This window comes from Paenibacillus abyssi (assembly GCF_014640295.1).
Taxonomy (GTDB): Bacteria; Bacillota; Bacilli; order Paenibacillales; family Paenibacillaceae; genus Paenibacillus_D; species Paenibacillus_D abyssi.
In genome coordinates, this window is record NZ_BMGR01000018.1 from 57,672 (window position 1) to 115,342 (window position 57,671).

Sequence of the window (57,671 nt, forward strand, 5' to 3'; positions counted from 1 at the left end):
GGACAAGGTGAAAATCGGCTTTTCGATGGATACGCTGTTGGAGGAGCGCTGGCTGAAGGATCGCGAATTGTTTAAAGCGGCGGTAGAGGCGCTCGGGGCAGAAGTGGACATTATGGCGGCGAACGGAGACGACGCGCTGCAGATCGCGCAGGCCGAAACATTAATCAGCCGAGGCATCGATCTTCTCGTCATTGTTCCCCATAACGCCGAGGCGATGGCATCGATCGTACAGAAAGCCCACTTAGCCGGCATTAAGGTGCTCGCTTACGATCGATTGGTGCGCAACGCTAACGTTGATATGTATGTCTCGTTCGATAACGAACAGGTCGGGGAACTGCAGGCGAAGGCAATCACTAAGTTGGTCCCCCGGGGAAAATACGTATATATTGGAGGCGCGGATACGGACAATAATGCGCATCTTTTGAAAAAGGGCGTGTTCAACGTATTGCAGCCATTGATCGACAGCGGGGACATTACGATTGTTTACGACCAATGGACGAAAAACTGGGAGCCTGCGAACGCGCTGGAGAACATACAAGCGGCGCTGGAGGCAAATGATAACGATATCGACGCCGTCATCGCCGCCAACGACGCGACGGCGGACGCCGTCATTGAAGCGCTGGCGGCACAGGGACTCGCCGGCAAGGTACCGGTTGCCGGGCAGGACGCTGATTTGAAGGCGGCACAGCGGATCGTCGAGGGTACGCAGACACTGACTGTCTACAAGCCGATCCAGTCGTTGGCGCAGGCGGCGGCTGAGCTGGCGGTGAAGCTGGCGACGGACGGTGCCGTGACGGCGAACCGGACCATCAGCAACGGGAAGGCCCGGGTGCCGTCGTTGCTGCTTGCGCCGATCGCTGTCGACCGAACCTCGATCGACGAGACGGTCATCGCCGACGGCTTCCATTCCAGAGAAGATGTGTATCAGAACGTCAAATAATAGTTCAGTAACATCAATTGCCTTCTACTATGCCTACATGGCCAGGTGGAAGGCGATTTTTTCATGTTCGGAAGAGCAGCAGTCATAAGGGCTTACTCCTGAACCTTCTTGTCTTGAAACCGGCAATTGCGAAGTCGTTATCGAATCGTGAGGGATGAAGTAACCGGAATCAAGTTCAACGGTTTCAAAGGATTCGGTACTTGCGCTGCATGGCGGCGGTCGGCCACAATCCCTCCGCAGAAAGTTTAAAAAAGTGAAGGCGATATTAAAAAAGTGCTAGTGGACAGCGCTTTCACAAGTTATCTCCGGTGATATAGTTACTTTGTCAGCCAATAAAGATTCATTCGAGAGGGGTAAACAGAAGTGAAAAAAATCATGAAACCGATTGCTTTGATGTTAGTCGTATTGATGGTTGCAGTGTTCGTTGCGGCATGCGGGAACAGCAGCGGCGGCAGCGGAAGTGTCAGCGTAGGCATCGTACTGCCGACGAAAGACGAGCCGAGATGGGTGCAGGACGAGCAGCGGTTCAAGGATGCGCTATCCGGCACGGACTACACGACCGAAATTTTGTTCAGCCAAGGCTCATCCGCGAAAGAAAAGGAAAACGTGGAAACGTTGATCAACAAAGGCATTCAAGTGCTGATCATCTGTCCGCAGGACGGCGATGCGGCCGCGGCTGCGGTCGAAGCGGCCAAGAAGGAAGGCATCACGGTTATTGCGTACGACCGCTTGATCACGAATACGGATGCGGTTGATTACTACGTGACATTCGACAGCGTCGCGGTCGGCGCAGCGCAAGCGCAATATCTGGTCGACAATGCGCAGGGCACCGGTGTACCGCTTTACTTGTACGCAGGCGCGGCTTCCGACAATAACGCGTTCTTGTTCTTCCAAGGCGCATGGAGCGTGCTTCAGCCGAAAATCGCCGACGGTACGTTCAAAATCGCCAACTCGAACGAAGCTGAAGCTTTGAAAGGTACAGCCGAACTGGCCCGCGATCAACTAGGCAAAATCATCGGCCAGGTCACGACGAACTGGGATGCGAATGAAGCGAAAAACAAAGCGCAAACGCATCTGACGGCGGCAAGTGCAGACATGAAGGGCGACGTCGCTATCCTGGCGCCGAACGACGGGACGGCCCGCTCGATCGCCGACGTATTCGCTTCCGACAGCGACGTCGCGAACTTCGTAGTAACTGGTCAAGACGCTGAGAAGGCGTCTATCCAATACATCATTGACGGGAAGCAATCGATGACGGTGTTCAAGGACGTGCGGTCGCTCGTGACGGATGCAATGGGCATGGCAGTTTCGATTCTGGACGGCAATACGCCGGAAACGACAGGCTCCTACGATAACGGCAGTATTGAAGTGAAAGCGAAGCAAACCGATGTTATCGTCGTCGACAAAGCGAACGTCAAGAGTGCACTGATCGATTCCGAATATTATGAAGCTAGCGAATTTACCGGTTTGTAATTAACAGAATATGCAACACGGAATAGTGATAGAGACTCTATCACTATTCCGCACTTGTGAAGGCAGCAGGAGCAAAGGGGGCAAACAATGAGCGAAAATATTTTGGGAATGCGGCAGATTTCCAAAGAATTTACCGGGGTGAAGGCCCTCGCGAGCGTCAATTTTAAAGTGAAGAAAGGCGAGATTCATTGCTTAGTCGGCGAAAACGGAGCGGGCAAGTCGACGTTAATGAAGGTGCTCAGCGGCGTCTATCCGTACGGCACGTACGAAGGAGATATCGTATTCGAGGGCGCCGTACAGCAGTTTCACAAGATTACCGACAGCGTCAAGGCGGGCATCGTCATCATTTATCAGGAGCTGGCGCTGTTCCCCGATTTGACGGTGTATGAAAATATTTTCGCAGGCAATGAAGTGAAGCGCGGCAAGCTCGTCGACTGGAACCGGACGATCGTTAATGCCAAGGACATGCTCCGGAAGGTGAAGCTGAACATCAATCCGGAAACGCTCGTCAAAGATTTGGGCGTCGGGAAGCAGCAGCTCGTCGAAATCGCCAAAGCGTTAAGCAAGGATGTCAAACTGCTCATCCTTGATGAGCCGACGGCGGCACTGAACGAGGACGATAGCGAAAACCTGTTGCAGCTGCTGCGGGAGCTGAAAACCCAAGGCATTACGTGCATCATGATTTCCCACAAGCTGAAAGAGGTCATCTCGATCGCGGATTCCGCGACGGTGCTTCGCGACGGACAAACGATCTGTACGTTGGACGGTTCCAAGGGCGAAATTACCGAGAATGCGATTATCAAACATATGGTCGGCCGGGAGATCAACGACATTTATCCGAAACGGCCAAATCCGTCAATCGGCGAGGACGTCCTCGAATTGCGCAATTGGTCCGCATTCGATCCTCAGCTCGGCAGGCATGTCGCCAAGAACGTCAATTTTCACGTGCGGAAGGGCGAAATCGTCGGCATCGCCGGGCTAATGGGCTCGGGCCGAACGGAGCTGGCGCTAAGCATCTTCGGCAACCCGAAAGCGTACAAACTTCAGGGTGAGCTGGTGCTGGAGGGTGTACCGCGCAAGTTCGCGCACACGAGCGACGCGATTGGGGCGGGCATCGCGTACGTGACCGAGGACCGGAAGGGCAACGGGCTGTTCTTGGCCCAAGATATCAAGAGCAACATTACCGCCGCGCATTTGCGGGGGATTTCCACGAGCGGGGTCATCAACGACAACGAAGAAGTGAAGATTGCGAGCGAATATAAAAATTCCATGCACATCAAAGCGCCCTCCGTGATACAGCTGGTCGGCAAGTTAAGCGGGGGCAATCAGCAGAAAGTGTCTCTGGGCAAATGGCTGTTCGTCGGGCCGAAGCTGCTCATTTTGGACGAACCAACGCGAGGCATCGACGTCGGGGCGAAATTCGAAATTTACACGATTATGAACAAGCTGATTAGTGAAGGCATGAGCATCATTATGATTTCGTCGGAGCTCGGTGAAGTATTGGGGATGAGCGACCGCGTATATGTCATGGCCGAGGGCGAGATCAAAGGGGAATTGTCGATCGCCGAGGCCGATCAAGAAAAAATTATGCAGCTAGCTACGCAATAGGAGGTTCACCTATGGAGTTGAATCGTAAGCCGGAGGCCGTCACGGCCGGGACGCCGGCGGGCTTCTTTCAAGAGGCAAGGACGCTAATCAAAGAAAATATCCGTGAATACGGCATGTACATCGCTTTGTTCGTCATCATGATTACCTTCACGATAATGACGGACGGACTGTTCATGTCTTCCCGTAACATAAGCAATCTGCTGGATGCGACAGGATATATTGCCGTGCTCGCGGTCGGTATGACACTTGTCATCGTCATCCGGCAAATCGATTTGTCCGTCGGCTTCGCGGCCGGTTTCCTGGGCGCCATTGCGGCGATCTTGCTTACGCAGGCGGGCGTCTCCATGTATATCACCATTCCGATTATACTCGTGCTCGGCGCTGTACTTGGACTGATCAACGGGGTACTCATCGCCAAGATCGGCATTCCGTCCTTCGTGGCGACATTGGCGGGGATGCTCGTGTTCCGCGGCGCTTTACTGCAAATTACTGAAAAAACCGGCACGATTATTATTAAGGATGAACATTTTAACGCGATCGGTAACGGGTTTATTCCCTCTATTGTTGAAGTGAACGGGCTGCATTTGCTTTCATTGGTGTTGGGCTTGTTATGCATCGTGCTTTACGTTCTGAGTGAAATTTCAACCCGCCGCAATAAACTGAAATACGAATTCGAGGTCATTTCCAAACCGATTTTCGCGTTGAAGCTGGTGTTCGTATCTGCAATAATTGCCTATATTACTTGGATTCTCGCCCAATACAACGGTTTCTCTTGGACGGTCGTCATTATGCTTCTTGTGGTCGTCGTTTATCATTTCTTGACGACCAGGACGGTTCTCGGGCGGCATATTTACGCCGTGGGCAGCAACCCGGAAGCGGCTCACCTGAGCGGAATCAATGTCAAAAAGATCACGTACATCGTGTTCGGCTCGATGGGGATGCTCGCCGCGCTTTCAGGCATATTGTTCACGTCCCGCCTCCAATCTGCTACCACGACTGCGGGCACGCTGTTTGAGCTTGACGCGATTGCCGCAGCGTATATCGGCGGCGTTTCCTCCGCGGGCGGGGTCGGCAAAGTGACGGGCGCCATCATCGGTGCGATCGTCATGGCTTCTCTGTCGAGCGGCATGAATCTGCTGGGCGTCGGGATTTCGTACCAGTATATGATTCGCGGGGGCGTATTGGCGGCGGCGGTCATTTTCGACGTCATGACACGCAAGAAGAGAGGGTAATAGGAAAGGCGGTTAAATTTGATAATCGTCATTAAAAAGCAGCAGATTTCTAAAAAATTACGAGTTTTTACGTAAATATAATTCCTGTCCATATAGGGACATTAATAAAATACAGGATGATTTTCATGGTGACTTAAACACCTGCTGTATGAAATGCGGCAGTGATAAGCTTGAGCATATTGATGCGTATCAAATCTGAGTTTTCAGGTTCGACTGCGCCGCCTCCACGATTTATTGGGGGCGGTTTTTTCATGTCTTCTCACTTTCTCAATGTGATATGATATGGCTATCAATCTATTTCTATGATTTGTTTCTGCCACGCGGCCTTATACGATTGAAAGAGCACTAGGAGGATGCAATTTTACGGGTTAAAATAGTTATGAGTAATAATGATCGGTAGCGTCAATTTTTGTGTAAGGCGGCAGGAATATCCATCGTGACGATGGATATGAGCTTATGTTTTGAATGTTCTGACGAATATTTGCGTGGGAGGCGACGATTACGGCAGCGAAGAGGACTGATTGAACGTAGATGGATGCGCCTATCGATGAGCTAGGCTTGTGTTTGTGCCTTAGGCTTTCTTAGTTTCTTGCGGAAGATCAATTTACGACTACTTTATAATCAACATACGACGTTTTACTGCCTTTTTTCCCTATCTATACTTGAATGAGCATTTTGATTCCGGGGTGCTTTTCTTTGCATGTCCCCAATTGCCGGTAACATTGTTATTCATAATCATTTATATTCTGAAATGAGAGGAGGGGATGTGATCGAATGAAAAGTATACACAGCCGGCTTCTTTTATTGCTTCTTATATTTATCATTATCCCCTATTTTATTTCGGTTGTCCTTATTTACTGGCAAACCAAATCGAACGTTGAACGGATGGAATTGAAAAACAGCAGCGAGCAATTGCAAAAGACGAGCGAGGAATTGGAGCAATATTTTCAGGAAATGATCGATCTGCCGCTGATTCTATACCGGAATCCCGAATTGTTCCGGGTGTTTGAACGAGGCTTTGAAGACTCCATCTATGTTAATCAGATCGCCATCGACAAAGGAATGAAGACATTCTACCTGATGCGGGAAGAAATCCGCCAAGTTCGCGTGTTTATCGCAAAAGGGGGAGATTCCTTTACGGTATACGATGCAATGGTCAGCGCCCGCAAACAAATGCCGGAAGTTATTGACAAGCCTTCTATTCAAGCGCTGTTAACCTCGGGAAGCACTTACTCGATTGAACCGCCGCATCCAATTGTAAATTACAATCAAACGGCTGTTTTGCCCGTATCGGACAGGACGATGGTGCTCAGTTTCCATCATAAAATTATGGACGTATTTAATAATCGTTTTCTTGGTCTTGTCACGATGGATATCGATCTGGATCGGATTTCACAAATATGTAAACGCTTTATATCAGAAGATCATGAGGCGGTGCTGCTTGCGGATTCGAACGGTAATGTTATTTATTCTTCCGATGCGGATCGGATAGGCCAAACTGCCGCTTCTGTCCATAGTACGGTGAACGGGCAAAAGACTGGCGACATTCAATTGTCGGAAGAGCTGTCAGGGGTATTAAATCAATGGAGCCTGATTAAGACTTCAACCAGCGACGTTCTGTTCAGCGAGGTTCGTCAAGCCGCCTATACGAATATTATGGTTGGCATTATCGTCGTCATCCTCGGTTTGGTGATGACCAGCATTATTTCTTACAAAGTGACTCAACCGATCAAGCTGCTTAGCCGCAAGTTGCGGAAAATCGGAGGCGAGAATTTGCTTGTTCAATTTGAAAGCGCAAGAGAAGATGAGATTGGCCATTTGGAGACGCATATCAAGGAGATGATGAGCCGCATTAATCTCCATATCGAGCGTGAGTACCGACTGGAGCTTGAGAATAAAAAAAATCAATTCCGGGCGCTTAAATCCCAGATCAATCCTCATTTTTTGAATAATGCGCTGCAGTCGATTGGAGCCGTTGCGATTCGTTCCGGTTCCCCTGAAGTGTACAAGCTGGTGACGTCCTTGTCGAAAATGATGAGATATACGCTCCGGCCGGATCATTGGGTGACCATGCGCAGTGAAGTTGATTACGTGGAGGCGTATCTGAATCTGCAGAAGGAACGTTTTCGCACAACGTTTGACTGCAGAATCGATATAGCGGAGTCTATCATGGATGTTCCCGTTCCCGCTATGATACTACAGCCCTTGGTGGAGAACTATTTCAAGCACTGCTTTGAGGAGGACGGGCGCGATACCCAGCTCAGTATTCGTGGTACGATGAACAATGAACAGCTCGTTATTGAGGTTGAGAACAATGGGCCGGGCCTCGCCGGGGAAGTGCTGGAAGAGCTCAGGTGCAAAATCAGAATGAAGGATCATGAGAGTCGGCATTCGTATGATCGCATCGGATTGAAAAACATTCATGAGCGGCTTGTACTCAATTACGGAGCGGATGCAGCCCTGGAGGTATACTCGGACAATGCAAGCGGCTTTAAAGTCCGATTGATCTTTCCCCGTGAACAAGCAATGAGCAATCAGCACAGCTTGGCTGTACACAACAGTGAGGAGGAGGAGCATAATGAGAATCCTGCTCGTTGATGATGAAGCGAATGTCCGGGACGTGATTCGTTATTTCGGCCAATGGGAGCAGCTCGGCATAGAGGAAATAAGTGAGGCTGCCAACGGCGAAGAGGCTAAAGCGTTAATCGCCCTGGAGCAGCCCGAGATTCTGATCACGGATATTAAGATGCCCAAGATGAACGGAATTCAGTTGCTGGAGTGGCTGAGTGAGATCGAATACTCGTGCAAGGTGATCATCCTCACCGGTTATGATGACTACGTCTATATGCGGAAGGCGATTAATTTCGGCGCTTACGATTATCTGATGAAGCCGGTCAACCCTGAAGAGCTTAACGTGATATTGGAAGGTGCGGTGCAGACCTGGAACAACGAGAGAGAGGCAAGGCGGGACAAGCAATCGGGGATTCATGATGAGGTGAGAAGAGAGCGCTGGAGCCGCAACGTAAACGCAGCTTGTGATGGGCGGCCGTATGACCGGGACATCTTGACCGAAAGCATCCCCTATGCAGAGAACTATGAATTTACGCTCATTTATTTTTATCAATCCCATATGCCGGAGAGTTATATAAAACGTCTATCGGAGGAGTTGATTGAACTGGACTTTGGCAATGTATTTTCTTTGCAGACCGAACGCCATTTATACGTAATGATTAGCGCCGCGGGCAAGCTGCAAGCGATTGAGCGATGGATTGCGAAGCTGGTTGACATTCCAGTTCGCCTGACCGGTGCATTTCCGGTCCGATCTTTGGAGGAACTGGCCTTCGCGTATGAGGAAGCCAAGCAAGCAATGCAAGCCAATCAATTCAGAATGATCCATCAATTAAGCCCTCAGGATGACAGCAGGCGCATCCAGGATATTGTCACTTTTGTAAACAGCCATTTCACCGAAGAAATCAGTCTGGACCTGTTGGCGCGCCGCTTTTTCTTTAGCCGCGAGCATATTTCGCGACGGTTCAAGCAGGAGGCGGGGATGACGCTTTCCGACTATTTGAATCAGTTGAGAGTGGAGCAGGCCAAAAAATGGCTTCGTGAGACAGAGGATAAAATGTTCGCCATTTCCGTCAAGCTGGGGTATCAGGATGAGAAATATTTCTCCAAATTATTTAAGCGAATGGTCGGCATGACGCCAATGGAGTACCGCGACGGCAAGGCAGGGGGAACAAGTTGAGCAGAAAACGGATTATGGTTCTATTGTCATCAGCTATTGTGCTTGTTGCGCTGCTCGTGACAGTGGTATATTATGCTCATTCCAGCCTCGAACAGGAAGGACAGGCTACGTTGCCAAGCGGGGAAAACAATAAAATTACGCTGGAGATTCTTAACCCGAAGGTGGAAATTGCATCGCAATTCGAACAAATGGTGAATGATTACATGAAGGAACATCCGCATGTGCAGATTAACGTCCGTACGGTCGGCGGCGGGGCGGATGACCGCGCTGAGTTGCGGGCCATGTTTGCGTATGGTCAGGGACCGGATATATTTACGAACGGAGGCTACGAGGAAGCCAGATTGTACCGCGATTATTTGGAGGACTTATCCGATCAGCCATGGGTTCAAAATGCGATTGACATGGCGTTGGAGCCGATGACGCTGGATGGTAAAGTTTACGGCATGCCGGTCAACATTGAAGGTTACGGGTTTATTTATAACAAAGATTTATTCAAGCAGGCGGGGATTGTGGAACTGCCGACAACGTTATCCGAATTGACGGAATCGGCAAGCAGGCTCAAATCGGCCGGCATTACTCCATTTGCGAATGCTTATGCGGAGAAATGGGTACTCGGTGTTCACCTGATCAATATTGCATTCGCCCATCAGGACAATACCGATGAATTTATTAGAAATTTGAGTCGAGGTACAGAGAGTATCGAAGGGAATCCGCACTTTCTTGATCTATTAAAACTTCTGGATGTAACACTTGAATATGGAAATGATCAGCCGTTGACTTTCGACTACAATGCGCAGGTGAGCGAATTCGCGCAAGGTAAAGCGGCTATGATCCAGCAGGGAAACTGGATTCAACCGATGCTCGATCAAATCACCTCGAACATGAATATCGGTATGCTGCCGATCCCGATTAATGACAATCCCGGCAATGATGCATTAGCGGTTGGAGTTCCTAATAATTGGGTGATTAACAAAAAAAGCTCCGAACAAAAGAAAGCGGAGGCCAAACTGTTTTTAAATTGGATGGTTTCATCCGAGCAGGGCAAAATGCATCTCGTCGAGCGTCTGAAATTTATTCCGGCGTTCCATCATATTCAGACGGATTCCCTGGGGCCGTTGGCTGATGATATTTTGCGTTATTCTTATGAAAACAAAACGTTATCATGGAATTGGTATACTTATCCGGATGGTGTGTCCGATTATGAGTTTGGCCCTGTTATGCAGGCTTATATCGGCGATCAGATGACAGCGGAGCAGGTACTGCAGCAGCTGCAAACTTTATGGGAGACGACCAACGAACACCAAACTGTCGATGAATAAACCGGGATGAGTTTTAGGACCGAGGGTTCCTAAACTCATCTTATTTATTAATCGGCAGTTTTATCAATTTACGACGATTTTTCGATCAATTCCCGGCGTTTTCGGGAGCTGCCCCCCTTTTCTATAATGATCATAACGATAAGTAAACGCTATCATTTCAATTTGAAAGCATTTATAAATCGTTCGCCAAGACCTTCAACAGGTCAAGCGACATCATATTTGGAGGGGTTCAGATTGAGAAAAACATTCGTATCAGTTCTAGTCTTATTGCTTGCGGCTGTACTTGTATTGACAGCTTGCGGAGGAACGGGCAACACAACGGCCGAATCAAATACAAATAATTCGACCGCAACAAATAACAATCCGTCAGCAGTCGCCGAGGATGAGCCGGTTACGATCATTATTGCAAACGGCAAAGGCGAGCTCACTGCACTGTATGAACAAGCTGCAAAAGATTTCATGACGGAGAATCCGAACATTACTGTTGAGGTCCATACAGGGGCGGTTGGTGATTCTCTAAGTGTGCTGGATCGGCTGACCTCATCGGGCGTTGTTGTTACGCTTGCTATGGTAGAGCCTAATGGCGTACTTGAGAAGTATAAAGATTTCGGCATCGATCTTTCAGGAGAACGGTGGGTGGAAGAAACAAATGACGCCATCAAAAATGCGGAAGGCACCATTGTCGGGTTTCCATTTTCGATCGAGGGCTTTGGACTTGTATACAACAAGCAAGTTGTCGAGAATGCCGTTGGCGGTTCTTTCGATCCGTTCTCCATCAATACCCGAGATAAGTTGATAGCCTTGTTCGATCAGCTTCAGGCTTCCGGTGTGCAATACCCGGTAGCTTATCAAACAGAGGGCTGGTCGGTGAGCAATCATTACAGCTCGCAATTTTTGAACCAGGCGGAGGATCCGAATTCAATCGTCAATCAGTTGAAGGCAGGCACCTTCGATCTGGCAAGTAATGAAGTATGGAACGGCTATTATGACACGATGGATTTGCTGGCTTCCGAACAATATAACAAATACGGAGAGCGTCCGATTGGACAATACTACGATGACGCACATGTTTCGGTAGGAAAGGGCGAATCCGCGATTCTGTTCAATGGAAACTGGGCATTCGATTCGCTTCAAGCCGTTGCAGGCGATTCCTTTGGATTTATTCCAGTCCCGGTCGACAACAATCCCGACAATCCTCTTAACAACAAAATTGTTGCCGGTCCTACGAATATCTACATTATTAACAAAGACGCAACGCCGGCGCAGCAGGAAGCGGCCAAAAAATATTTGAATTGGCTTGTTTACGACGAAGTCGGCCAAGATTGGCTTGTGAATAAAGCTCAAGTGATCTCCGCTTTCAAGAACAATCCGCATAAAGTGACGAACCCGCTCGGCGCAGCGATTGCGGTGGCGATCGCGCAAGGAAAAACGATGCCGTTCAGCACCAACTATATTGTGCCTGGTGACTGGTTTTCCATTCTTGGTCCGGAAGTGCAGCAGTATATTGACAAAAGGAAATCACGCGAGGATCTTGCCCAAGCTATTCAGTCCTATTACACAAGCAATTAATCTCAATACTCGGTAGTTTCCTTTTGTCTGATCAATGGGGTGAGAAGCACGCTCGCCCCATTGTTCGTTAATTTCGTTCAAGGGTGTGAAGTGGCTCATGATATCGAGGCAAAGAGTAATGAAACGGCTGGGCAACCAGTTATTTTTCACGGGACCGACAATGATTTTCTTTTCAATTGCTCTGCTGATCCCATTTGTTTACGGTTTTTATCTCACCTTGATGAAGATGGCAACCCCGGTAAGCCCGATGGAATACGCGGGGGTTGAAAACTATCTTCGGGCAATCCGCGATAATAAATTTTGGGATTCCATGTGGCTGACGATCAAATATGTCGGAGCGACCATTGTGCTGGTCAATGTAACCGGCTTTGCTTTGGCATATTTAGTGACCTCTGGACTGCGAAAGCAAAATTTTTTCAGAACGGCCTTCTTTACCCCGAATCTCATCGGGGGGCTGGTGCTGGGATATATCTGGCAATTTATTTTCGTCCGTTCGCTGCCGACGCTTGGGGAAAAGTTGGGCGTCGAGTTATTTCGCCTGGGCTGGTTAGGTGATGCGAATCTGGCTTTTTGGGCGCTTGTTATTGTAACCGTTTGGCAATCCGCAGGTTATATGATGATTATCTTTATTGCCGGTTTAATCAGCATTCCCAGAGATGTAATCGAAGCATCGACGATCGACGGGGCGAACTCATGGCAGCGGCTAACCCGCATGACAATTCCTTTAATGGTTCCCGCCTTTGTCATTACCGTATTCCTCTCACTGAAAAATGCCTTTATGGTCTATGATTTGAATTTCGCTTTGACCGGAGGCGGACCTTACGACAGCACGAAGATGGTCTCCATGCACGTCGTGCAGAAAGCGTTCATCGAAAACAACTATGGCGTCGGTCAAGCGGAAGCGATCATTTTGTTTGTCATTGTGGCCGTTGTGACCGGAGTGCAAGTGTATTACAGCAAGAAAATGGAGGTTAGCGGATAATGGCTGATCGCAGAAACGCTTTCATAATCATAACCTATAGTTTGCTGATCGCTGCATTGTTTATTTTTCTGTTTCCGTTTCTCCTGCTGATTGTTAACTCATTCAAGGACAATGGACAAATTTTGGAGAATCCTTTTTCCTTGCCGACAAGCTTGAGCATCGGCCATTTTGTCGATGTCATCGAAAAGATGAATTTTCTGGTCACGTTTAAAAATTCGGTTCTTATCACCGTGGTCAGTGTAGTGCTCATTTCGCTGTTTTCAGCGATGGCCGCTTACTACATGGTTCGGGTGGCAACTCGATTTAATAAAACTTTTTTTGCAATATTGGTAGCTTCAATGATTATTCCGTTCCAATCAATTATGATCCCTCTGATTTATATCTACGGCGCCCAACTCAAAATGATTGAAATGGCACCGATCCCCTTATTGATTGCATTATATGTCGGATTCGGCAGCGCATTTTCTGTCTTTATTTATCACGGCTTCATTAAATCAATTCCTCTCGAACTGGAGGAAGCCTCATTGATCGACGGCTGCACCCGGAAACAGACTTTCTTCAAGGTGGTGATGCCTATGCTTATGCCGACGTCCGTAACGATCGCAATTTTAAATGTCCTGTGGATTTGGAATGACTATTTGCTGCCGTCGTTAGTCCTGACGAAAGAGCATTACTATACAATGCCGATTAAAATGAAAGTGTTCAACGGAACGTACATGAATAACTGGGAGCTGTTGATCCCGGCAATTCTGATGACTGTTCTGCCTGTTCTCATCGCCTACCTGTTCGGACAGCGTTATATTATCAGAGGCGTCATGCAAGGAGCGATCAAATAATGGCCGGAATACAGAACTGAAGTGGAGGAGTTTGAAATAACAAGCGCAAAAAGGGTGACAATGATGTCACCCTTTTAGGTATCTGATACACTTGCTGATTAAGAGAGTATGCGACTGAAATAGTGGATGTCAGGATAATTTGTCCAATGACCGGCGGGAGCCGCTTCAATCTGCCCCATCAGCTCCATGAGCTTTACATCATGCTGGGAAACATGAGCAAGCGATCTCGGGACTCGAAGCAGATGAGCCAGAATGTTCAGCATCAATGCCTTGCATAGCAACTCATTTCCCGACTGGCGCATCGTGAACTCCTGAATAAGCGCTCCATGAATGATTGCGATCTGAAGGACTTCTCACGGCCAGGGACAGCCAGTGTTATCCAGCATTCCGAACGGCAAGCATTAGCGCTTTAGCTATGGGTTTAAGCGGTGTACCTACACATTAATTATGATGTTTTTTTATTGAAGGGTTAAAGTAACCGTTTACCGGATGAGAAATAGCTGTTATTATTAACATTACTATTTTTATTTACAAGAAAACAAAATAAATAAATTAAGAAAAATAAGACAAAAGGTGTTTGCTATGTCAGAAAACAAACAAACTAGAATTTTTGAACAAGTGCTGGAACAAATTCACCATTACATAACGTCCCGAAATCTCGTACCGGGCGATAAGTTAATGACTGAACGCGAAATGGCTGCTTTTTTACAGGTGAGCAGATCATCGGTGAGGGAAGCGCTGCGCATATTGGAGATGTTTGATGTCATCGAATCCAAACCCGGAGAAGGCACGATTCTCAAAGCCCCTCATGTTCCGACTATATTCACGAACATAATGCCGTTTTTCTTGATACCTGAGGAAAGGTCAATTGAACTTCTTGAATCAAGGAAGGTCATTGAAACGGGTCTTGTTAAATTAGCAGCGGAACGGAGGAAGGATGAAGATATCCGACAGATGCAGGATGCAGTCGAACGCATGTTTACAACCGATGATCTGCAGGTGATGATCCAGGCTGACGTTGATTTCCACATCTCTCTTGCAAAAGCTGCATATAACCATACCTTATCCGAGCTGCTGGGGTTCATTTCGGATTTGATCAGTAATAATTTGTATTCGACACGAATTAGAACCCATGTCATTGAAGGGGTAAATACAGAATTTGCCAGGCAGCATCAAGCGATATTACAAGCTATAGTGAAGCAGGACAGCAGTCTTGCAGCGCAGGAAATGGAGGAGCATATCGAGCATCATATTAGGTTGGTGAAATCGTTGGAATCCAAACTATAAGCTGCACTAAAAGACCTGAAAAGGTCTTTTTTTGTTGTCTCATTATACTAGAATGGCAACAAAAATTACATAAACCAAGGGATATAGGAATAATATTCCTGAATCTCGATAGAAATTTAATTTAGGTGTTATATAAATTAACATTTATGCTATTCAAATTATTTTTTTGGTGTTATAATGACATGCATGGGGCTGGTCAGACCAGGTATGTTACGTAGATGAACGCAATATGTGATATAACCCTACAATGAAATTTGCTTTTTAATATTTTTAATTTTGAAAGGAAGTCGATTTTTTTGAAAGAAATCAGACAGCCGGGAGCGCATAGTTATGTTTTCAGTCGTTATTTGGAGCCCATTGCCAAGGTGAATCCAGGAGAGGAAGTCGCTATCTTTACAAAGGACGCCTTTGAGGATCGCATCACGAAGGCAACAGACATAGCTTCGGAAATTTTGGGCAGGTATTTGAATCCCCAAACGGGACCGATTTTCGTAGAAGGGGCTGAGCCGGGCGATACGCTGGCCGTACATATTATCGATATTGAACCGACCCGCGATTATGCGGTCAGCGTGCACCTGCCGAACTTTGGCGGATTAACGGGAACGGAAATCACCAGAATGTTGAATGAACCGCTCCCGGAGAAAGTGTTTATGTATCAGCTTGCCGACGGCATGTTAACCTGCAATGAACGACTCAGCTTTCCTTGGCGGCCATTTTTAGGGACGATCGGAACGGCCCCGGATCTGGAGGCGGTATCCGCTCTGACGCCGGCCGAGCACGGTGGAAATATGGATGTGCCCGAGACCAAGCCCGGAAACATCGTATATTTGCCGGTAAAGGTGCCTGGGGCTTACTTTTACACAGGAGACTGCCATGCCGGCCAAGGCGATGGGGAGCTGTGCGGAACGGCACTGGAGATATCGGCTAAAGTCACTTTGAAATTTGAATTGATCAAGGGCAAGGAAATCAAATGGCCGCGGATTGAAAGTCCGACCGAATATATGGTTGTAGGCAGCGCAAGGCCGATGGAGGATGCGGCGCGTATCGCATACGCGGAGCTGATCGGCTGGATGGTGGAACTCGGCTGGGATAAATGGGAAGCCTATCAGGCCTTGACTCAAATCGGCAAGCTCCATGTCGGAAATATGGTCGACACCTACTATTCGCTGGTAGCGAAAATAGACAAGAAATACGCACTGTCCGCGTCTAAATAAAACATCGTATGAACTGGAGGGGTTTATATGGCAATTGGCCGAAAGGGAAAAATTCCCGCGACGATAATTACCGGATTCTTGGGTGCAGGAAAGACAACACTATTAAACCGTATCTTATCGGATAGCCCCGGCAAAAAAATCGCCGTCATTATTAATGAATTCGGGGAAATCGGGATCGATAATCAGTTGGTCATTGAATCCAAGGAAGAAGTCATTGAGATGAATAACGGATGTATATGCTGCACTGTACGGGGCGATTTAATCCGTATCGTCGGGACGATGGTGGAGAATGGCGACGCATATGATCACATCATTGTTGAAACGACAGGTTTGGCAGATCCGGCCCCGGTTCTTCAATCCTTTATCGTAGACGATGTTATGCGGGCGAACACGCAGCTCAACGCGGTGATTACCGTAGTGGATTCCAAACACATTGTGCAGCACTGGGATTCCACGGAAGTCGAAGAGCAGCTGGCCTTCGCCGACGTGATCCTGTTGAACAAGACGGATCTGGTTGCTCCGCAGGATCTGGATGAACTTGCGCAGCGCATTACAAAGATGAACGCAATGGCCGATATCCTGCGTTCAGAGAATTGTGAACTGGATGCCGGGTCCCTGCTGCATCTCGGAAAATTCGATCTGCAGAACGCGCTTTCCGTTGATCCGAACTTTTTGTCCGAGGATGCGCATGAGCACGACACATCCGTCTACTCCATATCCATTGCCGAACAGGGCGCAATCGACAGCGATAAGCTGTCCAGATGGCTGCTGGAATTTCTGCAGGCCAATGGCAACGATATTTATCGCATGAAAGGTGTACTGAATATCGATGATGAAGATCGCCGCTATGTTTTTCAAGGTGTTCATATGACACTGGACGGCCGTCCGGGGCGTCCTTGGGGCCCGGGTGAACTGCGAAGGAATGAGCTGGTATTCATCGGCCGCAATCTTGATGAGAAGGCGATCCGAGAGGGGGTGATATCCTGCCTGGCAAATGTGGTTGTTTAAATGAGGGTTGAGTATTAGGAGAGGAGGAGAACCTTGCATGAAGCAGCTGCAGGCTTATAGTATCAGCATTGGTATATTAGGTGCCATTGATACCTATTTGACAGCAACCATCCTGCCGGTCCCCGTTTGGGTTACTTTTATCGCTTGGGCGTCATTCTTTATTGTCGGCGGCAAGCTGGCCGGATTGAAACGAAGCGTCGTCTCCAATCTGGCTGGTGTGCTTATCGCTTCCTGCACACTGCTTATCATTTCGGTGATGGGAGGCAGCCCCCTTATTGCGGCGATCTGTGTAGGGATCGGCAGTGCGGCCATGGTTCAGGCATCCAAGATCCCGCTGCTGTCTATTCTGCCGGCTATAGTCTGGGGCTTTGCTTCGACGGTATCTACTATGGTGGCAACAGACGTGCCGATGACATCTCTAGGATGGAACAATCCAGGATTAGTTGCGGCAGCAGGCGTTATTGTAGGCGGTCTGTTCGGCTATGTATCCGAAATATGGGGAGATTCGATGACCAAGAAGCAAACTGTGCCAACACCGGCAGCTTCGCATTCATCTGGTTCTGTATGACCGAGTTCATAACTATGAGGAGGTTATTCCATGAAATTACAACAATATCTTGGAGGCTTGGAAGGACTTAACGACCCGATTGATTTTGATACGAGAGTATTTGCAGAGCCATGGGAGAAGCGGATTTTTGCGATCCATGTATCGATGATGGGGCTAAGCAATCATTTGGAAGGGATACAGGATATACCTTCAAACTTCGACAGCAAATATACTTGGGCGGACCTGCGGGAACGCGCCGAGTCCATGCATCCGTTCGATTATTTCAAGTTCCGGTACTATGAGAAATGGGTTGGCGGCGTAGCAGACTTCCTGATTAAAGGAGGCTACATTAACGAAGAAGAATGGGACGCAAAAACGGCAGTGTATTTGAATAATGCCGATGAGCAGCTTCCTTCCGTATCCGAACCGGCCATCGATCACCAAGTGATTGAATACCTGCGCAAAGGAGATTCGCTGTACCGTGAGAGTGACCGCAAACCACAGTTCAGTGCAGGAGAAACCGTGCTGGTAAGAAATAATCATGTAATGCTTCACACGCGTCTCCCTGGTTTTGTGCGTTCGCAAAAAGGCGTGATTGAAATTGTGTATGAAGGAAACTATACGTATCCAAATTCAACGGGTACCGATGGGATTGGCGAGCCGATGCCGGTCTATTGCGTCCGGTTCGACCCGAAGGATATCTGGGGCGAGCATGTAGAGTCCAAATCAATGATCTATGTCGATATCTATGAAGCGTATATGGACAAACTGGCGCAATAAGCTTACCAAATCGAATGGAGGGCTAACAAATGAGTGAACGTTTTAAATATGTAGAAGATCGGGAAATGTTTAGTGCCGCAAGGGTGAAAGCGCTGGAAGCCTTGCTTATTGAGAAAGGAATCATTAGCAGCGAAGCTGTCGACAAAGTCATTGGTTACTTCGAAACAGATATGGGCCCTTTCAATGGCGCCAAGGTTGTCGCCAGAGCATGGGTTGATCCGGAATACAAAGCCCGCTTGCTGAAAGACACGCCTGCAGCAGTCGCTGAAATGAACTTTCCCCGGGGCATGACCGGTGTAGAGGGAGAAGAGATGAAGGCGGTTGAAAACACCTCTGATGTACATAATCTTATCGTCTGTACGCTTTGCTCCTGTTATCCTTGGCCGCTTTTGGGTCTGCCTCCTTATTGGTTCAAGGATCCAAGCTTCCGTGCGAGATCGGTTCGTGAGCCGCGGGCTGTGCTGAAAGAATTCGGACTTGAGCTTGATGATTCCGTTGAAGTGCGTGTATGGGACAGCAGCGCACAGATCCGCTATTTCGTTCTTCCGGAAAGACCGGCCGGAACGGAAGGTTTTACGGAAGAGCAGCTTGCGGCATTATTGACGCCGGAAGCGATGCAGGGCGCTGCCAAAGTTAAAGTCGGCTAAGTGCCGTTCACAGGAGGTAGGTATGATAACTAAATTTGAACATTTCGCCGCTTCGAGTCTTATGGGAGGCAGTGAGACGCTCCCGCGCAGCAATGGGGATCTGCTGTTCAAGAAGCTATGGGAAGACCGGGCCATGGGCTTGGCAATCACATTGTCCAAGAAAGGGCATTACGAATGGGAAAGCTTCCGTCAGGAACTGATTACCTCCATTGCCGAATGGGAAGCCAGTCACTGCAAGGATGACCCAAGCTGGGATTATTATGAGAGATGGCTTCTTGCACTCGAACGTATCGTAATCGATTCCTCCATTATCAGCAGTGAGGAATGGGATTCCAAAACGAAAGAACTGCTCAATGAGAAGTGTCTCTAGAAGATCTGTCCGTTCTAACGATTTATAAGTAAATGGGACAAGCATCCTGCTGCCGGCGCAGACAGGATGCTTGTCCCATGGCGCCTTACCGCTCAAGCGTAACGATGAATAACGGAGGATGACACATAACGCAACCGCTATTTTTAACTCGTTGCGGCTGCGGCAATACAAAAGGAGAGAGGTAAGCGTGAAACTAAACAACCTGAAGAAATTTTTGGCTTTGGTCGCGGGATTAACGATGTATCTGGCGATTAACGATCCGCAAACAGCGCATGCCATGCATATCATGGAAGGTTTTATTTCACCCGGATGGGCATTGTTCTGGTGGGCTGCATTTATTCCATTCTTTCTGCTTGGTGTCCGCCGTTTAATCCGGATTACCCGGGAGGCGCCCCAACTAAAGCTGCTGCTTGGCCTTGCGGGAGCATTCACTTTTGTATTGTCGGCTCTGAAAATACCGTCTATTACCGGAAGCAGTTCACATCCGACAGGCACAGGCCTTGGAACGGTGATGTTCGGTCCGCTGCCGATGAGTGTCCTGGGCTCGATCGTTCTCCTGTTTCAAGCCGTATTGCTTGCCCATGGCGGTCTCTCCACTCTCGGCGCCAATGCGTTCTCTATGGCGGTTGCAGGGCCATTCGCAGGATATGCTGTGTACCGGTGTATGACCAAAATAACAACGAACCAATCATGGTCTATCTTTGCTGCCGCCGCTTGTGCCAATTTGTTTACTTATGTGGTAACCTCGTTTCAATTGGCGCTTGCATTCCCTTCGGTGGAAGGCGGCATTGCCGCATCGCTGATCAAATTCGGCAGCATATTTGCGCTGACTCAAGTGCCGCTTGCCATCAGCGAGGGATTGTTGACCCTCCTGGTCTGGAATTGGTTGAAATCATTTGATTTGAAAGACATTTCCGTTCTGTCAAAGATTAATAAAGGAGCCAAAAACGTATGAGCAAGCCATGGTTAAACATTCTGCTTGTTATAGGAATTATTCTTCTGGCAGTATTGCCCCTTCTGAGCATCAATGGAGACTTCGGGGGGGCGGACGGGAAAGCTGAAGAAATGATTCTCGCAATTAATCCGGAATACGAGCCTTGGGCAAATCCGCTGGCCGAACTGCCATCCGAGACGGAAAGCATGCTTTTTGCGCTGCAGGCTGCGATCGGTGCGGGGATCATAGGTTATGTGTTTGGTACGTTAAAAGCTGGCCGGGCAGAGAAGAAACGGTTATGATGAAGCAAATTGATTCCGTTACGTACAGCAACAGGTTCAGGCTTCTCTCACCGATGTGGAAGTGCGGCTTCGCATCCGTATTGTTTCTGTTTGCCTATCTGACAGGGCCGGTTTTGCAGGCAATGATCGTAGTCTGGATGTTGATATGGACGGTTATCTATGCCAAAGTTCCAACCGGATTATATGCTAGACTAATGCTTGTTTCTTGTTCGCTGTATGTCCTGAGTTTGCCCGCCCTTATGCTGGAATTCCGCTCCGCCGCAGCCGGGGGCCAGATTGCGCAGGGACTCTTGCTGGTCAAAACGGAGAGCTTCCTGGTTTATGTGCCCGATACAGCGTGGGGTATCGTGCTGGAAACGCTGATGAGAGTGCTTGCCTGCTTGTCGTGTATGTTTTTTGTGACGCTAACCACACCGTTTCCGGCTGTGCTTCAAGTTTTGCGTCGGCTGCGTATTCCGCTGATCGTTATTGAATTGTGTGTTATCATGTACAGGTTCATTTTTCTGCTGCTGGATACCGCCCATAACATGCTGCTTGCCCAAAGGTGCCGGGGGGGTCAGTCCGGCTTCCGGGGGAAAATACGCGACACGGCAATTTTGATCGTCCGCCTGTTTACAAAAACTATGGACAGGTACCGTAAGCTGTCTTACGGCCTTATCTCCAGGGGGTTTACGGATTCAATAACTCCGCCTCCTTATGAAAAAAGTATTGTTCCGCTGCGGTACCGGTTTGAATCGATAGCCGGAACAGCAGTGCTTTTTGTTATTAAGCTGTGGTTATAATGGAGGGATAAGATGACTGAAATGATGGAAGTTTGTAACCTGAGATACAATTATCCCGGTCATGGGCGCGAGGTGCTTCGCGACTTGACGATCCGGATCCCGAAAAAAAAGAGAACCGCGCTATGCGGGCATAACGGTGCAGGAAAATCAACGCTGTTCATGCATATGACCGGTATCCTCCAGCCCGAGGGAGGCACTGTCAAATGGAATGGCGATCCCATATCTTACCGCAACAAAGATTTGCAATTGCTCAGAAGAAGAATCGGGCTGGTCTTTCAGGACCCTGAACAACAATTGATTATGAATACGCCTTATGAGGATATTACATACGGATTACGAAATGCCTTCCTCCCGGAAGATGAAATCCGCATGCGGTCCAACCAATTGCTGAAGCTGCTAAATTTGGAGGAATTGGCGGATGTGCCGATCCACCGTCTGAGTCTGGGGCAGAAGAAGCGGGTAGCGTTAGCCGGTGTAATGGCGCTTGAGCCGGAGCTTCTCCTTTTGGACGAGCCTGCCGCCTATCTTGATCCGGTTTCGGAGAAGCTTCTCATGAACGAATTGAACCGGATTCACGCTGAAGGCGTGACAATAGTTATGGCGACGCATGACATGAACATCGCTTATGCCTGGGCGGACTGGCTGTGCGTCCTGCATCAAGGAAAATGTGTAATGGAGGGGACGCCGTTTGAGATATTTGAGAATGCTGCTTACATTAAAGAGCTTGGGTTGGAAACCCCTATGCTGCTCGAGGCATGGAACGCATTGCCGGCTGTTATGCGAGAAGGGAAAATACCGCCGAGGTCGCTCGAGGAGTGGAAGTTGGCTGTTGGTTAATCGTGAGGAGGAGAGATAACGGATGACAACTTGGAATTTAAGTGAAACTAGGAATCACTTGCTCATCTGCAATGGAAGCAGTTGCCTGAAGCGCCACGGGGAGGAAGTAACCCTGGCTATACGGGAGGAGATTACAAAGCGCAGGGCCGACAAGCTGATACATACGACGCGGACACGATGCAATGGAAGGTGCGCCGACGCCTGTATAGTGATCGTATATCCTGAGGGCTTATGGTATCAGGGCGTTACACCTGAATTGGGCCGTACGCTGGTTCGAAAGCTCCTTTCCGGAGAGCAGCTGGAAGATAACCTGTTATATTCGTTTGACCGGCATTTTCAGGCTACGGGAATATCCAGCGCAGGTACGGAGAAGTGCTAGGTGCCGCCCATCCTAGGTGCCTGCAAGCTGCTGCCGCACCCGGGTCGACAAGGCTGCATGCATTTTCGCCCATGCGTTGAGGCGTGCTGCAGAGCCAGCTTCGTTTCCCAGCAGAATGATAAAAGTATGCCCGCGGGAGGCATGCTTTTTTTGTCTGTCTTGTATCCTGTCATTCATAGTGAGAATAATTTTCATTGACAAAGGGATGAGATAATTATAAAATCCTTTATGGTAATGATAATCATTATCAATTAATTCGAAAGCCGCCAAGCCACGGGAGGTGCTTCGCATATAGTTCGAACTAGAATGGAATTTCAACGAAGGCGTACATAAAGATGCCTTCATGGCATCTACATTCAGCTGCATTTCAAAGCAAAGGAATGTTCACGATGAGAACGGGCTTCATTCAACATTGGTTAGGAAAACAGGCAGCCTCCGGCGCAGGTATCGCTCAGTTCATTGCAGTCCTTTTTTTCGCTTTGTTCGGATTAGCGCTTTCCATGTTTTTGGCGGTATCGTTCGGAGCGAAAGATCTGTCATTAAGCACGGTATGGACTGCAATCATTCACTACAATCCGGAATTGACAGCGCATCAGATCATTCATGAATTGCGGCTTCCAAGAGTGCTGGCTGCGGCTGTGATCGGAGCGGCCTTTGCGGTCGCTGGGGCTTTGATGCAGGGCGTAACACGCAACCCGCTTGCTGATGCGGGAATTTTAGGGGTTAATGCGGGCGCGACCTTTATGATTGTTCTCTGCTTCGCATTTTTTCCGAATTTGCCGTATTCCGCTTTAATGCTGTTATCGTTTATGGGAGCTGTGCTCAGCGCTTTGCTTATCTTCCTGCTCGGTTCGTCCCCGGGCGGCCTGACTCCTTTGCGGTTAACGGTTGCGGGAGCGGTGGTGGCGGCTCTGCTGCATTCCCTCAGCTCCGGGATCGCGATTTATTATGAATTGAGCCAAGATCTGGCTTTCTGGTACGCAGGCGGTGTGGCAGGCGTGAAATGGCATCATTTGGAGCTGTTGGCGCCGATTATCTTGATCGCGATTGCGGCTTCCATTGCGCTGGGGCGTTCCGTTTCGATCATTGCGATGGGGGAAGAGGTTGCCGTAAATTTAGGCGTAAAAACGAAACGGATTCGTGTTTTAGGCATGGCAGCTGCGCTGGTACTCGCCGGCGTTTCCGTTTCCGCGGTAGGCTCAATTGGTTTTGTCGGGCTGGTGATTCCGCATATCGCGCGTAAGCTCGTTGGCGTGGATTACCGGCTTATTATTCCGGTGTCGGCATTGTTGGGCGCGGTACTGCTGGTGCTGGCCGATCTTGCCGCAAGGATGGTAAACCCTCCGAAGGAGCTGGCCATCGGAGTGATGGTTGCGCTGGTCGGCGTTCCTTTCTTTCTTTATCTCGCGCATCGGGAGAGGAGGAATTTGTAGAATATGGAGTATACGTTAGACAGGCGCAGGAGAGCCATGACGGTCGGAGCGATTCTGATGCTTATCGCTGCAGGAATCGTCATCCTCAGTTTGAATACCGGCTCGATCCGGCTTTCTCCTATGACCGTCATCCAAACCTTTATCGGCAAGGGTAGTCCGGACGATACAATGGTTTTGTTTGAATTTCGGCTTCCGAGAATTTTGGTCACGTTGTTAGCGGGTATCGGTTTGGGGATTTCCGGTGCGATACTGCAAGGATTATCCAAAAATTCGCTGGCTGATCCGGGCATTTTGGGCATCCATGCAGGCGCTTCGTTCGGTTTGATCCTTTTTGTAACTTTCTTTCATTCGATGAACAGCATGTCCTCGCTGCTCATTCCATTTTTTACGTTTGCGGGTGGGACGGCAGCAGCGCTGCTGATCGTCTGGTTAGCTTACGATCGGCATCAGGGGTTCCTGCCGGTTCGGTTACTATTAATCGGGATTGCCGTCTCTGCCGGATTTAGTGCGATATCGCTGTTTCTATCCTTGAGCCTTGACGAGCAGACCTACGCATTCACTGCAAGGTGGCTGATCGGAAGTGTATGGGGAAGGGATTGGATTCATGTGTACACACTGCTCCCTTGGATCGCATTCATCGTTCCGTATGTCTTGCTCCAATCCAAATCATTGAATGCATTCTCGCTTGGCGACGAGCTGGCTGCCGGCATCGGGACGCCTGTACGCAGGCAGCGATTGCTGCTGCTTGCATGCGCAGTGGCTTTATCCTGCGCAAGCGTTGCGATGTCGGGAGGAATCGGCTTCATCGGTTTAGTTGCGCCCCATATCGCACGCCGCCTCGTCGGGCCGATGCACCAGCATTTTCTGATCATTGCCGGGCTAGTCGGCCTGGTTATCCTTGTGGCTGCAGACACGATCGGCCGGTCCATCTTTCAACCGAATGCCATTCCGGCAGGCGTGGTCGTTGCTGCAGTAGGCGCTCCGTATTTTCTGTATTTGCTGCGAAGAACCAAATAATCTAGATGAAAGAGGAGATTTTTATGAAAAAAACATTCATGCTTCTATTAAGCATCCTGTTAATTGTTATCCTGTCGGCATGCGGACAGCAGGGCGGGCAGGCCGCAGAGCAAGCTTCCTCCGCGGAAACCGGGAATGCCGCCGCTGATGGGGAGCCCCGTATCGCCTCTTTATCGATTCATTTGACTAATAATCTGCTGGCGCTTGGTATCACTCCTGTGGGCTCGGTGGTAGGCGGTGAATTAAAAACATTCCTCCCTCATGTCGCAGACCGTTTGACGGATACAAAACCGCTTGGGACGGCTGCGGACCCCGATATGGAAACCCTGCTTGCGTTAAAGCCTGACGTGATTTATGTCGACGAGCAGCTCGCCGGCGACATTTCAAGGTATGAGAAAATCGCGAAAACTCAAGTGTTCAATCTGGATGAAGGCACGTGGCGGGACCATCTGGAACAAATCGGGGAGCTTGTTAACCGTGAGCAAGAGGCCGAAGATTTTATTAAGGATAATCAGGCTCAGGCGGAACGCGTAAAGAAGCTTATTCATGACAAAATCGGCGACGGCACCGCCATGGGTGTGCGCGTGACAGCGAAAGAACTGCGGGTATTCGGCTTGAGACGTCCAATGGGGCCTATGCTGTTTGAGGATTTGGGGCTGAAGCCTGCGAGCGGCGTTGAAAAAATCAATCGCGATAAGTCCTATGAAGTCATTTCACAGGAAGTGCTGCCGGATTTTAATGCAGATGCGATCTTTGTTGTCGTCAATAATCAGGATGGAGCCAAAAAATTATACGAGCAGCTGCAAGACAGCCCGATCTGGCAGGGATTAAAGGCCGTCAAAGCAAATCAGGTCTACATGATCCCCGACCAACCGTGGCTCGATTATTCGGCGCTTGGCAATAAAATGTCACTCGATCAAGCGGAGCAAATGTTTTTAAAGTAAAGAGCAATCAGGATTTGTTGGACTGGATTTCTTTCTTTTATTCAGCTTAATTTAGTTGTGTTTATATAAAATCGTCGATGAATCAGCGAAAATTTCGTTGACTCCCTCATTCCCGAATGCTAATCTGAGGATATAATTTCTAAACAGTTTAGTATAATGGACGTTTTAATTTTAACGGTTTGATGGGGGAAGACGGTTAGAATGCAAAAGCGTAACTACCCGGGCATGCCGGCCTTTTCAGCCGGTATGTCTTTTTTTTGAAGTTTTGGTGGTTTAATGAACGTACTGAATATCGGAGGAGAACGCCATGCGATTCCGTCGTTTCGGGCCGCAGTTTCAATCTTTGCGCGTCAAGCTGTTTGCAACGATTCTGCTGTTTATGCTGCCGTTAATCGGCCTCTTAATCTATTACAATCATTACTCGACCCAGGTGGTCCGCAATCAGGTGGCGCAATCCAATCAAAACCTGCTTAGCATGTATATGGATCAAATCGACCGCAACCTGCAGCAGGTGGACAATTATCTGTACAATCTATCGGAGCGCAATATGGATCTGCTCTTGCTGGAATTTCCGAGCTCCTACAACGAAACGCAGTACACGCTTGCCAAGCTGAGATTGTATACGGAAATCTCCAACGGGATCAGTTATTATCCATCGCTCGACGCGTTATTTATGTATTCTGCTGTAAACGACGACCTGATTGTCGCGCATACGGGTGAAGGAAGCTATGGAGATCGTCTGTTAACCAGGGAAGAGATCGAAAAGATGATTGAAGGCGCTCCAGGCGAGCTCGATTATGCGCATTGGAACGTATGGCAAGGCGACAACGGGTACTCCCTGTTTCATCTTGTGCGGACCGGCAATGTCTATGTCGGATCGTGGGTGCATATCCGGAAGCTCATGACGCCGCTCGATTTAATGGATTTCGGCGAGTCGGGGGCGGCCCTGCTCGTTACGGAAGCCTATGAGCCGATGTCACATGCCGACTGGGTCATGCAGGAAGGAATCGATTTGCGTTTTGAACCGGGCACGTATTCCATTACCGGGAACGATACGTCCTACATGCTGATGGGAGAGGACTCCGGCAGAGGGAAGTTCCATTTGATCGCTATGCTGCCGGAAAGCGAAATTCTCGAACGCTTGCCTTATCTCGGACGGGTATCCTCCTTCGTAACAATCGGTGCCTGCGTATTCCTGCTGCTGTTCTTATTCATTATGAGGAAAGTATTCCTGCTGCCGATACAGCATATGGTTGCAGCAATGCGCAAAGTCCGGGACGGACAGCTGCAATCGCAGCTGGAGCGGACGCCGCGTTCCCTGGAATTCCAGGTGATGTACGAGACGTTTAACCGGATGGTCTCGGAGATTCACGATTTGAAGATCAATGTATACGAAGAGAAGCTCAATCATCAACGGGCCGAATTGAAGCATTTGCAGCTGCAGATCAACCCGCATTTTTTTCTTAATTCATTGAACATTATTTATAATCTGGCTACAATTAAAGACTTCGCTCTTATCCAGGAGATGACCCGCTGCCTGGTCGCTTATTTCCGGTTTATGTTCCGCAGCAATTCGTATGTCGTCAGCTTAAAGGATGAGCTCGCCCATACCCGCAATTATTTGAGAATCCAGGAGCTGAGGTTCCCCGGTCACCTCACGTACAGCATTGAAGCCGAAGAATCGCTGCTGGACTGCAGCATTCCGCCTCTTGTCATTCAGACCATCGTGGAAAATTCAATTAAGCACGCCGTAAGCATGGATGCTTTGCTGGAGGTCCATATCCGGGCATTCGCCGACGAATCCGCGGAGCCTGCCATGCTGCACATCCAAATCCAGGATTCGGGTCCCGGTTATCCGGAAGAAGTGTTAATGCAGCTTGCGGCCGACGAGGAAACGGTCAGCGAGGATGGGGATCAGGTCGGCATATGGAATGTGAAACGCAGGCTGCAGTTACTGTACCCGGAAAAAGCGGCGATCGCTTTTTACAATGAGAGTGGCAAAGGGGCAACGGTTAAAATTCGGCTGCCGATGGATAAAAAGGAGGGATGACGATGCATCAAGTACTGTTGGTGGATGATGAGATTCATGCCGTACGGGGCCTCGCTGCCGGCGTGAATTGGGAGCACTCGGGCATTTCCCGGGTGCTGACGGCTCACAGCAAGAAACAGGCCCAGGACATTTTTGCCTCGAACGCCGTGGATCTTATGATTTGCGATATCGAAATGCCGCAGGGCTCCGGACTGGAGCTGCTGGAATGGGTGAGGGAGCATCATCCGATGACGGAAACGATTTTTCTGACCTGTCATTCCGATTTCTCGTTCGCCAAACGGGCGATCCATTTAAAGAGCTTCGAATATTTGCTCAAACCGGTCGATTATACGGAACTTGAATGCGTTATTGCAAAGGCGCTCGATAAAGTGCGCAAAGACCGGGAGATGTTATCTTTCGAGGAGACGTACAAGCATTATGCCAAGCTGTGGGCGTCGCACCGCCCGCTGCTGAAGGAACGCTTCTGGACTGACCTTATCGAACAGAAGATTTCCTCGAATCCGGAGAAAATCGCGGAACAGGCCGCTTCCCATAATTTATCCTACAATACGTACCAGTATTTCGTACCCGTCTATATCCGGGTGCAGCGCTGGTACAAACCGCTATCCCAGCGGGAAGAGAAAATCATGGAATATGCGCTCCGGAATGCGGCCGAAGAGAAAATATACGACAACAATCCGGATGCCGCAATCATCCCATTGATCGATGGACTTCTCCTCATCGCTCCGTCCGGCGCTGCGGAGCACTTGGAGGTTTGGAGGGAAGGCGCGCAGGACTACATTAACTCCTGCCATCAATATTTCGCCTGCGATTTATGCTGTTATATCGGAAAGCCCGTTTACATGCATCAATTGTCGGACATGCTGCAGACGCTGCAGAAGATGGATGCGAACAATGTTACCTGTATAAATGAAGCGTTTCTCTATAACGATACGCAGAAAAGCGGCTGTCTGATTGAACTGCCGCCTCTTGCCAAGTGGGCGGATTGGATGAAGCAAGGCGCCAAGGAGAAGGTGCAGACGGAAGTCAAAGCGTACTTGAATGGCTGGAATCAAGCCCGGGACGGCATAGATGCTTCTCTGCTGCACCGGTTTTATCAGGATTTCCTGCAGATGGTGTTTTTTATATTACAAACGAAAGGGCTGCAGGCGAATCAAGTATTCTCCCAAAGCCTGCTGACGGAAACGCCGCAGAGCGTTCTGCGATCCGTGCAGGCGCTTCAGGAATGGGTGCAATATGTAATGGAAGTCGCCATGAACCACATTCATTCCTTGGAAGGAAATATTTCGATTGTCGAGAAAGCGAAGCGGTTCATCTCGGAGCAAATCGGCATGCAGGAGCTCTCGCGCGAGGATGTCGCAAGCCATGTATTTTTGAATCCAGACTACTTGTCGCGCGTGTTCAAGAAAGAAACGGGGATATCGATTTCAGACTATCTGCAGCAGCAGCGCATCGATTACGCCAAACTGCTGCTTGTCAATACCGACCGTTTGGTCAGTGATATCGCACTGGAATCGGGTTACTCCAATCTATCATATTTTTCTACGATTTTTAAGAAGGCTACGGGTATGAACCCGGGCGATTTTCGCAGGCAAGCCCGGTCTTGACCGGTGGCAGCCTTCCGATAAGCCGACCAGACGCGCAGGTGCTGGTCGGCTTTTTTGACGATGACTCTTCATAGAATGGCGTCAGCCGTTTCTCATCTGCCGTCTTGCTGCTGCATCAAAAAGTCGGAAAAACAAAAATCGAAAGTCGTATTCGTGGTTATTCGCATATCCAAGATGTCTGTACAATGAGGATATCAACAAAGGAAATGAGGAAACGATGTGGAAGCAGCGAATAAAGTGGATATGCCGGTTGCCGATACGGAGGCACGGGTGAAAAAGCAGAGCGCGTTCTGGAAAACTTTAAAACGGTATCGCGCCTTGTTCATTATGATCATTCCAGGGATGCTTTATTTGATCATCAACAACTATTTGCCGATGTTCGGCGTCATTATCGCGTTCAAAGACATTAACTACGCCAAAGGGATCTTGGGCAGCGATTGGCTTGGCTTTAAAAATTTCGAATATCTGTTCAAAACGTCGGACGCGTGGATCATTACGCGAAACACGATATTGTATAACGGATCGTTCATCTTTATCAATACGGTGCTAGCGATCGCGGTGGCCATCCTGCTGAACGAGGTTCGGATCAAGCTGCTGTCCCGTTTCTACCAAAGCATCATTTTGCTCCCGTTCCTGATCTCCATGGTCATTGTCGGTTATCTGGGATTGTCAATGATGAGCGTGGAGAGCGGCTTCCTGAACAAACAAATTCTGCCGATGCTCGGAATCGATCCGATCTCGTGGTACAGCGAGCCGAAGTACTGGCCTTATATCTTAACCTTCGTTAATATATGGAAGAATGTCGGCTATCTGTGCATCATCTTCCTGGCGTCGATCATCGGCATCGATCATGAATATTACGAAGCGGCTACCATCGACGGCGCCAGCAAATGGCAGCAAATCCGCAGCATCACGGTACCGCTTATTATGCCGACCATCACGATTATGACGCTGCTTGCAATCGGACGCATCTTCTATTCGGACTTCGGCTTGTTCTTCCAGGTGCCGCTGAATTCCGGACCGCTGCAGCCGGTCACCGATGTCATCGATACTTATGTTTATCGGGGCCTTATGACGCTGGGCGATATCGGAATGTCCTCGGCCGCCGGGCTGTATCAATCGCTAGTCGGATTTGTCCTGGTCTTGGTTGCGAACTATATTGTTAGTCGTAAAAACCGCGATCAAGCGCTGTTCTAATCGGAAGGAGTAGACACAATTATGAACAAAAACTATATGAATCAGGGCTTCGTCCATGCGATCTTTATCGTACTCGTCAGCCTTTGCCTGTTTCCCTTTCTATTATTAGTCATGGCCTCGTTTACAGCGGAGCAATCCATTGTGCGGGACGGTTACAGCTTATTTCCCAAAATGCTTAGCCTTGATGCGTATACCTATCTATGGAATGAGTCGACCGCTCTGCTCCGCGCTTACGGCATTACGATTATGATTACGGTCATTGGCACATTCGTCGGCCTGCTCATTTCGGCCTTACTGGCTTACCCGCTTTCCAGACGGGATATGCCAATGCGCGGGGTGTTATCGTTCCTCGTCTTCTTCACCCTTCTGTTCAACGGTGGACTTGTACCCACGTATCTGGTCTATACGGAAGTGTTCCATCTGAAGAACACGTTAATGTCACTGATCATACCAGGCTTGTTAACGAACGGTTTCTTCATCCTGCTGATCCGCTCGTTCTTCAGCACCTCCATTCCGGTGCCGATCATCGAATCCGCCTATATTGACGGGGCGACGGAATTCAAAATTTTCTATCGCATCGTGCTCCCGTTGTCGCTTCCGATCCTTGCGACGATCGGCTTGATGCTGACGATCTCGTATTGGAACGACTGGTTTAACGGTCTCATATACATTACGAAGCCTGAGCTCTTCAGTATCCAGAATCTGCTGAACCGGATGCTGACCAACATTCAGTTCCTGCAGCAGAACAACCTTGGAGGCAACTCATCGCAGGCGGCAGCCAGTGTGCCGATGAACTCCGTACGGATGGCGATGGCGGTTGTCGGCATTCTGCCGATCATCATGGTATATCCATTCTTCCAGAAATACTTCGTTAAAGGGCTTACAATTGGCGCAGTCAAAGGTTAACCATTCCCGGTTACTCCGGTATCCGGTTGGTAAATAAATCAAAAGGAATTATAGGGGGAAAAATGCGTATGAGATCATCAAGATTGTTAGGTTTTATTTCCATCCTGCTTATCCTGTCTCTGATGCTGGCGGCCTGCAGTTCATCGAACGAATCAGGCAACTCGGCAACAGCTGAGAGGAACGGCGAGGCAGCATCAAACGTCGAATCCGTCCAATTGACAATGGCGTTCCTGAATATCGGAAATATGGCGGACATGGGCTCCGTACAGGAAGAAATCAATAAGATTACGAAAGAAAAAATCAATGCGACCGTTAACCTCATGCCGATCGATGTCGCAGCTTGGAATCAACAGACTAACCTGCTGCTCGCAGGCAACGAACCGCTTGATCTGATCGTGACGTCATCCTTCTTCAATTACAGCGCTCAAGTGGCCAAGGGGCAACTGGTCGAGCTGGATGAGCTGCTGGAAACTTACGGGCCGGAAATTAAGAACACAATGGATCCGGCGATCTACAACGGCACCAAGATTGACGGGAAAAATTATGGTGTGCCGAGTATTCGGGATACCGCGGCGGATTACGGCATGGTGATGCGCAAGGATATCGTCGACAAGCACAATATCGATCTCTCCGCCGTGAAGACCTTCGAGGATTTGGAGCCGATTTTTGAAACGATCAAGCAGAACGAACCGGAGTTGACTCCGCTCGTGCAGGGCAGCCAAGGTCAAAGCGTTGTTGCTATGATGATGTATCCTCACATCGATCATTTGGGGGATCATCTGGGCGGTTTGCTCCTCGACGATCCGGAGCTGAAAATCGTCAATTTGTTCGAAACCGATATTTTTAAGGAGAAGGTAGAGCTGGCGAGAAAATGGTATCAGGCCGGTTATATTTTACAGGACGCAGCGACCACGCAGGAGCTTGGCACAAGCCTGGTGAAAGCCGGCAAAGCGTTCGGTTATTTCTCCAACATGAAGCCCGGCTTTGAACAGCAGGAGACCAACATCATCGGTATGGAAATGGTCGGCGTCCGTTTGAGCGAGCCGGTGTCCATCTCCAATGCGGGGAACGGTTTCATGATGTCCATTGCCAGAAACAGCAAGCATCCGGAACGCGCAATGCAGCTGATGAATCTGTTATATACCGATGCGGATGTGATGAATCTGCTCGCTAACGGTATCGAAGGCAAGCATTACGTGATGAACGAAGACGACACGATCAGAAAGCCGGACGGCGTGAGTGAATCGAGCTACCAGTTCAACCAATGGCAGATCGGCAACAATTTCCTTACTTATGTATGGGAAGGCACAGATCCGCAAATCTGGGAACTGACAAAGGAATTTAACCAATCGGCGAAATTCTCCAAAGCGCTTGGCTTCTCCTTTAACGCAGATCCGGTGAAAACGGAAATTGCAGCCGCAAACAACGTTTTAAGCCAATACCGCGTCGGCCTTGAATCGGGCACCTTGGATCCATCCGTCATTAATGAATTCAACGATAAGCTTAAAGCGGCAGGTCTGGAGAAGATCATGGCCGAGAAGCAAAAGCAGATCGATGCTTGGGCAGCAGCCAGCGCGCAATAAGCAAGCAGAATCTATGGCGTGCTCCATCTAACCGTGGGGTGCGCTGTTTTTCGTTATTGAAATTGAAGCTTCGTTTACAGCTTGGTCATTGGAAAGGGGATAACCATGTTCACGATTAGCGAACTGCGATGCGAATATTTCGAAAATCCGATCGGGCTTGGCACGCGCCAGCCGCGGGTTAGCTGGAAGCTTCAAGCTGACGGTAGGGGGATCCTCCAAACCGCCTATCAGATTCAGACCGCCACTGACGAAACCTTCAATGATATGTTGTGGGATTCGGGAGTTAACGAATCGGATCAGTCTGTCCATATTGAGCTCAACGGTATGAATATTGAATCGAGAAGGCGGTACTACTACCGGGTTCGGGCATGGAATCAAAAAGGGCAAACCACAGGATGGTCGGAGATTGCTTACTTTGAAATGGGTCTGCTGGATCACGCCGAATGGTCCGCGGAGTGGATCGCCGCGCCGACCGGTTCGTTCCCGGCGGACTCAGAGCGGGTGCCGCTGCTCCGCAAGACGTTTACGGTGGACGGCGCGGTACGTTCTGCGAGAGTATATGCTACTGCGCACGGTGTTTACGAGTTGGAGCTTAACGGACGGCGAGTCAGCGACGCCTATTTTGCGCCCGGTTGGACCAGCTACGACCATCGCCTGCAGTATCAGACGTACGATGTGACGGAGCTGCTTACCCCTGGCGATAATGCGCTCGGCGGGCTGCTCGGGGGCGGCTGGTATAAAGGGCATTTGGGTTGGGCTGGAGATAAAGCGCTGTACGGCGACCGGACCGCTCTGCTTCTTCAGCTTCATATCGCATTCGAGGACGGCCGGGAGCAGGTGATCGTCACCGACGGGAGCTGGAAGGCCGCGGGTAGTCCGATCCTGATGTCGGATATCTACCATGGGGAAACGTACGATGCTAGGTTGGAACTTAGTGGCTGGTGTCTTCCTGGCTTCGACGACTCCGATTGGAGCCGCGCGGAGACATTGGAGCGTCGAAAGGACCTCTTGATCGCGCAGGAGAATGTTCCGGTACGGAAGATCGAAGAGATTAAGCCGGTTGCGCTGCTGCGTACGCCGGACGGAGATACCGTGATCGACTTGGGTCAAAACATGGTCGGATGGGTCCGGTTTACGGTGCGGGGAGAGGGCGGCCGTGAGGTGGAGATCCATCACGCGGAAGTGCTTGACCGCGAAGGAAACTTCTACATCGGCAACATTCGAGCTGCCAAGCAGAGGATCCGTTACGTGTGCAAGGGCTCGGGTGAGGAGACGTTTGAGCCTCATTTCACGTTCCAGGGCTTCCGTTACATCCGCTTGATCGGATTCGGCGAGACGGTGCGGCTCGAGGATTTTACCGGTGTCGTGCTCCATTCGGATATGGACATCACCGGTGAGTTCACCTGCTCCGACCCGCTCGTCAATCAATTGCAGCACAACATTCTTTGGGGAATGAAGGGCAATTTCCTCGACGTGCCGACAGACTGCCCGCAGCGCGATGAGAGGCTCGGCTGGACCGGCGACGCGCAGATTTTCATCCGCACCGCAGGATACCTTGCCAATATTGCCCCTTTCTTCACCAAATGGCTGGGCGATTTGAAGGCGGAGCAAGGGGAAGACGGAGGCGTGCCATTTGTCATTCCGAACGTGCTTCCGAAGATGACGCTCGAACCGGTCTTTGCCAATCCGACGTCGGCCGCAGCATGGAGCGACGCCGCCGTCATTTGCCCCTGGACGATCTATTTATGTTATGGAGATAAGAGAATTCTGGAAACGCAGTATGACAGCATGAAGGCTTGGGTCGAATACATGCGTCGTCAAGGCGACAATGAATTCCTCTGGAACACCGGCTTTCAGTTCGGGGATTGGCTGGCGTTAGACGCGAAGGAAGGCGCCTTCATCGGGGCCACGGACGGAGATTATGTCGCTACGGCTTATTTCGCCCTATCCACCTCGATCCTGCAGAAAACGGCGGCTGTGCTCGGCCGGACGGAGGATGAGGCGCGTTATGCGGAGCTGTATGCAGGCATTAAGAAAGCGTTCACGGAGGAGTTCGTCACGCCGTCAGGACGGTTATCCGTGCCGACGCAGACAGCCCAAGTGATCGGACTGACATTCGGGCTGCTGGAAGGGCAGGCCCAGGAGAGAGCGGTAAGGAAGCTGGAGAAATTGCTCGCGGACAACAGCTTCCACCTCAATACGGGCTTTGTAGGTACGCCTTATCTGAACCATGCGCTTAGCAGTTTCGGCTTGAATGAAATTGCCTACAAGCTGCTCTTCCAGCAGGACTTCCCATCCTGGCTGTACCAGGTGACCAAAGGCGCGACGACGATTTGGGAGCATTGGGACGGCATAAAGGAAGACGGCACGTTCTGGAGCGACCAGATGAATTCGTTCAATCATTATGCGTACGGCGCGATCGGCGATTGGCTGTACCGTGTGGTCGCCGGGATCAATACCGGGGAGAGCGGTCCGGGCTATAAGCGGATGATGATCCGGCCGCAGCCGGGTGACGGGCTGAAGTGGGCCGAAGGCCGGTTGGATACGATGTATGGCAAGGTTTGCTCCCGCTGGAGCAAGCTGGAGAACGGACGCATGGAGATCCGGGTTTCAATTCCGGTGAATGCGGCGGCCGATATTGTCCTGCCTGATGCGTTATTGGATGTCGTCACAGAAGGCGGGAAGGCGCTGGCGGAAGCGGACGGCATCGCTGAAGCGATGCAGACGGACACGGGAGTAAGCCTATCCGCCGGATCGGGCGATTATGTATTCATTTATTAACTTATAGGAGTGAATTTAGGATGAAACTGCCTTTTGACGTACCGGAGTGGCGCAAAATCCGGTTGATGATCAATTCGGATGCCAAGAACGAGGCGGACGACCAGTTCGCCATCGTTCACGCTCTGCTCACGCCAAGGTTTAAAATTAAAGGCATCATTGCCGCCCAGTTCGAAACGACGGCGAAGATGATGGGCCGGGAAAACACGATGCAGCAAAGCTATGATGAGATCCGGAAGGTGCTGTCCTTAATGGATCTTGATGGACAAGTGCCGGTGTATAAAGGCGCCGTCAATCCACTCGCCGACGAATCGTCTCCGGAACCGTCGGAGGGGGCGGAGGCGATTGTGCGTGAGGCGCTCGCAGATGATCCTTCTCCGCTGTACGTCGTATTTCTAGGGCCGTTAACGGACATGGCAACGGCTTATCTGATGGAGCCAAGCATCGCAGGGAAAGTGACGGTTATCTGGATCGGTGGAGAAATGTATCCCAAAGGCGGCTGGGAATATAATCTGTTCAATGATATCTACGCGGCCAATGTGGTATTCGATTCGGACATCGAGCTCTGGCAGGTGCCCCGGAACGTATACAGCACAATGCGCGTAAGCCTCGCTGAGCTCATGTACAAGGTAAAGCCCTGCGGCGCGATCGGGGACTACTTGTATCAACAGCTGGTTGATTTCAACAATTCGATGACATACCCGCAGTGGCCGAAGGGGGAGATGTGGTCGCTCGGCGATTCGCCGGCGATCAGCCTGCTCCTGGACGACCACGAATACGGATATGAATATATGTCGGCTCCACGCATTACGCAGGATATGTACTACGTTCACGATCAGAAGGAGAGAATGGTCCGCGTGTATCATTACGTCGATCCGCGGTTTACGCTGGAAGATATGTTTGCGAAGCTTGCGCTGAATTACGGACAGCGATAAAAAAATCAAATGAAATGAGGATTTCCATGAATATTGAACAGATTATCAGCGATATGACGGTTGAAGAGAAAATCAGGCTGCTTGCCGGAGAATCCTTCTGGGCGACTGAAGCGGTCGAACGGCTGGGCGTACCGTCTGTCGTCGTCACCGACGGCCCGCACGGGGTACGCCTCACGGATATGGAAACACAGCATACGAAGCCCGCTACCGCGTTTCCGAACGAAGCGGCTATGGCAGCAACCTGGAACGAGGAGCTCATTCGCGACGCCGGCCGCGTCATGGCGGAAGAGTGTCAGTATTTCGGGGTCGGGGTACTGCTCGGGCCTGGCTTGAATGGCAAGCGATCGCCGCTTGGCGGCCGCAATTTCGAATATTTTTCCGAGGATCCGTATTTGACCGGCAAGATGGGGACAGCCTTCGTGCAAGGTGTTCAATCCGGCGGCGTAGGCACTTCGATCAAGCATTTCGTTGCCAACGAGCAGGAGAAGAACCGGATGGTCGTCAGCTCCGAGGTGGACGAGCGCACGCTGCGGGAAATTTATATGCTGCCGTTCGAAATGGTCGTGAAAGAAGCAGAACCATGGACTGTCATGTGTTCGTACAACAAAGTTAACGGCGTCCAAATGGGCAATAACGACGCGTACTTGAACGGTGTGCTGAAGCGGGAATGGGGCTTTGAAGGCCTCGTCATGTCGGACTGGGGCGCAGTCATCGACAAGCTCGCTTCCGTCCAATACGGTCTTGATCTGGAAATGCCCGGCCCGGGACACCGAAACGGGGAAGTATTCGAGGCGTACAAGAATGGCCTCGTAACGGACGACCAGCTGAATGATCACGTCCGCCGGATCTTGAACGTTGTGAAACGCGTGATCGAACAAAAACGCGAAGTTCCTTCGGTCGACCTGGGGCAGCACCATACGATCGCGAGGAGCGTCGCGGAGGAATCGCTTGTGCTGCTGAAGAATGAAAGCCAGCTTCTTCCGCTTCCGAAGCAAGTCAAGGTCGCAGTGCTGGGCAAATTCGCCGAGGCTCCGCGCTTTCAAGGCGGAGGCAGCTCCCATATGAACCCGGCGCAGCTGGACATTCCGCTGGAAGCGATCTCAAAATTCGCTGAGGTTCAATATCGTGCGGGGTATGAGGATGAGTCGGTTTCGGAAGCGCTTCTTCAAGAGGCCGTCGAAGCAGCGAAGGGTCAGGATGCGGTCATCCTATTCGTCGGTACGACAGACCGGATTGAAAGCGAAGGCTATGACCGGATGGACTTGAGTCTTCCAGAAAGCCATTTGCGATTGATCGAAGCGGTATCAGCCGTCAATCCGAACGTCATTGTCGTCAACCATAGCGGCTCCGCCGTCGATTTCGAGCGTTTCGAACCGAAGGCCAGAGCAATTCTTCACGCTTGGCTACCCGGCCAGGCAGGCGGCACGGCGATCGCGAATGTATTGTTCGGGGATTCCAACCCGTCCGGCAGATTAAGCGAGACCTTCCCGGTGGCGCTCGAGCACAACCCGTCGTATGTATCATTCCCTGGCGATATTCGCCAAGTGGCATACAGCGAGGGCATTTTTGTCGGGTACAGGCACTATGATACGCGAAAGCTCCCCGTGAAATATGAATTTGGATACGGTCTGTCCTATACGAAGTTCGAATATTCCAATCTGGTCTTGTCGCAGGCAAGCTTGACGAATGGAGACGTGCTTCAAGTAAAAGTGGATGTCACAAATACGGGGACCCGTGTCGGGAAAGAAGTCGTACAGGTGTATGTACAGGACGTCAAGTCCTCCGTGCCCAAAGCGCTCCGGGAGCTGAAAGGATTCTGCAAGGTGGAGCTTGCCGCAGGAGAGACGAAGACGGTGCTCATCGAGCTCGGCGAACGCGCCTTTGCCCACTATGCCGAGCATCTTGGGAGGTTTGCGGTGGAATCAGGCGAGTTCGTCATTGGTGTCGGCGCTTCCTCCCGCAATATTCGTTTGACCGGAAAGGTGAATTTTGCCTCGCAGGAGGAGGTCCGGGAACCTTTGACACTGCTACACGACCTGAAGGATTGGCTGGAGGACGACCGTTATGCGGACCGCATCAAGCCGATTTTTGCCAAAATGAATGTCGAGTCGAGCAGTCCGTTCTTCCCGATCATGATCGGAATGCCGATGCGAACCGCCGCTGCGTTCCTGCCGTTCTTCGGCGTATCGCCGGAAGTGGTGAAGGAACTGCATGAAGCGATTGGTTTGGCTGAATCGAGGAATGGATGAGAACACAGGCGTTGACGGGCAAGCCTCAGTCCAGGCTCGCGGTGGGCATCGTGCTGGGGACCATTACAGCGATTGCTCCCTTCTCGATCGATATGTATTTGCCTGCACTGCCTGATATGGCGGCTGATTTCGGGGCAAGCGCCTCATTTACGCAGCTGAGCCTGACGTTATTTTTAGTAGGCTTGGCGCTCGGTCAGCTCATTGCCGGACCGGTCAGCGATGCGCTGGGAAGGCGAACACCGCTGATCGTGGGCATGACGACCTTTGTGGCCATCTCCTTGCTGTGCGCGTTAGCAACTTCGATCAATGCACTCTTAATCCTTCGCTTTTTGCAAGGGCTGGCAGGCGCGGCCGGACTCGTAATTGCCAGAGCGATCGCAAGGGACAGCTTTGATGGGCCGGAGCTCACGAAGTTTTATGCGCTGCTCACGCTGATTGGAGGGGCAGGTCCAATCGTTGCGCCGCTTGTGGGCGGCCAACTGCTGCTGTTCACGTCTTGGCAGGGCGTGTTCGTCGCCTTGGCGGTGTTTGGCGCCTGCATAACATTCACGGTAATCATTTCAGTGCCGGAATCCCTGCCTCAGCAAGCGCGTATCACGGGCGGGCTTAGCCAATCGCTGTCGACGATGACAAGGCTGCTGCAGAGCCGTGATCTGCTCGGATACTCCATCACGCAGGGGCTAATGATGGGCGGGCTGTTTGCCTATATTTCCGGCTCCTCTTTTATTATGCAGGACATCTATGAAGTAACGCCGCAGACGTTCAGTTTGCTCTTTGCCCTGAACGGCTCGGGATTTATTCTCGGGGCGCAGGGAGCAGCGCGGCTCGTAAGCAGGTTCGAGGAGCGCTCCTTGCTTCTCACAGGTTTGATCATTTCATCCGGCGCCGGAATCTTTCTGCTGCTTGGATTGCTTTTTAAAGCGAGCCTATATTGGGTGATTCCACCGCTTTTCTTGACTGTCTTCAGTGTCGGGATCATCAGTACGACCAGCATGTCGCTGGCGCTGCAGAAGCATAAGCAGTCGGCCGGCAGCGCAGCCGGATTGCTCGGCGTCATCGGCATGCTCTTCGGCGCCGCGATTTCTCCGTTAGCGGGACTGGGCGGCAGCGAGTCGGCTGCACCGCTCGGACTGGTCATTGCAGCGTGCTCCATTGGCGCAATGCTTAGCTATTTATTGCTGGTCCGAAGGTTAGAGCGATCAATCGGGTACGCTGAGGATCGTAATTTGAACGCTTAATAAAGACTTGAAGATATTCGTATCCCCTCCGCCGGAATGTAGCCGAGTCCATCGTCTTATGGATATATCGCTGTCAAGCGGAGGGGTTTTTATCGTTATGGAGACAATTCCTAAAAATTTTACATCTCTTTACACACGAACGTTTGTTTGGTATATTTCAATAAACAGATCATATGTACGTTTTTTGTGTATGGAGGTGGCGTCATGCCTAAGCAAAGCTACAGCAGCATTTCGACAAAACAGACGTTAAACCGGGTGTCCGAGGAGAAGATGCCGTTCGATTGGTCGATCAACCCTTACCGAGGCTGCGCCCATGGCTGCAGCTTTTGCTACGCGAGAGCCTTTCAGCGGTTTATCGGGCTGGAATCCAATGACGAGTTTCAACATCATATCATACTGAAGACCAATGCCGCAGAGGCTCTGGAAGCCCAACTCGCCAGAAACGCCGGCAAATTCAATAATGATATATCAGCTGCAGCGCAGCAAATCGGGTTAGTGAACATCGGCACGGCGACCGATCCTTATCAACCTGTTGAAGGTAAAGCGCTTATTACCAGGGAATGCTTGAAGGTTCTGGCCAAATATCGGATCGCAACGACGATTACAACACGTTCCCCGCTCATATTGCGCGATCTGGATGTGCTGAAGGAGATGAATATTCAGTCCGTCAATATAAGCATCAACACGACGAATACCCGGATCATCCGTAAGATGGAGCCGGCTGCGCCCTTGCCTGCAAAAAGATTGGAAACGGTAAGCGTGCTTACTAACAGCGGGATTCGTACCGGTATTTTTGTGGCTCCCGTACTTCCTTATCTAACAGATTCTCCGGAAGATTTGGAAAGCTTGATTGCCTCGGCTAAAGCGCATCATGCGCAGTTTGCGATGATATCGGCGCTGCGTCTTTCAAAAGACGTAAAAGCATGGTATTTGGGGGTGTTGAACATGCATTTTCCACAGCTGCTGCACGCATATAAGAAATTATACACGGGCGCATATGCCCCAAATGACTATGCAGCTTCGCTCCGTGAGAGAGCGGATCACCTGCTTCAGAAATACGGGTTGTCCAGGGATACGGCTACAACATCAAATGCTGACCACCGAGAGACGACCTCTCCCCAAATAACCTATGCTCCTCCTTGCAGCAATTCAGTTTATCAGCCCGATCTAGAGCAGCTGTCTTTTTCTTTTGAGAATTGAAAGGATCATAAGCAAGGAATACGCAGAAATATTTCACCCCACAAGTAATTTCAGATATAAAGAGATCGGAGAACGAATTCTTCGATCTCTTTATTGCTGCCTAAAAAAGTTTTTTTTCATATCTTTCGGTGTGAAAGATTTAATTTTTTTAAAGCATTTCAGAAAGTAAAAGTAGTCTTTAAAACCGGATTTCTCCGCTGCCACAGCAATGCTTTCTCCTAACATCAGCATATTGAAGGCTTGATCGACGCGAAGCTCTATGACCTTCTGCTTAATCGTTGTATTGAACTGCCTTTTGAAAATGATATTCAACTGCCTGTAACTCAAACCAAACCTCCGCTCAAACACTTCTGCTGTAAGCTCTTCCGTAAGATTGGAAAGAACAAACTGAAATAGATCATCTCCGAGCTTGTTGTTTCGTTTGTTTAGTATTCGTCTCTTCTGCATATAAAAGCTCAATTGATAGAGAATAGCTTGAAGCTGAATATTAAGAAAGTGATTGCCCACAAGCTCGGAGCGATACTGATCGTGTACGTATTGAAAGGTTTTATAGATGTCGCTATCTTTCGGAAGCTTCCCGTAAATTGGGAGTGAGATCATGCTGGAGTCGATCTGCTGGGGGATTTCCATCGCTTCCCCACGCATTTGAAAGTGAATGAAAGACACATCGTGCAGATCTTCCTCAATTCCGCTGTGGAAAGTGTTAGGAGGGAGCAGGAAATATTCCCCGATCGTTAAACGACCCTTATGTTTGCCGACTTTTACGGTTCGCTCTCCGGCATGAACGATCCCTAAAACCCAGCAGGGAAGTATCCGGTTTGGATGTTTATTATGTGCCGATATACGGCCGATCATTTCGATTTCAGCATCGCTTTTTAACCTAAACCATGGAACCTCATTGTCGACTTTATTCATCATCTATCATCCTTATTTTTAATAATACTTTAATGTTCATGTTACTAGAATGCTTATTTACAAGCAATCAGAACTTATTTGAAAAGATATTTTTAATAAAGACATCCGTTTTTTACATATATGGTTCTGTTATTGCATTGTTTTCGATTAACGGTTTGATATCATAAAATTACATCTGTGAGTCACAGACACTTTGAGAATTATAAAAAAGGAGGTTGAAAAAAGATTTTTAGTAAGCCCTTACATTTCGATTGAATGATTTCATTCCAATGCTTCAAAGTGGGTAGCTAACCGGAACTAATACAAATAGAAAGAAGATGATCTCCATGCAAAATAAAAAAATAAGAATAGCTTTAGTAGGGCTAAGATTCGGAGCAGAGTTCGTTCCCATCTATCTTCACCATCCTAATGTGGAGTATTTAGCGATTTGCGACAGCGATCCCAAAACATTGAACGAGATAGGCGACAAATTCCAGGTGGAACGCAGATACACCGATATGGAAGATATTTTGGCTTCAGACGAATATGATGCGGTCCACCTCGTTACACCGGTCACCTATCATGGAAAACACTCGGTTGCTGTGTTGAAGTCAGGCAAACACTGCGCTTGTACCATTCCAATGGGGCTCTCTCTTGAAGAATTGAACGAAGTATTAGCGGCAAAACAGGAATCCGGGAAGAATTACATGATGATGGAAACAGCAGTCTACTCCCGTGAATTTCTGTTTGTAAAAGATATGTATGAAAAGGGTGAACTGGGGAAAATCCAATTCCTGCGCTGCGCTCATTATCAAGATATGGACGGATGGCCTGACTATTGGAAAGGTTTCCCGCCTCTAATGCATCCCACACATGCGCTCGGTCCTGTATTGGATTTAATCAACAAGCGTCCTGTCAAAGTACACTGCTTCGGTTCGGGTACGATGCGTGATGAGCTTGTTCAGCAATACGGCAATCCGTTTCCGGTTGAAACTGCGATCTACCAATTGGAGGATTCTGATGTTGCTGTCGAACTCACACGGACAATGTTCCATACTGCAAGAGCTTACTCGGAATGTTTTAATGTGTACGGTGAGAAGGCCACCTTCGAATGGCAGCAGATCGAAGAAGAGAAGCCGATTATCATGCGTATGGGTGAATTAACGAAGGACAGGGGACGTCCGATATCATGGGAGCGCGTAGAAATCCCTGACCGTCCGGAAAGCCTGCCGAAAGAGATTCAAAGATTTACAACGCGCGGAGTATACGACGAGAGCAATCCGCATCTCTCGTTTTTACAAGGCGGCGGGCATGGTGGTTCTCATCCGCACCTGGTGCATGAATTCGTAAGAAGCATCATTGAAGAAAGACCGCCGCATGTTGATGAGGTGAAAGCGGCGATCTGGACAGCAGCTGGCATTTGTGCACATGAATCGGCGATGAATGGCGGTAAGGAAGTTATCATCCCAAACTTCGAGTACAGTCTCAAGTAGCGTAACCATTCTTAACTGAGGGGTTGGATAAAATGAGTCTGTCCAAAATGTGTTCTATAGTACTTGCTGTTTTTTTGCTTACCGGTTTAATGGCTTGCAGTAATTCTGCATCTAACTCAGGGTCGAGCCCCCAAAACGCGGGCAGTACGGGCGGCCAAAACTCGCAAGATAATAAGTCCGCGGATGCTGAGAAAGAATCGGTTAAACTGCGATATATGGTGTGGGGAAGTCCGAATGAGAAAAAAGCTGTCGAAGATTACTCCAAAAAATATATGGAGATGAATCCTCACGTTACCATCGAAGTCATTCATGTACCGAACAATGATTATGCAACGAAAGTGGCGACAATGGTTGCTGGAAACGATGAGCCTGACCTGGCTTATATGTCAGAAGGTCAAGCTTACGAGTTGGCTGAGCAGGGAAAGTTGTACAATGTGTTCGAACAACTTGATGTCGATCCGGACTTTAATCTTGATAACTATGCACCGAATGTATGGTATGAATGGGAGCCGGGGAAAGCGCTCGGCAGAAGGATCGGAATCGGTGCTATGGGCATGTATTACAATACAGACGTTTTTGAGAAGGCAGGCATTCCGCCGCTCCCTCGAAATCCGGAAGAAACGATGAATTGGGACGAATTTGTTGAGTTGGCCAAAAAATTAACAGTTGACCAAAATGGTAAAACTGCACTTGACCCCGATTTCGATCACACCAAAATTAAGCAATATGGCTTGATGTTTGAAACATGGTGGGCGAACTATCTGCCGCTTGTTCTGTCCAACGGCGGAGGTTATGCGACCGAAGACGGAACTAAATTTGGACTTTCAGAGCCGGAAGCCTATGAGGTCATTCAGCAGATGGCGGATTTAATTAATGTGCATCATGTAGCGCCTAGCCCTGTTCAATTGAAAAGTCTTCCGAACCTGGCAACGTCATTGCAATCCGGAAAAGCGGCAATGGCATTCGGTGGAAATTGGTTGACGCTTGATCTAAGTGCTGCGGGTGCGAAATTCGGGTATGGACTTTATCCGAAAATGAAAGAAAACGCGGCGGTTATACTTGCTTCACCGGTGGTGATATTTAACTCTACAAAGAATATCGAGGAAGCATGGAAGTTTTACAAATTTGCTGCCGATCCAGCCGCTTCCGTTGGTATTTATGCGGATGGCCTCTCCATTCCCGTGCTCAAGGATTGGCTTACGGATGAGCAAAAGCTTAGTCAATGGGCTGTCAATGATAAACATCCGGACGGATACGTGGATGTGATGATCAAGCCGTTATTCGATGAGAACACCAAGCCGGGACCTGCTGATCTGCTGAAAAACTATAGCAAGATTGATACGATTGTCACTCCAGCGCTTGAAGAAGTTTGGCTTGGCAACAAATCCGCCCAGGATGCGATGAACGAAATTAAGCCGAGGGTAGAAGAATTGATGATAGGTGAATATAAATGGTCGCGTTAATTCGACCGTTATAACGGAATGATTGAAAGCGTTGCCAGGGTAAGCGGACTCGATCCGCCTACCCTGGATTTTGCGAAAGGATGATGGGTCATGGAACAAGCACACCCGGTTTCAGGGAAACGATATAGAGGTTCGTCCAAAAGGATGACCAGAGAAATGTGGATGGGAATTCTATTTGCTTTGCCCGCCATATTGGGTTTTTTCATTTTTACATTGGGTCCCATGCTGGCAAGCTTTGTTTTGACCTTTACCGATTTAAAACTGATCAACCCGATTAAATTCATCGGTCTGGATAATTACGTCCAGCTGTTTCGGGGCAGTGATGGTTTATTTTACAAATCGTTATCCACAACGTTTCAGTATGTATTTATGAGTGTACCTCTCAATATTTTGTTCGCTTTTTGCGTGGCCCTTTTGATGAATCAACAAATAAAGGGGCGGGCATTCTTTCGTACAGTCTTTTATTTACCGACAATTGTGCCCGTATTTGCTTCTTCCATGATCTGGATCTGGATTCTCGATCCTGACTTGGGACTGCTCAATAACGTGCTTAAGACACTGGGGCTTCCCACAAGCATGTGGATTTACTCCTCGGAAACCGTTATTCCTTCCCTTGTACTGATGGGGCTGTGGGTGACGGGCAATACCATGATCATTTTTCTTGCGGGACTGCAGGGCATTCCGAATCATCTTTATGAAGCGCTCGAAGTTGACGGTGGTAACAAGCTTCATAAGCTGCTTTATATTACTGTTCCACTGATGTCTCCGACTATTTTTTTTAATCTGGTACTCGGTTTTGTTGGAGGGTTTCAGATTTTTGCGGAGGCTTATATCATGACCCAGGGCGGTCCGAACAACTCTAGTTTGTTCATTGTTTTTTATCTCTATCGCGAAGCATTTCAATTGTCCAATATGGCTTATGCCAGTACGGTGGCATGGTTTCTTTTTATCATTATTCTGGTCTTCACATTTGTGATTTTTAAAACTTCCCGGATGTGGGTTTACTATGAAGGTGAGGGGAACAAATGAGTGCATTCGTAGAGCGCGGATCCAAGACGCTGGTGTATTTATTTTTGGCGTTCGGTTGTTTGGTTTGTTTGACCCCTTTTTATTGGATGTTTAGAAGCTCGCTAATGACATTGGATCAAATTTTCGTGATGCCGCCGATTTGGTTCCCTTCGCCGATTCAATTGAGCAACTATCACGATGCCTTGACCATGTTTCCTTTTCACACCTATTTTCTCAACACGTTGACAATCGTTTCCCTCAGTGTACTGGGTACTGTGCTAACGAGCAGCCTTTGCGCTTACAGCTTTGCCAGATTGAATTGGCCGGGCCGTGACAAGATGTTTGCGCTCATCCTGACAAGCATGATGCTTCCGGGTGCGGCTACACTCATCCCAACGTTTCTGGGCTGGAGAACGGTCGGAGCCATCAATACCTTCATCCCCCTGATTTTACCTTCGTGGTTCGGGGGCGGCGCTTTTAATATTTTTTTGTTAAGGCAGTTTTTTAAGACGATTCCGAAGGAATTGGATGAAGCGGCCCTTATTGACGGGGCGGGTTTGTTTCGCATATATACATCGATTCTGCTGCCTTTGATTAAGCCGGCGCTTATTGTGGTCGCTCTCTTTGCGTTCTTGCACCATTGGAATGATTTTTTATCTCCTATTATTTATTTGAATTCAGAGAAAAATTACACGTTGGCAATTGGACTGCAGCAATTCAAAGGGCAATTCAATGCCCAGTGGAATTACATGATGGCTGCTTCAACTGTTGTCATTCTTCCAACGGTACTGGTTTTTCTAATTGGACAAAAATATTTCATTGAAGGCATTACGCTAACAGGGCTAAAAGGATAATGAAAACGATGATTGAAAGTCAAAAGAAGGGGGCGGAACGTGACGGCCACGATTCTGATGATTGGCACGTTAGATACGAAAGAGAATGAATTCATGTACCTCCATAATCAGCTTCGTCTACGGGGTAAAAATGTCCTTACGGTTAATGTAGGTGTGATGTCGTCATCCAAGAAGATTCAGGTCGATATCGATGCGGATGTAATTGCTGAGGCTGGAGGAAGCAGCCTTTTTGAATTGCGTAGAGATCAGAATCGAAGTCATGCGATGAAAGTGATGTGTCAAGGGGCCGCTTCTATCATTCTGTCACTATTCAACGCCGGCCGATTTCAAGGGATCATAGGAATGGGTGGTGGTGGAGGGACTTCTATTGCAACCTCGGCGATGCGGGCATTACCTCTGGGCATACCTAAAGTGTGCGTCTCAACGCTCGCCTCCGGTGACGTTTCCGCTTATGTAGGCACAAAAGACATTGTCATGTTTCCCTCGCTTGTGGATATTGCGGGTATCAATCATTTATCACGTTTTACGATTTCGCATGCGGCAGGTGCATTATGCGGCATGTTAGATACGGAGATCATTCCTTTTAGCCAAAAAGATGCACCAGTCATAGCGGCTACAATGTTCGGAAACACAACGCCCTGTGTACAAAGATGTATGCATCAATTGAGAAAACTTGGATGTGAGGTGCTTGTTTTCCATGCGACTGGAGCAGGGGGCAAAATGATGGAAGCACTCATCGAGGAGGGATATGTGGATGCAGTTCTGGATCTCACCACGACAGAATTAGCAGATGAAATTTGCGGAGGAATGATGAGCGCCGGGGAAACGCGATTGACAGCCGCTGCCCGCATGGGTATTCCTCAGGTCATAGCACCGGGATGTTTGGATATGGTTAACTTCGGTCCTCGCTTGAGTGTTCCGCAGCACTATAACAAGGCAGGCAGAAACTTTTATTCATGGAATCCCTCGAATACGTTGATGAGAACAAATCGTCATGAGAATCGGATGATCGGAGAACAGATTGCCCTTCGGCTCAATGCAGCAAAGGGACCGGTGAAGGTTCTGTTGCCGCTCCAGGGACTATCGCTTTTGGACGAAGATGGTCAGCCGTTCTGTGACCGAACAGCCGATAAAGTATTGTTCGATACATTGAAGGATATGCTGTTGCCTCATATTGAAATCATCGAAATCAATGAGGCAATAAACCACCCAACGTTTGCTGACAAAGCGGTAGAAGTGCTTTTAGATCTATTGATCCCAAAATACTCTATGATACTGAATAAGGAGAGAGAAAATGGCGATTCCACGCAGTGAGATATTAGAGCGTTTAAGAAGTCGTATTCAAGAAGGCCGGCCGATAATAGGAACGGGTGCCGGAACCGGAATCAGTGCTAAATTTGAGGAAGAGGGCGGGACAGATCTAATCATCATCTATAATTCCGGGCGTTTTCGGATGGCAGGCAGAGGCTCCATGTGCGGTCTAATGCCGTATGGTGATGCGAATGCGATTGTCATGGAGATGGCCGGTGAGATTTTACCCGTCGTCAAACATACACCTGTATTAGCAGGGGTGTGCGGTACGGATCCATTTCGCTATATGCCTAGCTTTCTGAAACAGGTGAAGGAAGCGGGTTTCTCCGGTGTGCAAAACTTCCCTACAGTAGGATTATATGATGGAAAATTTCGTGCAAACCTTGAGGAGACAGGGATCAGCTACGATCAGGAGGTAGAAATGATTCGTCTTGCAAATGAAATGAATCTGCTGACTACTCCTTATTGTTTTACTCGTGACGAGGCACGTAAAATGGCCGAAGCGGGTGCTGACATTATCGTAGCCCATGTCGGGACGACAAGCAGCGGATCGATCGGAGCTCACACCACCCTCACGCTTCAAGAATCTGCACGAATTGTACAAGATATAAGTGACGGGGCAAAGGCCGTTAATCCGGATGTTATTGTCATTTGTCACGGCGGACCTATTGCAGAGCCTGAGGATGCAGAATTCATCTTGAAGCATACCGTTGGTATACACGGTTTCTACGGGGCATCAAGTGCTGAACGGCTTCCAGTGGAAAGAGCGATCACAGAGCATATCCGGAAATTCACTTCCATTGCCGTACGTTAATACGAGGGGGAGGTAAACATGTCTAAAGTGCTTTCCGTTGATGAGGCGTATCAACAAGCTTTAGAATTATTAGACAAGGCGCATATTCCCCTTAGCAAGGGCGAAAGGGCGGGACTGAGAGTTTTGGATTTTGGTTTGCGGAATATAGCCCGATATGGTGTCCAACTCGTCGAATATATTAATTTTGAACGGTATTGTGCGCGCCAACTCATTTTTCTCCCGGGACAAACCATCCCCGAGCACATGCATCCGCCGATTGGAGAGGATCCGGGCAAGGTAGAAACCTTCCGTGTCGTTTGGGGTAAGGTTTGGGCCTATACAGAAGGAAAGCCCAGCAGCCGTATTGCAGCCCATATTGCTTCGGAGGATCAATTATATTTCTCAGCGTTCCGCCAAATTGAACTAAAACCCGGTGATCAATGCACGATCGAAGACAACAAGTACCATTGGTTTCAAGCTGGAGAAGAAGGTGCTGTAGTCATTGAGTTTTCCAGTCACGCTCGGGATCGGTTTGATAATTTTAAAGATCCGCGTGTGAATAACCAATGAAAATAAGAGACAGACTAACTAGGCCGAAGCCAGTTCATCGCTTGAATTCCCTTGGTGACTATCTAATAGCCGCTCTTGGGATATGGCGCTGCTTGCTTTGGTTTTTTTTGTTGGAAAAATATCTTAAATTAGTTCAGTACATCCTATATTTTCTTGGGTACTCCCGAGCCGGACTGAGCGCTATGCTGAAAGGGAACGAAAGGAGGGTTACAGCAATCGAGTCTTATTGAAAGCGTTTACGAAATGAAAGAAGTCACAATTTCTGAAGGAGGATGCACTCAGTGAGAAAAAGGCTTAAGTCATTCGTAGCGGCACTTCTCATCGCGGCATTGATTATTCCGCAAGGAATCGGCATTCAAAACGCACATGCCGCTGAGCCAATGCCAGGGGATACGATTATTTCACATGGTTTTGAAAGCGATGACAAACAGGGATGGGGGAACCGCGGCGCTGCTCAAACGAGTATCACCAAGGAAACGTCTCGTACCGGAAACGGCGCATTGTTAACGACAGGTAGGACAGCAGGTTGGCATGGTCCGAGCTTGAACGTGACATCGCTTCTTCAACCGGGAGTGACCTATGAAATATCAGGTTACGTGAAGCTTGCAGCGAGCCAACCCGCAAGCGATCTGAAATTTTCGGTCGAACAAACCGGTCTGACAGGAAGCGATCAGTACAAGCAGGTCAATAATCCTGCAGCGGTAACGGATACGGAATGGGTAGAGCTCAAGGGGAATTATACGTATAATTCCTATGCAACCGGATTGACGCTTTACTTGGAGAGCAGCGATGCGACGAGTCAGTTTGTTCTGGATGATTTTACGATCAAGCTCATTACGCCTCCTCCTCAGCCTCAAGAACCGGCGCCGGATTATCCGAAAGTTATTGCAGAGCATGGCTTTGAGAATAACAATTATCACAATTGGACGGTTCGAGGCGGAGCGGGTCAGGTTATGCTGACAGACGAAGCGGCGCATACCGGCACCCACAGTCTGAAAATGACGGGTAGATCGCAGGATTGGCACATGGCGAGAGTGGAGATGACCGGCCTGCTGGAGAAGGGAGCTTCTTATGAGGTCGAGCTCTATGCGAGGCTTGCTGACGGGGAAAGCTCTACACCGATGCATCTGGCCTTGACGGAAACGAAAAACGGCAGCAATACGGAAACGGATATCAGCACCCCTGCCGAAGTGGCAAGCAACGGTTGGACGAAGCTTTCCGGCCAATTTACTTACTCTGCGGATGCGGCAAACGGTTACTTGTACGTTTATGCGAAGCAAGCTCCTGCGGCTGTTTATCTCATTGACGATGTCAAACTGACCATTACAGCGCCGGGTCAGGTTGTCGTGGAGCCCTCGACTTTTGTATATGATTTCGAAGACAATACAACGCAAGGCTGGTCTGGACGAAATGGCACTGAAATCGTGGAGCCGTCTTTAGAAGCGGCGAATTCCGGCCAATACAGCTTGAAAACGACTAATCGAATCGTTGAATGGCATGGCCCGAACGTGGATGTGACAGGCAAAATTGCGAAGGGCGCAAGCTATGAAATATCCGCCTATGTCAAATTTGTCGACGCTCCTGCCACTCCGAGCTCGGTCAAACTGTCCATGGAGGTCGATGTCAACGGGGCGAAATCCTGGACGACGATTGCTTCCGCTCCGATCGGGCATACGGATTGGTTTCAGTTGAAAGGCAATTTCACGCTGAATACTGACGCAACCTTACTGGGCTTATATATCGAGAGCGAGAAGGCAACGGATGCTTACTACATTGATGACGTCGGCATCGAATCCTTGGCACCTCCGGCAGAAGGGCTGCCGATTCAGACCGACATACCAAAGCTGAGAGAAGTCTATGAAAATTACTTCACGATCGGCGCGGCGGTTGAAGCGTACCAGCTGAGCGGAAAGCACAAAGAAATGCTTGATTATCATTACAACGCCCTGGTAGCGGAAAATGCGATGAAGCCCGCGTACCTTCAGCCTAATCCGGGCAATTATCAATGGGCAACCGCAGACCAATTAATTAATTTCGCTCATGATAACAACATGTACTTCCGCTTCCATACACTCGTCTGGCATTCTCAAGCCGCGGAGTGGATGTTCCAGGACGAGCAGGGCAATTATTTGGATCCTACGCCGGAGAACAAGGAGCTCGTTCTTGCACGTCTTGAAGCTTACCTTCGCGAGGTGGTTGGCCGTTATAAAGATAAAGTAGACGCATGGGATGTTGTGAACGAGGTGATCGATGAAAGCCAGCCAAACGGCATGCGCGACAGCAGATGGTATCAGCTCACAGGCCTGGATTTCATTCGGACAGCGTTCCGCGTTACCCGGGAGGTTGACCCGGACGGAAAGCTTTACATCAATGATTACAGCACTCATAATCCGAGAAAACGCGATTTCCTGTTTGATCTTGTTCAGCAGCTAAGAGCGGAAGGCGTTCCGATTGATGGAGTAGGTCACCAAACGCATATCAACATCTCGAATCCTTCCATCGCGCTCATTTCCGAATCGATCCGCAAATTCGGAGAGGTTGGACTGGACAACCAAATTACAGAGCTCGACATTTCGGTTTATTCCAACAACAGCGACGCCCATGAAGTCGTTCCTCAAGAGCTGCTTTTGAAACAAGGGTATCGCTACAAAGAATTGTTCGAGGAATTGAAACGGTTGGATGAGGAAGGGAATTACATCAGCAATGTCACGTTATGGGGGATTGCAGACGACCATTCATGGCTTCACAATCGTCCGATTACAAGACAAGATGCTCCATTCCCGTTTGACAAGCAGTTTCAGGCGAAGCCGGCTTATTGGGGGATGGCAGATCCATCGCAGCTTCCGATCACAGCTAAGCTGGCGGAATCCCCATACGGTCAGCCTATTGTAGACGGAAAAGCGGATATCGTATGGAGCACGGTTCCGTCCCTTCAAACGGAAACAAAAGGCGGTTTGATGGCAACCTTCAAGACGCTGTGGGATGAGAATCATGCTTACATCTGGGCGAAGGTCGATGACAGCACGATTTCCGCACAAGACAAAGTCGAGATCTTTGCCGGGCGCAGGGACTCGTATATCCAAGCTCAATTTGCCCGTACCGGCGGGCATTCGTTGAATGGTGAAAGTAAAGTCGTGACTGAAGTTGATGGCGGCTATATTGTCGAAGTTGCCGTACCGCTTCAAACAGCAGCTCTGCTCGGCGATCAGTTGGAGTTTGATATTCGCGTCACAGATGCGGATACAAGCGGCGTAACGTCTTGGAGCGATATGCGTAACGCACAGCATTCGGACAGAGCGGGGCTCGGTGTAATGACGCTGGTTCATGCAACGTTGGCCGATAAGGCGGTCAAAGGCTCGCCGACAATCGACGGGGAGAAGGATGCGATATGGACAGATGCGCAGCAGTTGACTACAGGCCGATTCGCGCAGGGCTTGAGTGGTGCCACAGCGAAATTCTGGACGATGTGGGACGAAAACCATCTCTATGTCTATGCTGAGGTATCCGATCCGCTGTTGTCCGATGCCAGTGCGAATGCATGGGAAGAAGATTCAATTGAAATTTTCGTAGATCAGAATAACGGCAAGACGACTTTCTATCAAAGCGATGATGGTCAATACCGCGTGAACTTTAATAATGTGCAGAGTTACGGCGGCAATGCAAGCAGCGAAACCTTTGAGACGGTAACAAAGATCGTTGACGGAGGTTACATTGTCGAAGCGGCAATCAAGCTGGGCTTCATTACACCTGCGATCGATACCATCATTGGCTTCGATCTGCAAGTAAATAATGACCAAGACGGCAACGGCTCAAGAGACAGTGTCGCGATCTGGAGCGATACGACAGGCCAATCCTACACGAATACTTCGAAGTTAGGCGTGCTGCGGCTGGTTGAAGATGTGGAAGCTCCGCCTGCTAACGATCAAGCTCCGACGTCAGGCAGCAATCCTAGATCGAACCCCGGTCCGGCAGCTGTGGGTGGCATGATCAATATTGCAGTCCAGAATCAAAACGGACGCGCCATAGTGAATGTTCCGTCCAACGTTCTGGAGTTAGCCCTCCAGCAGGTACAGCCGAATGCGGACGGTGTGAAGCGCATTACCGTTGAGATTGCGCCGCAAGCAGGGGCAGACGCTTACGAGCTTCTACTCCCGGCAGCGGGCTTAAACGGTGAGCTGCCGTTCGTATTGTCCGTACAAACGCCGCTGGGCATTATCGATATCCCAAGCAGCATGCTCTCAGATATTGATGTATCGGCGCAGCAGGTAGCCATCCGGATTGAAGCGGCAAACCTGGAGCATATCGATACTGAGCTTAGAAGCAGGATTGGCAATCGCCCGGCGATAAATCTGAACGTGCTTGCCGCTGGCGAAGTGATCGAATGGAATCATCCCAATGCCGCAGTTGCCGTTTCCATCCCTTACGAGCCTACGACTGAAGAGCTGGCTAACCCGGATCATATTATCATCTGGTATGTGGATGGTAATGGGGATACAAAGCCGGTACCGAATGCAAGATGGGACGCCCAAACGCAAAGCGTAACCTTCAGGACGACGCATTTCAGCTCTTTTACGGTTGTCTCCGTATTCAAAACGTTCGACGATTTGCAATCTTATGATTGGGCCAAAGCGGCGATTGAGACCATGGCTTCCCGAGGAGTTATACAGGGAAGCTCCGACAGCGAATTTGCGCCTTCGGGAACCATCAAGAGAGCGGATTTCCTGCTGCTGCTCGTGCGTGCGCTTGAGCTTCAGAGCGAAGGCGGCACGGCATTCTCCGATGTGTCACAAGCCGACTATTACTATGATGCGGTTCGCATAGCGAAGCAGCTCGGTATAACACAAGGTACGGGCGGCGACCGCTTTAGTCCGACGGCACCGATTACGCGCCAGGAAATGATGGTGCTGACGGTCCACGCTTTAGAAGCGGCAGGTCATGGCATTGAAGCGCAAGGAACGCTGGATGACTTCTCCGATGCACCTGAAGTGGCTGCCTATGCACTAGAAAGTGCAGCTGCGTTGATCTCGGCCGGCATTGTGAATGGCATCAATGGACAGATTGAGCCGGGCGGCCAGTTAACCCGTGCACAAGCTTCGGTTATCCTGCATCGCGTGTGGAAGCTAAGAGTGTGAAAGTTACGTCGACCAGTCGGCGAATGATTGGCTGTTATGTTATATCGTCTGCTGCTGCCGGAATTGCCCCGGCGTCATTCCCATATGCTTGCGGAAGATCCGGTTGAAGAAGCTGATATCTTGAAATCCGGAGCTGAGTGCGATATGAATAACCTTGTTGTGCGGGTCTTTCAGCATATCGCAGGCATGGCGGATTTGAAGGGAATGCTTGTAATCGATAAAGCTCTTGCCCGTTGCTTTTTTGAATTTCGCTGTGAAGGATGAAACGCTCATTCCGCATGTGCGGCTTAATTGATCTAATGACAATGGCTGGCGATGATGCTGCTCAACGAAATGCAGAATGGAATCCATCCAATCTTCTTTCGGTAGCGTATGATTGCTGCTGTTTTGATGTTCTTCGTGATAGCGGCTTAGCAATACGAGGCATTCGATCCAGCTTGTCTTAATAATGAGCTGATACCCGACCGGTTTTTCGTGGAATTCACGGTCAATTTTTTGGAGTAGTGACTCAATTTGCCGCCGTTGTTCAACAGTTAGAGAAATGTACGGTACAAAAGAAGCGTTTTTCCGCAGAAACGGCGCGAGGTAAAAGAAATGAATAAATGCGGGGATTTCCAGTAATCCACCTAACTCCTTTTGCAGCAGCTGTTTTTCAAATAGAACGTTGTAAATGATTGTTTCTTCCGTATCGGAGCCTATGTAACTGTGGTAGGTTTGCGGTTCGATGACAAACACGTCTCCGGTTGCAAGGGCGTAACGCTGCTCTGCCATTTCGTGTAAAGCGCTGCCTTTAACGACATAGATCAATTCGATAAAATCATGGGTATGCGAGGGGATGGTCTCGTCTTTCTGAATGATATAACGCTGGATGAAGAAGGGGAAGCTGTCTCCCTCGAAATAGGCTTTTCCTTGTAATGTGGACACCATTGATTTTCCTCCTTAGCAGATCGTCTGCCTTTTTTCGCAGATCCTCCAAGAGTTTAGATGGCCCCAGGCTTATAGTGAAGATATAATTTTCATCTTGAGAGGAGCATGTCTATGTTGAATGATAAGAAGGTTTTGTCCAAAATGCAAATTGATTTTTATCGTGAGAACGGCTTCGTACAGGTGGATGATGTGATTTCTGAAGAAGAACTTGAGGAGCTGCGGACCTATCTTCATGAAACGATGAGCACTGCCGGAAACCGTTCTGTGCAGACTGACCGGGAGGGCGGAGCATACTATAAGGTGCTGAACCAAAGGGTTAATACGTGGAGAGAACACGGCGGTATGGCCCGGTTCGTACTGGGCAGCCGTTTTGCCGATATGGGCAAGCAGCTTACAGGTTATGACGGGATCCGTTTATTCCATGACCATGCGCTCTTTAAGATGCCGCACGATTCCAAGCCGACGCCTTGGCATCAGGATTGGCCATATTGGCCCATGCAGGAGACGGGCGCATTTTCGGTCTGGATCGCGTTGGATGATGTGGATGAGCATAATGGCTGTATGATGTTTGTGCCCAAGACGCAGAAGATCAAGAACCTGAAAAGCATCGATTTTATTACGCCAAATGATATATTTTTAGATGAAGAAGCCCGCGGCGTAGATCGTAATAAGGCTGTCGTGGTGCGCATGAAGGCTGGAAGCTGCACGTTCCACGACGGACTGACGTTCCATTATGCCCACGCCAATCAAAGCGACAAGCCGCGGCGGGCCCTCGCAATTATATTTATGGCCGACGGCACGACCTGGAATGGGAAAGGACACATCTGTACGGACGGCTTAGGGCTGAATGCTGGAGATGCGCTCAAGGGAGGGCTGTTTCCGAGATTGGCTTAATCGGTAAATTGGGAGTATACGGACTAATTCGATCTGAAGTGGATATTAAGGGTGGACGGAGATTCGCCCTCTCTCAGCCGGTGTTTCGTCGTTTCAAGAGCTGCTTAGCGGTGGCTGCGGGGCAGGTAAAATCCTATTGCAGCCTTGAGCCTTATTCGGTTATCGGGATCTCTATGCCGTGTAAGTGATTCATATAATATTTATCAATGATTTCTACGATCGTGTTCTTCTTCACAGGTTTGCTAATATAATCATCCATGCCTGCAGCCAGGCATTTTTCCCGGTCCCCTTTTAGTGCGTTTGCTGTCAGAGCAATAATGACAGGGGATTTTTCAGGAGGTAAAGCCTCCTTGATTGTTCTTGTCGCATCTAAACCATTCATGACCGGCATATGTAGATCC

49 protein-coding genes (2 of these 49 cut by a window edge) are annotated in these 57,671 nt (G+C 49.3%); 44 read left to right on the top strand and 5 right to left on the bottom strand.

Annotated features, from left to right (window positions below; genetic code table 11):
* From xylF to IEW11_RS21915, 10 genes are all read left to right on the top strand, one after another.
* On the top strand, positions 1-940 hold the 3' portion of the coding sequence (gene xylF / locus IEW11_RS21870) for a D-xylose ABC transporter substrate-binding protein (protein ID WP_373289368.1). It extends 182 nt beyond the left edge of the window; only the last 940 of its 1,122 coding nucleotides appear in the window; its start codon lies beyond the left edge, outside the window; the stop codon is at positions 938-940.
* Between the two features lie 393 nt (positions 941-1,333).
* Positions 1,334-2,413 carry a sugar ABC transporter substrate-binding protein gene (locus tag IEW11_RS21875; protein WP_373289372.1) on the top strand — a complete coding sequence of 360 codons (1,080 nt, stop codon included), beginning with the start codon at positions 1,334-1,336 and terminating at the stop codon, positions 2,411-2,413.
* 87 nt (positions 2,414-2,500) lie between these two features.
* On the top strand, positions 2,501-4,021 hold the full coding sequence (locus IEW11_RS21880) for an ATP-binding cassette domain-containing protein (protein WP_188533211.1): 1,521 nt from the start codon (positions 2,501-2,503) through the stop codon (positions 4,019-4,021).
* Positions 4,022-4,032: 11 nt separating this feature from the next.
* Positions 4,033-5,253 (top strand): sugar ABC transporter permease, encoded by a 1,221-nt coding sequence (locus IEW11_RS21885; RefSeq protein ID WP_188533212.1) that lies wholly within the window; start codon positions 4,033-4,035, stop codon positions 5,251-5,253.
* Positions 5,254-6,027: 774 nt separating this feature from the next.
* The gene (locus IEW11_RS21890) at positions 6,028-7,851 is read left to right on the top strand and encodes a cache domain-containing sensor histidine kinase (protein ID WP_188533213.1); all 1,824 of its coding nucleotides are present in this window, start codon (positions 6,028-6,030) and stop codon (positions 7,849-7,851) included.
* On the top strand, positions 7,832-9,001 hold the full coding sequence (locus IEW11_RS21895; RefSeq protein WP_188533214.1) for a response regulator: 1,170 nt from the start codon (positions 7,832-7,834) through the stop codon (positions 8,999-9,001). Before IEW11_RS21890 ends, IEW11_RS21895 begins: the two co-directional genes overlap by 20 nt.
* On the top strand, positions 8,998-10,320 hold the full coding sequence (locus IEW11_RS21900) for an ABC transporter substrate-binding protein (RefSeq protein WP_229725554.1): 1,323 nt from the start codon (positions 8,998-9,000) through the stop codon (positions 10,318-10,320). The genes IEW11_RS21895 and IEW11_RS21900 overlap by 4 nt, the downstream gene beginning before the upstream one ends.
* Before the next feature lie 234 nt (positions 10,321-10,554).
* On the top strand, positions 10,555-11,889 hold the full coding sequence (locus IEW11_RS21905; RefSeq protein ID WP_188533215.1) for an ABC transporter substrate-binding protein: 1,335 nt from the start codon (positions 10,555-10,557) through the stop codon (positions 11,887-11,889).
* A 97-nt stretch (positions 11,890-11,986) separates the two neighbouring features.
* The gene (locus IEW11_RS21910; RefSeq protein ID WP_188533216.1) at positions 11,987-12,871 is read left to right on the top strand and encodes a carbohydrate ABC transporter permease; all 885 of its coding nucleotides are present in this window, start codon (positions 11,987-11,989) and stop codon (positions 12,869-12,871) included.
* A complete protein-coding gene (locus tag IEW11_RS21915; RefSeq protein ID WP_188533217.1) occupies positions 12,871-13,707 on the top strand; it encodes a carbohydrate ABC transporter permease in 837 nt (278 codons plus the stop codon). Before IEW11_RS21910 ends, IEW11_RS21915 begins: the two co-directional genes overlap by 1 nt.
* A 98-nt stretch (positions 13,708-13,805) precedes the next feature.
* On the opposite strand, the gene IEW11_RS21920 is transcribed toward IEW11_RS21915, so the two are convergent.
* On the bottom strand, positions 13,806-14,009 hold the full coding sequence (locus IEW11_RS21920) for a hypothetical protein (RefSeq protein ID WP_188533218.1): 204 nt from the start codon (positions 14,007-14,009) through the stop codon (positions 13,806-13,808).
* Positions 14,010-14,289: 280 nt separating this feature from the next.
* On the opposite strand from IEW11_RS21920, the gene IEW11_RS21925 reads away from it, so the two are divergent.
* The 12 genes from IEW11_RS21925 to IEW11_RS21980 all read left to right on the top strand — a co-directional run bounded on the left by IEW11_RS21925 (position 14,290) and on the right by IEW11_RS21980 (position 22,794).
* Complete coding sequence (locus tag IEW11_RS21925; RefSeq protein ID WP_188533219.1) at positions 14,290-14,994, top strand: FadR/GntR family transcriptional regulator; 705 nt, start codon at positions 14,290-14,292, stop codon at positions 14,992-14,994.
* A gap of 296 nt (positions 14,995-15,290) precedes the next feature.
* Complete coding sequence (locus IEW11_RS21930) at positions 15,291-16,208, top strand: acetamidase/formamidase family protein (RefSeq protein WP_188533220.1); 918 nt, start codon at positions 15,291-15,293, stop codon at positions 16,206-16,208.
* A gap of 27 nt (positions 16,209-16,235) precedes the next feature.
* Positions 16,236-17,216: a CobW family GTP-binding protein gene (locus IEW11_RS21935; RefSeq protein ID WP_188533221.1), complete on the top strand. Its 981-nt coding sequence runs from the start codon at positions 16,236-16,238 to the stop codon at positions 17,214-17,216.
* A gap of 37 nt (positions 17,217-17,253) precedes the next feature.
* Positions 17,254-17,784: a DUF1097 domain-containing protein gene (locus IEW11_RS21940; RefSeq protein ID WP_188533222.1), complete on the top strand. Its 531-nt coding sequence runs from the start codon at positions 17,254-17,256 to the stop codon at positions 17,782-17,784.
* Between the two features lie 30 nt (positions 17,785-17,814).
* Positions 17,815-18,543, top strand: coding sequence for a nitrile hydratase subunit beta (gene nthB / locus IEW11_RS21945; RefSeq protein ID WP_188533223.1), 729 nt, complete (start codon positions 17,815-17,817; stop codon positions 18,541-18,543).
* A gap of 29 nt (positions 18,544-18,572) precedes the next feature.
* Positions 18,573-19,190, top strand: a complete 618-nt coding sequence (gene nthA / locus IEW11_RS21950; protein ID WP_188533224.1) for a nitrile hydratase subunit alpha — start codon at positions 18,573-18,575, stop codon at positions 19,188-19,190.
* 22 nt (positions 19,191-19,212) lie between these two features.
* Positions 19,213-19,560 carry a nitrile hydratase accessory protein gene (locus IEW11_RS21955; protein WP_188533225.1) on the top strand — a complete coding sequence of 116 codons (348 nt, stop codon included), beginning with the start codon at positions 19,213-19,215 and terminating at the stop codon, positions 19,558-19,560.
* A 187-nt stretch (positions 19,561-19,747) separates the two neighbouring features.
* Entirely contained in the window at positions 19,748-20,515 is a 768-nt protein-coding gene (locus IEW11_RS21960) for an energy-coupling factor ABC transporter permease (RefSeq protein WP_373289370.1), read from the top strand.
* The gene (locus tag IEW11_RS21965; protein ID WP_188533227.1) at positions 20,512-20,796 is read left to right on the top strand and encodes an energy-coupling factor ABC transporter substrate-binding protein; all 285 of its coding nucleotides are present in this window, start codon (positions 20,512-20,514) and stop codon (positions 20,794-20,796) included. The genes IEW11_RS21960 and IEW11_RS21965 overlap by 4 nt, the downstream gene beginning before the upstream one ends.
* On the top strand, positions 20,793-21,578 hold the full coding sequence (gene cbiQ, locus IEW11_RS21970; protein WP_188533228.1) for a cobalt ECF transporter T component CbiQ: 786 nt from the start codon (positions 20,793-20,795) through the stop codon (positions 21,576-21,578). Before IEW11_RS21965 ends, cbiQ begins: the two co-directional genes overlap by 4 nt.
* Before the next feature lie 12 nt (positions 21,579-21,590).
* Positions 21,591-22,415: an energy-coupling factor ABC transporter ATP-binding protein gene (locus IEW11_RS21975; RefSeq protein ID WP_188533229.1), complete on the top strand. Its 825-nt coding sequence runs from the start codon at positions 21,591-21,593 to the stop codon at positions 22,413-22,415.
* A gap of 22 nt (positions 22,416-22,437) precedes the next feature.
* Complete coding sequence (locus tag IEW11_RS21980) at positions 22,438-22,794, top strand: (2Fe-2S) ferredoxin domain-containing protein (protein WP_188533230.1); 357 nt, start codon at positions 22,438-22,440, stop codon at positions 22,792-22,794.
* A 12-nt stretch (positions 22,795-22,806) separates the two neighbouring features.
* Here IEW11_RS21980 and IEW11_RS21985 read toward each other — a convergent pair whose 3' ends face one another.
* Positions 22,807-23,139 carry a hypothetical protein gene (locus IEW11_RS21985; RefSeq protein ID WP_188533231.1) on the bottom strand — a complete coding sequence of 111 codons (333 nt, stop codon included), beginning with the start codon at positions 23,137-23,139 and terminating at the stop codon, positions 22,807-22,809.
* 155 nt (positions 23,140-23,294) lie between these two features.
* Between IEW11_RS21985 and IEW11_RS21990 the strand changes: the two genes are divergently transcribed.
* From IEW11_RS21990 to IEW11_RS22050, 13 genes are all read left to right on the top strand, one after another.
* The gene (locus IEW11_RS21990; protein ID WP_229725565.1) at positions 23,295-24,227 is read left to right on the top strand and encodes a FecCD family ABC transporter permease; all 933 of its coding nucleotides are present in this window, start codon (positions 23,295-23,297) and stop codon (positions 24,225-24,227) included.
* Between the two features lie 3 nt (positions 24,228-24,230).
* The gene (locus tag IEW11_RS21995; protein ID WP_188533233.1) at positions 24,231-25,244 is read left to right on the top strand and encodes a FecCD family ABC transporter permease; all 1,014 of its coding nucleotides are present in this window, start codon (positions 24,231-24,233) and stop codon (positions 25,242-25,244) included.
* A gap of 23 nt (positions 25,245-25,267) precedes the next feature.
* Positions 25,268-26,188, top strand: a complete 921-nt coding sequence (locus tag IEW11_RS22000) for an iron-hydroxamate ABC transporter substrate-binding protein (RefSeq protein ID WP_188533234.1) — start codon at positions 25,268-25,270, stop codon at positions 26,186-26,188.
* A 307-nt stretch (positions 26,189-26,495) separates the two neighbouring features.
* On the top strand, positions 26,496-28,238 hold the full coding sequence (locus IEW11_RS22005) for a sensor histidine kinase (protein ID WP_188533235.1): 1,743 nt from the start codon (positions 26,496-26,498) through the stop codon (positions 28,236-28,238).
* 2 nt (positions 28,239-28,240) lie between these two features.
* Positions 28,241-29,845 carry a helix-turn-helix domain-containing protein gene (locus IEW11_RS22010; RefSeq protein ID WP_188533236.1) on the top strand — a complete coding sequence of 535 codons (1,605 nt, stop codon included), beginning with the start codon at positions 28,241-28,243 and terminating at the stop codon, positions 29,843-29,845.
* A gap of 243 nt (positions 29,846-30,088) precedes the next feature.
* On the top strand, positions 30,089-31,042 hold the full coding sequence (locus IEW11_RS22015; protein ID WP_229725567.1) for an ABC transporter permease: 954 nt from the start codon (positions 30,089-30,091) through the stop codon (positions 31,040-31,042).
* A gap of 21 nt (positions 31,043-31,063) precedes the next feature.
* Positions 31,064-31,948 (top strand): carbohydrate ABC transporter permease, encoded by an 885-nt coding sequence (locus tag IEW11_RS22020; protein WP_188533237.1) that lies wholly within the window; start codon positions 31,064-31,066, stop codon positions 31,946-31,948.
* Between the two features lie 68 nt (positions 31,949-32,016).
* Positions 32,017-33,531 carry an ABC transporter substrate-binding protein gene (locus IEW11_RS22025; protein ID WP_188533238.1) on the top strand — a complete coding sequence of 505 codons (1,515 nt, stop codon included), beginning with the start codon at positions 32,017-32,019 and terminating at the stop codon, positions 33,529-33,531.
* 105 nt (positions 33,532-33,636) lie between these two features.
* A complete protein-coding gene (locus IEW11_RS22030) occupies positions 33,637-36,312 on the top strand; it encodes a family 78 glycoside hydrolase catalytic domain (RefSeq protein WP_188533239.1) in 2,676 nt (891 codons plus the stop codon).
* A gap of 20 nt (positions 36,313-36,332) precedes the next feature.
* Positions 36,333-37,244 (top strand): nucleoside hydrolase, encoded by a 912-nt coding sequence (locus IEW11_RS22035; RefSeq protein ID WP_188533240.1) that lies wholly within the window; start codon positions 36,333-36,335, stop codon positions 37,242-37,244.
* Positions 37,245-37,270: 26 nt separating this feature from the next.
* Complete coding sequence (locus IEW11_RS22040) at positions 37,271-39,493, top strand: glycoside hydrolase family 3 C-terminal domain-containing protein (protein ID WP_188533241.1); 2,223 nt, start codon at positions 37,271-37,273, stop codon at positions 39,491-39,493.
* Positions 39,490-40,731 (top strand): multidrug effflux MFS transporter, encoded by a 1,242-nt coding sequence (locus IEW11_RS22045; RefSeq protein ID WP_188533242.1) that lies wholly within the window; start codon positions 39,490-39,492, stop codon positions 40,729-40,731. Before IEW11_RS22040 ends, IEW11_RS22045 begins: the two co-directional genes overlap by 4 nt.
* Before the next feature lie 204 nt (positions 40,732-40,935).
* Positions 40,936-41,931: an SPL family radical SAM protein gene (locus IEW11_RS22050; RefSeq protein ID WP_188533243.1), complete on the top strand. Its 996-nt coding sequence runs from the start codon at positions 40,936-40,938 to the stop codon at positions 41,929-41,931.
* A 90-nt stretch (positions 41,932-42,021) separates the two neighbouring features.
* Here the strand turns inward: IEW11_RS22050 and IEW11_RS22055 are convergent, their stop codons facing one another.
* The gene (locus IEW11_RS22055) at positions 42,022-42,846 is read right to left on the bottom strand and encodes an AraC family transcriptional regulator (protein ID WP_188533244.1); all 825 of its coding nucleotides are present in this window, start codon (positions 42,844-42,846) and stop codon (positions 42,022-42,024) included.
* A gap of 326 nt (positions 42,847-43,172) precedes the next feature.
* Between IEW11_RS22055 and IEW11_RS22060 the strand changes: the two genes are divergently transcribed.
* From IEW11_RS22060 to IEW11_RS22095, 8 genes are all read left to right on the top strand, one after another.
* Positions 43,173-44,318, top strand: a complete 1,146-nt coding sequence (locus IEW11_RS22060; protein ID WP_188533245.1) for a Gfo/Idh/MocA family protein — start codon at positions 43,173-43,175, stop codon at positions 44,316-44,318.
* Between the two features lie 32 nt (positions 44,319-44,350).
* Positions 44,351-45,781, top strand: coding sequence for an ABC transporter substrate-binding protein (locus IEW11_RS22065; protein WP_188533246.1), 1,431 nt, complete (start codon positions 44,351-44,353; stop codon positions 45,779-45,781).
* Between the two features lie 90 nt (positions 45,782-45,871).
* Complete coding sequence (locus tag IEW11_RS22070; protein WP_229725556.1) at positions 45,872-46,810, top strand: carbohydrate ABC transporter permease; 939 nt, start codon at positions 45,872-45,874, stop codon at positions 46,808-46,810.
* Positions 46,807-47,643, top strand: a complete 837-nt coding sequence (locus IEW11_RS22075) for a carbohydrate ABC transporter permease (protein ID WP_188533247.1) — start codon at positions 46,807-46,809, stop codon at positions 47,641-47,643. The genes IEW11_RS22070 and IEW11_RS22075 overlap by 4 nt, the downstream gene beginning before the upstream one ends.
* 39 nt (positions 47,644-47,682) lie before the next feature.
* Positions 47,683-48,957 (top strand): Tm-1-like ATP-binding domain-containing protein, encoded by a 1,275-nt coding sequence (locus IEW11_RS22080; RefSeq protein ID WP_188533248.1) that lies wholly within the window; start codon positions 47,683-47,685, stop codon positions 48,955-48,957.
* Positions 48,938-49,768, top strand: a complete 831-nt coding sequence (locus tag IEW11_RS22085; RefSeq protein ID WP_188533249.1) for a phosphoenolpyruvate hydrolase family protein — start codon at positions 48,938-48,940, stop codon at positions 49,766-49,768. Before IEW11_RS22080 ends, IEW11_RS22085 begins: the two co-directional genes overlap by 20 nt.
* A gap of 18 nt (positions 49,769-49,786) precedes the next feature.
* On the top strand, positions 49,787-50,317 hold the full coding sequence (locus tag IEW11_RS22090; RefSeq protein WP_188533250.1) for a D-lyxose/D-mannose family sugar isomerase: 531 nt from the start codon (positions 49,787-49,789) through the stop codon (positions 50,315-50,317).
* 281 nt (positions 50,318-50,598) lie between these two features.
* Positions 50,599-55,449 (top strand): endo-1,4-beta-xylanase, encoded by a 4,851-nt coding sequence (locus tag IEW11_RS22095; protein WP_188533251.1) that lies wholly within the window; start codon positions 50,599-50,601, stop codon positions 55,447-55,449.
* 39 nt (positions 55,450-55,488) lie between these two features.
* Here IEW11_RS22095 and IEW11_RS22100 read toward each other — a convergent pair whose 3' ends face one another.
* Positions 55,489-56,376 carry an AraC family transcriptional regulator gene (locus IEW11_RS22100; RefSeq protein WP_188533252.1) on the bottom strand — a complete coding sequence of 296 codons (888 nt, stop codon included), beginning with the start codon at positions 56,374-56,376 and terminating at the stop codon, positions 55,489-55,491.
* A 111-nt stretch (positions 56,377-56,487) separates the two neighbouring features.
* On the opposite strand from IEW11_RS22100, the gene IEW11_RS22105 reads away from it, so the two are divergent.
* Complete coding sequence (locus IEW11_RS22105; protein WP_188533253.1) at positions 56,488-57,270, top strand: phytanoyl-CoA dioxygenase family protein; 783 nt, start codon at positions 56,488-56,490, stop codon at positions 57,268-57,270.
* A gap of 151 nt (positions 57,271-57,421) precedes the next feature.
* Here the strand turns inward: IEW11_RS22105 and IEW11_RS22110 are convergent, their stop codons facing one another.
* A protein-coding gene (locus IEW11_RS22110; RefSeq protein WP_188533254.1) for a PAS domain S-box protein crosses the window boundary here: on the bottom strand, positions 57,422-57,671 show its 3' portion. Its footprint extends 1,688 nt past the window's final position; only the last 250 of its 1,938 coding nucleotides appear in the window; its start codon lies beyond the right edge, outside the window; it ends in the stop codon at positions 57,422-57,424.

Coding starts and splice junctions, on each gene's coding strand:
- IEW11_RS21875 (WP_373289372.1), top strand. CDS start 1,334: ATGTTAGTCGTATTGATGGTTGCAGTGTTCGTTGCGGCATGCGGGAAC.
- IEW11_RS21880 (WP_188533211.1), top strand. CDS start 2,501: ATGAGCGAAAATATTTTGGGAATGCGGCAGATTTCCAAAGAATTTACC.
- IEW11_RS21885 (WP_188533212.1), top strand. CDS start 4,033: ATGGAGTTGAATCGTAAGCCGGAGGCCGTCACGGCCGGGACGCCGGCG.
- IEW11_RS21890 (WP_188533213.1), top strand. CDS start 6,028: ATGAAAAGTATACACAGCCGGCTTCTTTTATTGCTTCTTATATTTATC.
- IEW11_RS21895 (WP_188533214.1), top strand. CDS start 7,832: ATGAGAATCCTGCTCGTTGATGATGAAGCGAATGTCCGGGACGTGATT.
- IEW11_RS21910 (WP_188533216.1), top strand. CDS start 11,987: ATGATATCGAGGCAAAGAGTAATGAAACGGCTGGGCAACCAGTTATTT.
- IEW11_RS21915 (WP_188533217.1), top strand. CDS start 12,871: ATGGCTGATCGCAGAAACGCTTTCATAATCATAACCTATAGTTTGCTG.
- IEW11_RS21920 (WP_188533218.1), bottom strand. CDS start 14,009: ATGCGCCAGTCGGGAAATGAGTTGCTATGCAAGGCATTGATGCTGAAC.
- IEW11_RS21925 (WP_188533219.1), top strand. CDS start 14,290: ATGTCAGAAAACAAACAAACTAGAATTTTTGAACAAGTGCTGGAACAA.
- IEW11_RS21935 (WP_188533221.1), top strand. CDS start 16,236: ATGGCAATTGGCCGAAAGGGAAAAATTCCCGCGACGATAATTACCGGA.
- IEW11_RS21940 (WP_188533222.1), top strand. CDS start 17,254: ATGAAGCAGCTGCAGGCTTATAGTATCAGCATTGGTATATTAGGTGCC.
- nthB (WP_188533223.1), top strand. CDS start 17,815: ATGAAATTACAACAATATCTTGGAGGCTTGGAAGGACTTAACGACCCG.
- nthA (WP_188533224.1), top strand. CDS start 18,573: ATGAGTGAACGTTTTAAATATGTAGAAGATCGGGAAATGTTTAGTGCC.
- IEW11_RS21955 (WP_188533225.1), top strand. CDS start 19,213: ATGATAACTAAATTTGAACATTTCGCCGCTTCGAGTCTTATGGGAGGC.
- IEW11_RS21965 (WP_188533227.1), top strand. CDS start 20,512: ATGAGCAAGCCATGGTTAAACATTCTGCTTGTTATAGGAATTATTCTT.
- cbiQ (WP_188533228.1), top strand. CDS start 20,793: ATGATGAAGCAAATTGATTCCGTTACGTACAGCAACAGGTTCAGGCTT.
- IEW11_RS21975 (WP_188533229.1), top strand. CDS start 21,591: ATGACTGAAATGATGGAAGTTTGTAACCTGAGATACAATTATCCCGGT.
- IEW11_RS21980 (WP_188533230.1), top strand. CDS start 22,438: ATGACAACTTGGAATTTAAGTGAAACTAGGAATCACTTGCTCATCTGC.
- IEW11_RS21985 (WP_188533231.1), bottom strand. CDS start 23,139: ATGAAGGCATCTTTATGTACGCCTTCGTTGAAATTCCATTCTAGTTCG.
- IEW11_RS21990 (WP_229725565.1), top strand. CDS start 23,295: ATGTTTTTGGCGGTATCGTTCGGAGCGAAAGATCTGTCATTAAGCACG.
- IEW11_RS21995 (WP_188533233.1), top strand. CDS start 24,231: ATGGAGTATACGTTAGACAGGCGCAGGAGAGCCATGACGGTCGGAGCG.
- IEW11_RS22000 (WP_188533234.1), top strand. CDS start 25,268: ATGAAAAAAACATTCATGCTTCTATTAAGCATCCTGTTAATTGTTATC.
- IEW11_RS22005 (WP_188533235.1), top strand. CDS start 26,496: ATGCGATTCCGTCGTTTCGGGCCGCAGTTTCAATCTTTGCGCGTCAAG.
- IEW11_RS22010 (WP_188533236.1), top strand. CDS start 28,241: ATGCATCAAGTACTGTTGGTGGATGATGAGATTCATGCCGTACGGGGC.
- IEW11_RS22015 (WP_229725567.1), top strand. CDS start 30,089: ATGCCGGTTGCCGATACGGAGGCACGGGTGAAAAAGCAGAGCGCGTTC.
- IEW11_RS22020 (WP_188533237.1), top strand. CDS start 31,064: ATGAACAAAAACTATATGAATCAGGGCTTCGTCCATGCGATCTTTATC.
- IEW11_RS22025 (WP_188533238.1), top strand. CDS start 32,017: ATGAGATCATCAAGATTGTTAGGTTTTATTTCCATCCTGCTTATCCTG.
- IEW11_RS22030 (WP_188533239.1), top strand. CDS start 33,637: ATGTTCACGATTAGCGAACTGCGATGCGAATATTTCGAAAATCCGATC.
- IEW11_RS22035 (WP_188533240.1), top strand. CDS start 36,333: ATGAAACTGCCTTTTGACGTACCGGAGTGGCGCAAAATCCGGTTGATG.
- IEW11_RS22040 (WP_188533241.1), top strand. CDS start 37,271: ATGAATATTGAACAGATTATCAGCGATATGACGGTTGAAGAGAAAATC.
- IEW11_RS22045 (WP_188533242.1), top strand. CDS start 39,490: ATGAGAACACAGGCGTTGACGGGCAAGCCTCAGTCCAGGCTCGCGGTG.
- IEW11_RS22050 (WP_188533243.1), top strand. CDS start 40,936: ATGCCTAAGCAAAGCTACAGCAGCATTTCGACAAAACAGACGTTAAAC.
- IEW11_RS22055 (WP_188533244.1), bottom strand. CDS start 42,846: ATGAATAAAGTCGACAATGAGGTTCCATGGTTTAGGTTAAAAAGCGAT.
- IEW11_RS22060 (WP_188533245.1), top strand. CDS start 43,173: ATGCAAAATAAAAAAATAAGAATAGCTTTAGTAGGGCTAAGATTCGGA.
- IEW11_RS22065 (WP_188533246.1), top strand. CDS start 44,351: ATGAGTCTGTCCAAAATGTGTTCTATAGTACTTGCTGTTTTTTTGCTT.
- IEW11_RS22070 (WP_229725556.1), top strand. CDS start 45,872: ATGGAACAAGCACACCCGGTTTCAGGGAAACGATATAGAGGTTCGTCC.
- IEW11_RS22075 (WP_188533247.1), top strand. CDS start 46,807: ATGAGTGCATTCGTAGAGCGCGGATCCAAGACGCTGGTGTATTTATTT.
- IEW11_RS22085 (WP_188533249.1), top strand. CDS start 48,938: ATGGCGATTCCACGCAGTGAGATATTAGAGCGTTTAAGAAGTCGTATT.
- IEW11_RS22090 (WP_188533250.1), top strand. CDS start 49,787: ATGTCTAAAGTGCTTTCCGTTGATGAGGCGTATCAACAAGCTTTAGAA.
- IEW11_RS22100 (WP_188533252.1), bottom strand. CDS start 56,376: ATGGTGTCCACATTACAAGGAAAAGCCTATTTCGAGGGAGACAGCTTC.
- IEW11_RS22105 (WP_188533253.1), top strand. CDS start 56,488: ATGTTGAATGATAAGAAGGTTTTGTCCAAAATGCAAATTGATTTTTAT.